Raw genomic sequence first — 56323 nt, forward strand, 5'->3', positions numbered from 1 at the left:
GGCGCGGTCGGCGATGCGCTGCATGATGCCGGTGGTGTAGGGGCCGATCCGCGGGTTGGTGTGGATCGTGATGACCGGGCGCTCGACCGCGCCGGGCACCACGGCGGCGGCGCCGAGTATCGCGAGCCGCTTGGTGAAGTCGGACGGGATGACGATCGCGCCGTAGACCTCGCCGTCCTGCAACTGCTTGCGCGCTTCGCCGATGCCGACGACGCGCAGGTCGATCTTCTCCGCGGGCATACCGGCCATCAGCGCGTCGGTGACCTGGGCGCCGATATCGGCGGGCTTGCCGCCGATCGTGTCGCCGACGTCCTGATTCACCAGAGCGATCGGGAAGTCGTGCAGATTCTTCTCGGTATTGCTGGCGTAGCCGAGGTACATGGTGGCGAGCAGCGCCGCGAACACCGTGAGCACTGCGATCGGGGCGGTGAAGGTCCGAACCGTCATGCGAGTCAATGTAGTCACCGCCTACAAAGTAGGCAACGCCTACATTTTGTTATCCTGCATACACCATGCCGATCACCAGAAGCCGGTCCTATCACCACGGCGACCTGCGCGCCGAGTTGCTCCAGCGCGCCGAGGCGACGCTGCGGGAGTCCGGGGTCGACGGCTTGTCGCTACGCGGGCTTGCCCGTGACGCCGGAGTCAGTCACGCCGCTCCGACCCGGCATTTCAAGGACAAACAGGCACTGCTGGACGCCATCGCGGTATCCGGATTCCAGCGTCTGGCCGCAGCCCTGGAGCAGACCGCGGCCGCGGACTCGGCCCACGGGCACATCCGAGCCTTGGCGCGGACCTATCTCCGTTTCGCGACCGAGAACTCGGCGCTCGTCGCGCTCATGTTCGCGCGCAGGCACAGCCCCGCCGCGGGCGATGCGATGTCACAGGCCGTGGACGCGGCGTTCGCGACGCCGGTCGCGCTGATCGCGGAAGCACAGCGACAGGGAGAAGTGATCGACGGCGATCCGCGGCGCATCGCGCTGTCCGCGGTCGCGGCGCTGCAAGGCCTGGCCACCTTCGTCGGCTCGGGCGTGATCGCCGCCGAGGCAGCCGACGAATTGCTGGACGAGACGACCACGCACATGATCGAAGGCCTGCGCCCGAGACCGTGATCTACGGCAGGCCGTCGGTCAGTAAGCGATGAACAGGATCTCGTCGCGAGAGTAGTCGTGGCCGGGATGCTTCTCGGCCAGATGGGCTTGCGTCTTCGCCACGAGATCGTCCTCGTCGGTTCCGACGATGAATTCTCCGCAGGGGCAGTTCAGCTTTCGCTTCATCGGCGTTCTTCCTCCTCGATCCGACAGTCTATGCACAGCGCGGGGATCGAGCGCGGGTCCGCCGCGATCACGGGCTCCACCGGATCGGCCACGTGACCATTCGTGGCCCCAGTAGCTGTGGGCGGTGATCTCCTCCGCGCTGTAGGTGGATTCGTCCACCAGCACACCCCTCGGCAAGATCGGCATCGTCGAGAACTTCGTTGTGCCGCATCCGCACCTCCCCGGACACGACCCGGCAGGTGCAGGCGCTGCGGGCGCCCTCGCGGCAGGAATAGGGCGCTTCCAGCCCGTTGGCCAGCAGCACGTCGAGCAGAACCTGGCCGCGTGGCCACCGAAGGGCGCGCTTCTGGCGGGCGACGCGGCGGCTCGGGCCCGATCCACTGTCGCGTCTTTTCTTCGATCCTCGACGGCCGTCACGTTCGCGCTCACGGCACGTCTCCATCCCGGGTGCTGACCTCGACGAGTCCGTCCGCGACCGCGGCATCGATGCTTTCGCGCAACGCGGCGCAGGTCCGCACCCGCGCGCCGTCCGCCCCGGCGAACTCGGCGCACGCCGCGACCGCGCCCGCGTTCCACTGGACGCTGGTGTGCTGCGGACTGAACTTCTCGACCAGCACGCACGTCCCGCAGGTACGGCAGGTGACCCGCTCCATCCGCTCAGGCTCCGGCGCCGGCGCGCTGCCCGGCGAGGTTCTCCGCGACCTCCGCCTCCCACGCCGTGACCGCCCTGGTGGTGTCCACTTCGAACTCGAAGCGATCGGTCATCTTCGGGTCGATGTCGGCCACGTCGGTGTAGAACTGCTCGTACCAGCGGCGCAGCTGGTAGACGGGCCCGTCCTCCTCGCACAGCAGCGGATTGTCGATGCGGGTCTTGCGCCGCCAGATCGCGGCGTCCTGTTCGAAGCCGCGACCGAGGCCACCGGCGAACTTCGCCGCGATCTCCTCGGCCTGCTCCGCGGGCACGCCGTGCGGCTTCTTCACGATCGCGCCGTACTGCAGCACGAACTTCGTGGGTGACACCGGGTAGTGGCAGTTGACGAGGATGCCCTCGACCGTCAGGCCCGCGCTCTCGCTGCGCAGGTGATCGATCATGTAGGAAGGGCCGTAGTAGGACGCGTCGGAGTGCAGGATGTTCTTGCCGCCCAACGCCTTCGCGGTCTCCCCCATCATGTCCTCGCGCGATACCGAGGTCATGTACTGGCTGGCGACGTGACCTTCGAAGACGTTCTTGAAGTAGGTCGGGAATCCGAAGTGCACGTAGAAGAAGTGCGCCATGTCCACCACGTTGTCGATGACCTCGCGGCAATTCGCGCCGTCGATCGTCATGGTGTTCCAGGTCCAGTCGGTCCACTCGTCGCTGAACGCCCCGTCGATGCGCGGGATGGTGATCTCTTCCGGGGGCGGATTGCCCTCCGGGTCGTTCCACACGAACAGCTGTTTGTTCTGCTCCAACGTCGGCCACGAGCGGGTGCGCGCCCGGGGTGGTACACGCCGGCCGTAAGGAATGCCGGTGCAGCGGCCGTTGCCGCCCCAACGCCAGTCGTGGAAGGGGCAGGCGATGGAATCGCCCTTGATCCGGCCGTCACCCAGGTTCCCGCCCATGTGCCTGCAGTAGGCGTCGAGCACGTGCAACTGCCCGTCGGCACCGGCGAACACCACCAGTTCCGTGCCGAAGATCTCGACGGTGTGCGGCTTGCCGTCCCGGAAGTCCCGCGCCAGGCCCAGGCAGTGCCAGCCGCGCGCGTAGCGGGCCGGCGGAGCGCCCGCGTCGATCACTCGGACCTCGGTGTCGGTAGTCATCGGTTCCTCCACAATTCGCGCACGTTTGTCACCTCGATATTTCGGTTCGGCATCCCGGCGCGGAAATGTGCAGTCCCACTGGCCGGGAGGCGCTCAGGCCTCATCGAGCCGTCCGAACGCGGAGCGGTAGAACAGCAGCGGCGCCGCCTCGCGATGCTCCGACAGCGCGGTGACGCGCGCGATGACGATGGTGTGGTCACCGCCGTCGACCTCCTGCTCGACCTCGCAGTCGAGCCAGGCCATGCTTCCGGCCAGCCGAGGCGAGCCGTTGGGCGACGGCTCCCAGTCCACCCCCGCGAACTTGTCCGCGTCGCTGCGCGCGAGACGACGGCAGAGGTCCTGCTGGTCGTGGGCCAGGATGTTGACACAGAGCCGGCCGACCGCGCGGATGCGCGGCCACGACGTGGACGTGCGCGCCGGGCAGAAGCAGACGGCGGGCGGCTCCAGTGACAGCGCCGAGAACGACTGGCAGGTGAAACCGACCGGCCCGGCCTCCCCCAGCGCGGTGATCACCGTGACCCCGGTGCAGAAGCGACCGAGCACCGCTTTGAAATCGCGCACGTCCAGGGGCGATCCGTCCATCTGGAGCACCGGTTCCATCGAGCCTCCTATTTCCATCAGGCATATACCTGACAGCTATGACAGCAGCCATCGCCCGATGGGCGTCAAGATCGGAGTCCGGTCACCGAGATGCGGATCCGTAGAAGCTACGTAGTTCTCCCGATTCCTCCCGTCCGCCGACGCGTCAGTGTGATGGGAGACACAAGCGATCGAGCGCGTAATGCCTGGTCGACGTAGACCGACTGTGACCGACGGAGGTTCGCATGACCGTCACCCTGCTGCCCGATACCGAGCCGCGCGCCGACCGTGGCCCGCACCGCACCCGCGCCAAGGGGGCGGAAGCCGACGTGCCGGTATCGATGATCGAGCGGATGACCCTCATCCTGGACGCGTTCGACGCCGCCACCCCGACGCTGACACTGCTGGGCCTGGTAGAGCGCACCGGCCTGCCGCGCTCGACGGTGCACCGGATCCTCGATCAGATGATCCGGCTGCGCTGGCTGGCCCACGCCTCGGGCGGATATCGGCTCGGCATGCGCACCTTGGAACTGGGCGGGCTCACCGCCGACCACAACGAGATCCGCGACGCGGTCAGCCCGCTGCTGCACGAGTTGTGCCAGCGCACCGGCATGGTCGGACACCTCGCGGTGCTCGACGGACGCGAGATCGTGTATCTGGACAAGGCGGGTGGCCGCCTGGCCGCGATGCTGCCGACCCGCCTCGGCGGCCGCATGCCCGCGCACTGCACCGCGCTCGGCAAGGCGATGCTCGCCACGCTCGAGCCGAGCATCGCCGAAGCCGCGTTCCATTCCCGGCTGCCGCGGCGGACCCCGCACACCATCACCGAACCCGACGCGCTGCACCGGGCCTTGGCCCAGATCCGGCTGCGCCAAGGGGTTGCGGTGGACCGTGAGGAGTCCATGGACGGAATCGCCTGCGTGGCAGCGCCTTTGCGGGGCCGAGGCACCGCACCCGCGGCACTGTCGCTGTCCGGGCGGGCTGAGGCGATGAGCTTCGACAAGCTGGCGCGGGTGCTGCTCGAGATCTCCCACGAGGCCGGGCGGTCGCTGTTCGGACGCCGGGCGCGCTGGCGCTAGTGCCGAATCCGACTATGCCTGGACGGTACAGTCCGGCCATGACCGATGGCGTCACACCCGCGGTGCCCGACCTGCCGACCACCGCGTGGGCCGTACTCGGCATGCTCTCGCACGCCGACGAACTCTCCGGCTACGACCTGAAGAAATGGGCCGACTGGAGTCTGCAGTTCTTCTACTGGAGTCCGTCGTTCAGCCAGATCTACGCCGAACTCAAACGCCTGGAGAAGCACGGCTACGCCAGCTCCCGCGCGGTCGTGCACGAGGACGGCGTGCGCGGCAAGCGGATGTACGCCATCACGCCGGAAGGTCGTGCGGCGGCGGCGAACTGGGTCAATCACGCGCCGGTGGAGGCGCCGGTGCTCAAGCACAGCGTGATGCTGCGGGCGTGGCTTGGCAACCTCGCCGAACCGGACCGGATGCGCGGCATACTCACCGAGCACATCGAGTACGCCGAGAAGATGCGCAGGCGCGCCGAGGCCGACGCGCAGGGCGCGGAGGCGAACCCGGACTGGGCCTATCCCGAGTTGGTGCTGCGCTGGTGCGTGCGGCACTACGAGGCGGAGCGCGATTTCGCCAGGGAGCTGCTGGCGGATATCGAACGCCTCACTGAGTGAGACGCCACCTGGTTCTTCCGGTCCCGCCATATTTCGATTAGGCATATGGAGGTGGCCGACGATGACCGGTGAACTGGATACGGTGCCCGCCGCGGTGGCGGCGATCGCGAACGGCGGCATGGCGCTCGTCGTGGACGACGAGGACCGGGAGAACGAAGGCGATCTGGTGCTGGCCGCGGAGAAGGCGACCGCGGCGAACATCGGGTTCCTGGTGCGGCACACCAGCGGCGTGCTGTGCGTGCCCATGACGGGCGATGACCTGGATCGGCTGGAGCTGCCGCCGATGACCGCGGTCAACCAGGACCCGAAAGCCACCGCCTACACCGTCTCGGTGGACGCGGCGGCGGGCATCGGCACCGGCATATCGGCCGCCGACCGCGCGCACACCATGCGCTTGCTCGCCGATCCCGGCGCCACGCCCCGGGATTTCACCCGCCCCGGGCACGTGTTCCCGCTGCGGGCGCACCCGCGTGGCGTGCTGGGGCGGCAAGGGCATACCGAGGCCGCGGTCGATCTGGTGCGGATGGCGGGCCTGCGCCCCGCCGGAGTCATCGCGGAGGTGGTGCGCGACGACGGGTCGATGGCCCGGCTTCCCGACCTGCTGACCATGGCCAGGGTGCACGGGATCCCGATCATCTCCATCGCCGAGCTGATCGCGCACCGACGCAGGCTGGAGCCGGGCGTCGTGCGCGTCGTCGAGACCCGGCTGCCCACCCGCTTCGGCGAGTTCCGGCTCATCGGCTATCGGGATCCGAACGACCGGGCCGAACATCTCGCGCTGGTGCTCGGTGCGCCGGGCGAACGGGACGTGCTCACCCGGGTGCACTCGGAATGTCTCACCGGCGACGCGTTCGGCTCGCTGCGCTGCGACTGCGGCGAGCAACTCGACGCCGCCCTGCGGGCCGTGGCCGCCGAGGGCCGCGGGGTCGTGGTCTACCTGCGCGGACAAGAGGGCCGCGGCATCGGACTGCTGAACAAACTGCGCGCCTACGAGCTCCAGGACGGGGGCGCCGACACCGTCGACGCGAATCTGCGACTCGGGCTGCCCGTCGACGCCCGGCACTACGGCGCCGCGGCGCGGATCCTGGACGATCTGGGCGTGCGGTCGGTCCGGTTGCTCAGCAACAATCCGGCCAAGCAGGCGGGCTTGACCGAACACGGCATCGCGGTCGAACGGCGGATTCCGCTGCAGACCAGTCCCACCGAGCACAACGTGCGCTATCTGCGCGCCAAGCGCGACCGGATGCGCCATCAGCTCAGCGAGGTCGACGCCGCCGCCCTCGCTCGATGAGCGGCGCCGGTTCGGTCCGCCCGCGGTCGGCGCGACGCCGCGGGCACGGTCATCGGAGTTGAATTTGTCCAGAACGCTCTTCCGCGCCCCGCGCGGTACCTAGGGTTGACACCCATGGCGCGGCGTCCCATCGGCAACCTCCCTGCCGAGGTCACCAGTTTCGTCGGGCGCCGGGAGGAACTCGCCGCGGCGAAGCGGCTGCTGCCCACCACGCGGGTGCTGACCATGCTCGGCCCCGGCGGCGTCGGCAAGACCCGGCTGTCCCGCCAGGTCGGCGTGGCGGTGGCGCGCGCGTTCCCGGACGGGGTGTGGCTGGTCGAACTGGCCGACGTCCGCGACCCCGATCTGGTCACGGTGACCGTCGCGGAGGCCATGGCGTTGCGCGACGACACCGCGACGCCCTTGCGGCGGCTCACCGAGTTCCTCGCGGACAAACGGTTGCTGTTGATCTTGGACAACTGCGAGCACCTGATCGACGCCTGCGCGCGGCTGGTGGGCCGCATCGTGGCCACCACCGCGCAGGTCCGGGTGCTGGCGACCAGCAGGGAGGTGCTGGGCGTGCCGGGGGAACAGGTCATGCCGGTCGCGCCCTTGCCGCTGCCGGACGCAGCGACCACCGACAGCGACGCGATGCGCCTGCTCGCCGAACGAGCGAGCGCCGCCAACCCCGGCTTCGCGGCCACCCCCGCGAATCGGGACGCGTTGGCCGCGATCTGCCGCAGGCTGGACGGTATTCCGCTCGCGCTGGAACTGGCCGCGTTGCGGTTCCGCGTGTTCACTCCCGAACAGATCCTCGCCCGGCTCGACGACACCATGGCCCTGCTGAGCGCGGGACCGCGCATCGCGCCGGAACGGCAGCAGACCATCGAGGGCGCGATCCGCTGGAGCTACGACCTGTGCACGCCGGCCGAACAGCGCCTGTGGGAACAACTGTCGGTGTTCTCCGGCGGCTTCGACATCGACGCCGCCGAAGCCGTGTGCCTGCCCGCTCCCAACGGGCGGATCGTGATGGACGAGCTGACCGGGCTGGTCGACAAGTCGGTGCTGAGCCTGCGCTACGACGGCGATGTCGGGCGGTACTCGATGCTGGAGCCGATCCGGCGGTTCGCCCACAACCGGCTGGCCGAGCGGGGCGACGAGCCCGAGGCGCGTGCGCGCCACCGCGAACACTACCGGCGGCTGGCGCTGCGCGGCCGCACCGCGTATTGGAGTTCCGACGACGTCGCCTGGTTCCGCGAACTCAACCGCGAGCACGCGAATCTGCGCGCGGCGCTGCAGTCCGGCCTCACCGACGCACCCGAGTCGGCGCTCGAGATGGCGGCGGTGCTGCGGCCGTTCTGGGAGCACAACCGGTTCCTCACCGAGGGCTATCGCTGGCTGACCGATGCGCTGGCGAAGGCGGGCCGACCGACCGAGCTGCGCGCACGCGGACTGTCCGCGGCCGCCTCGCTGGCGGCGTTGCTGTCCGATCGCGGGCCCGCGCACCAGTTGGTGGACGAATGCGTCGCCCTGGCACGCAAGGTCAATGCTCCCGACATCCTCGCGGAGGCCATGCTCGACTCGGCGCTGCTGGCCTTCAACGACGGCGACACCGCCCGAGCGCTCGAATTGGCGGAGACCGCAACGCATCTGGCGGCCGAATGCGGCCATCACGCCATGGAGATGGACAGTCTCGCCTTCGCGTTCGTGTGCGCCCTCGTGCTCGCCGACGAACGCTGCACCGCGTTCGCCGAGCGGCTGCTCGAGGTCACCACCGAACGCGGGCCCTCTCTGCTCGGCGGGCTGGCGCAGTGGTGCATGGGACTGGATCACTGGCGGCGCGGCGATCAGGACGGCGCGACCGCGTATCTCGCCAGCGCCGTCGAGATGTTCGCCCTGTTCGACCGCTGCGTCTGGCTCGCCTCCGCGTTCGAAGGGCTGGCGTGGACGGCGGTCGCGCGCGCCGATTTCGAGCGAGCCGCCCGCCTGCTCGGCGCCGCGGAGATCCTGGCGCGCAGCACGGTGCGCCTGGCCCACGCCATCACCGGCGTGCTCGGCGACCGGATGCGCGGCCGAGTGCGGGAGGCTTTGGGCGAGCGGAAGTTCCAGGAGGCCTTCGACAGCGGCGCGACGCTGTCGCTGAGCGAGGCGATCGATTACGCGCTGGGACGCGCGCCCGCCGCGCCGCGGCCACCGCAGCCCGCCGCGGATGCGTCTCGGGCCGCGGATGTCCTCACTCGCCGGGAGAAGGACGTCGCCCGGTTGGTGGCGGCGGGTCACAGCAACAAACGCATCGCCGCCGATCTGGTGATCTCGGTGCGTACCGCCGAGACCCACGTCGAGCACATCCTCACCAAGCTCGGTTTCACCTCCCGGACCCAGATCGCGGGGTGGGTGCGTGATCACGAGGTGTGATGGACGTGATCGGCGGCGTTCAGAGACGGTCGTCGCGCCCGCACAGGATCTGCGTCTCGGCGCGCAGGCCGCGCAGTCGTGCCCACAGCGGAACCACCGCTGGGCGGCCGCCGGCGCCGAAGCCGGGCTGATCCACGATCAGGCAGCGCAAACGCTCGGCCGGCACCGGCAGGTTGGCGCCGAAGTCGGCCCGTCCGGAGACGCCGGGCCCGAAGCCGTGCAACAGCACCGGCGGCGCGCCCGAGCCCGCCTCGTGATATCGCAGCCGCAGCCCCCGGTCGTGCTCCAACGCGTGGTGTTCTCCGCGGTGAGCGTCATCAGATCATCCGATCGGTGACCGGAAGGCCGAACGCGTCGCGGCCGTACAGGACGAGCGCGCGCTCGACGTCGTTGATGACGTGCACGCTTCCGGCGTGCGCGTCGCGCCAGTGCCGTTCGATCGGATTGGGTTTGCGGATGGCGTGGCCGCCGGAGTTGTCGAACAGCAGGTCGATGGCCTCGATGGCGCGTTCGGTGCCGCGCACCTGGTCGCGGCGGCTGCGTACCCGCAGTTCCAGGGGGATCTCCTCGCCCGCCTCGGCGTAGCGCAGTTGCTCGCCGATGTTGCGCTCCATCTGGAGGATGGCGGCGTCGATCTCGGAGGCGGCGCGCGCGACCCGAACATGCGCGAACGGGTCCTCGGCGGCCTTCTGCCCGCCGTAGGAGATCCGCACTCGTTCGCGCATGCGCTCGATGTGCGCTTCGTAGGCGCCTTGGGCGGCGCCGATGATGGGTGCGGTGATGGTGTTGGAGAACACCGCGCCGAACGAGATCCGGTAGAGCGCGGCGGTATTGACCTCTTGGCCGGGTCCGCGCAGCTCGGCCTGTTCGCTCGCGCTGTAGGTCCGGTGGGCGGGGACGAACGCCTTCTCGATGACGATGTCGTTGCTGCCGGTGCCGGACAGCCCCGACACGTGCCAGACGTCCTCGATGCGGTAGTCGGCGCGCGGCACCAGGACGGTGAGGTAGTCCGCTCCCCCTTCGTCGTTCGGCACGACCGCGCCGAGGAAGGCCCAGCGGGCGTGATCACAACCGGAAGAAAAACTCCACCGGCCGCTGATCTCGAAACCGCCGTCGACGGGCGTCAGCTTGCCGGTCGGCGCGTACGACGACGAGACCAGCGTGTCCGGATCGGCGCCCCATACGTCCTCCTGCGCCCGCGGCGGGAACAGCGCCAGCTGCCATGGGTGCGCGCCGAGCACCGACGACACCCACGCCGTGGACGGGCATGCGGTCGCGATGGCGCGGATGACCTCGTAGAACGCGACCGGTGAGGATTCGTCGCCACCGAAGCGGGACGGCTGCAGCATGCGGAACACCCCGGCCTCGGTCAGCTCCCTGATGCTCTGATCGGGCACTCTGCGCTGCAGTTCGGCGTCGGCGGCTCGCGCCCGGATCGCGGGCAGCAGATCCCGTACCCGATCGAGCACCTTGTTGTTCATATGCGGTAATCCTCCTGGTAGTGCCGTCTTTCGACGCTAGGCCGGTGCGGCGCCGTCCGGTCCGATCCATCCCGATGACCGGAACCCGCCGCCGGGTCAGCTGGTGCGGGCCGCGGCGGCGCCGGCGCGGCGGCCGAAGAAGGTGCCGTCGCCGAGCGAAGTGCCGCTGATATAGCCCTCGCCGTGCACGTTGCTCGCGGCACGGCCTGCGGCGAACAGTCCGGGGATCGGGGCGCCGTCGATATCGAGCACGGCGCCGTCGAGCGAGGTGTGCAGACCGCCGAGGGTGAACACGGAGGCGCCGGTGCCGCGGCGGTCACCGGACTCCGACGGCGGCCGCACCCCCGCCCGCACGTCGATCGCGGCGAGCGGCGGCGTGAGCGGCCGCACCCAGCGCGGCGCCTTCTCGAACTCGGGATCGTCACCGGCGGAGGCGAAGTGGTTGTAGCGGCGGACGGTGTCGGCCAGCGCGGCCGCGGGCACGCCCATGAGGTCGGCGAGTTCTTCGGCGGTCTCCGCCACGTGGGTCGGGCGCACACCCCACCGCTGTCGTTCCGGCACCTCGTCGAACGCTGGTTCGTCGAGCACGACCCAGGTCCGCATGTCCTGGCGGAACAGCGCCGCCTGGCCGATCCGGCCGGGATAGGTGTCCTCGTTGAGGAATCGCTGCCCGTGGCCGTTCACCACGATGCCGCGCGCGGCCAGACCTGGAACGAGCGAGATGCCGACCTGGCCGGTGGACATGTGCCGCACCGCCGCGCCGAGCGCCTGCGCCATCCGGATCCCGCTTCCGTCGTCGGTGCCCGCGCTGACCTTGGTGTGCCCCAGCAGTCGCGGCGCGTGCGCGGCGAGCATGGCGTCGTTGTCGACGAAACCACCGGTGGTCAGCACGACGCCGCGGCGCGCCCGGATGGTCAGCTGCGTGCCGTATCGCCGAGCCACCGCGCCGACGACCGTGCCGTCGGCGGCGACGATCAGGCGAGCCGCCCTGGTGTCGAAAAGCGCTCTCGCCCCGGCGGACCGAGCGGCCCCGGCGAGGCGATCCATGAGCAGCTTGCCGCCGAAGTCGGGGGCGGCGGGGCGATGCCCGCGCGGCGCGGGCGTGGCGAGACCGGAGAACGGCATGCTGTTCTCCCCCAGCCACATCAGCCCGTCGTCCGTCGGCGGCACCCAGGCCGGAGCGTCCCACAGCGTGGGTTGGAACGGCACGCCGCGGTCGGACAGCCAGTGGAAGTGCGCGACGCTGTCCTCGCTGTAGCGAGCGATCTTGTCCGGGTCGGCGCCCGGACCCAGCGCGGCGGACAGGAACGCGGCCATCGCCGCGGGGTCGTCGTCGAAGCCGCAGGCCCGCTGGATCGGTGTGCCGCCGCCGAGATAGATCTCGCCACCCGACAGAGCGGACGCGCCGCCCGGGCCGCTCATCCGATCCAGCACGAGCACCCGCGCGCCGGTCACCGCGGCCTCGAAGGCCGCCGCCGCTCCGGCGCATCCGTAACCGACCACCAGCACATCGGTCTCGAGGTCGTAGGCGCCCACTTCGGCGGCCTCCCGAGGCGCGACCGAATCCCGATCACTCATGGAGTCGACCTTCCCGCCCGGCTCCCGAGAAGCCGGCGCCGGTCTTGGTGAGCGACCCGCCGGTCCCGTTCATCGGGACTGCGGTCGGTCGCCGGGTCGCCGCGTGGCGATGGTGTGTGAACGGCGTCACGTCCGCTTGGGCGCCAGCGAGGAGGAAGATTTCATGCGGGTCCTGGTCACCGGGGTTTCCGATCCGACCGGTCGCGCGGTGGCGCGCATGCTGCTGGCCACCGGACACGACGTGGCCGGGTTGGACCGGGCACGGCACCGGTACGTCGACCCCCGGGTCGAGGTGATCACCGGCGACCCGGCGGAGCCCGCGTTGTGCGCACAGGCCGTCGCCGGGTGCGCGGCGGTGGTGTATCTGGGCGGCGCGCTCGCCCCGATCGCGTCGGCGGCCCGAACGGCCGGGGCGCGGATCGTGGTTCCGGTGGTCGCCGGTTCGGATGCCGTCGCCGAGGACGTCGTGCGCTCCAGCGGGGCGGCGGCCTTGATCGTGCGCACCGCGCCGGTCGCGGGCAGGCGCGTCGATGGCGAGAGTTGGCGCGTCCTGCGCCGGCTGCTGGGCTCTCGCCGGGCGGGCGGATTCCAGGTGTTGCACACCGACGACTTCGAACGCTTCCTGGTGCTGGCCGCGGGGTCCGCCCGCACCGGCGCGGTCGAACTCGCCGCGCCCGGCGTGATCTCCGGCGCGGACGCGGACCGCATCCGTGCGGCGGCGGGGACGCGGAAGTGGCGACGGACGTCCGGCACGCCACCGCGAATGGATACCACTGCGACGCAGAGCGAATGGGGGTTCCACTACGGGTGGACCGCGTCCGAGGTCGCGGCGGACATCGTGCGCGGACTGGCCGGTCGCAAGCTGGACGGCGACGGGTTCGTCGCCCGGCCGGGGGCGATCCCGCTGCCCGGCTACGTGATACCCGCCCGCGCGGCGACTTCGGACGGCCACGCCCTGGTGTCGGTCGCACCGGACGGTCTCGAGGGCGAGTTCGACGATCGCGTCGACCCGGCCTACCCGGTGCACACCGCGACCAATACGTCCGAGGCGCTACCCGGACCGCTCACCCCGCTGACCGTGGATCTGCAGGCGGGCGCTATCCGGCTGGCCAATGCCGCGATGGGCCGGATGATCGCGCTGGACGGCATCGCGCTGGAGCACTGGACCAGCCGGGTCACCACGGTGCTCGGGCACCACATCTACATCAACGCCTCCATCGGGGTGCTGGCCGCGGAGAACATGCCCGGCTGGGACGAGCAGAGCATCCGCCGTGACGTCTACGGCAACATCCCGGCCGAGATCTCCCTCACCCCGCACGGCAAGCCGCCGACGCCGACCGGATTCGCCAGCACCCGCGCCACGTGGCGCGCGGCGGGCCGCGTGCTGCGCACCGCGCTGCGCTATCGCGAGACCACCGACGGCATCAACGCCGCCGCCCATCAGGAAGCCCTCGGCGCCGCGGCGATTCGCGAGCTCACCGATGAACAACTGCACGCCCGCGTCCTGCTGTGGCGGGACCGGCTGAACCAGTCCTGGGCGGCGGCGTCCATCGGCGTGATGATGACCGGTGCGGCCACGGCCATCCACTCCCGCGGCAAGGAAGCGGCGACCGTGCCCATCGATCCGGAGCGGTTGGAGTCGGCCAGGACCATGCTCGCGGTGGAACGGCTCGCCGCACTGTGCCGGACCGACCCCGCGTTGCACGACGCGGCGCACGCGGGCGACGTCACCGCCGCGCGGGCGCTCTCCCCCGCCTTCTCCGCCGCCCTGGACGAGGAGCTGCGGCGGATCGGGCATCGCGGACCGGGTGAGTGCGAACTGCTCAATCCGACCTTCGGCGACCGCCCGGAGCTGCTGATGACCGCCGCCGCGCGTGCCGCGCAGATGCCCGCGCCCAAACGGGAACCGGTCGGCCCCGCGCCGAGTCGCACCGCGCGGATGGCGGCGGGGGCGACGATGGCGCGCGAACGCGTCCGCGACGCCGTGGTCCGCTACACCCACTGCCTGCGCCTCGCCGTGCGGGAGCGGGCGGAGCGGCTGATCCGGCAAGGGCTGCTGCAGCAGGCCGATGATGCCTGCTTCCTGACGCTCGACGAAATCCTCTGGGCGCCTGCCGATCTGGCCGAGCGGGTGGCACGACGGCGAGCCGAGCTGACCCGATTGCACGGCGTCCGCATGCCGGATGTGATCGCGGGTGACTGGGAGCCGCTGCCGAACGCGGACGCGTTGCTGCCCGGTGACAGCCTGACCGGCATCGGGGTGTGCCCCGGCGTGGTGGAGGGCACCGTGAAACGCGTGCTGTCGCTGGACGACGACATCGAGCCGGGCGACATCCTGGTGGCTTCGGTCACCGACACCGGGCACACCGCGATGTTCGCCTACGCCGCCGCGGTGGTCACCGACATCGGCGGCTCCGCGTCACACGCCGCCATCGTCGCCAGGGAATTCGGCATTCCCTGCGTCGTGGACACCAAGACCGCCAGCGCCCGGCTGGCCGATGGGCAGCGCGTGCGCGTCGACGGGGCGGCCGGCACGGTCACCCTGCTCGCCGACGTCTGAGTCGTGGCCGGGGTCGAGCACCCCGGCCCACATGCCGGTTCGGCGTCGGCCGGGCCGCGACCCTATGGAAGGAATGAGCCAGTGACGATTTCGCGTGCTGTTCGCGGGGCGGTGACCGGTGTCGCCGCCGCATTGATCGCCGTGTTCCCGTCCACCACCACCGCGGTGGCGAGCCCCGGGCTCGTGCACACCGTGCACGACCGCTCCATGCAGCTGTCGGCGGCGCCGAATGCCAGGGACATCGGCGACTACCCCACCCAGGGCAACGGCAAACTCCGCACCGGCGTCGTGTTCCGCACCGACGCCCTGGACAAGCTCACCGCCGCCGACCAGCAGAAACTGGTGACCTCCGGCATCACCGCGGTGATCGATTTCCGCAGCCCGAACGAGTCAGGGGCCAACCCGGACAAGCTGCCCGCGTCGATTCCCACGCTCGCGCGTCCGGTGTACGACCCGGGCAACGACTTCTACCTGCTGGTGGGCAAGGCGGTGCAGGGCGGTCCGGCCGTGCAGCAGCAGATGTTCGGCGACGGCAAGGCCGCGGGCATCATGCGCGACTACTACCGCTGGATGGTCACCGACGCCGGCGCTCGCGCGCAGTTCGGGACCGCCATCCGGGATGTCGCGAACGCGAACGGGCCGGTGCTGTTCCACTGCACCGCGGGCAAGGACCGCACCGGATGGATGACCGCCGTCCTGATGACGGCGCTCGGCGTCCCGAAGGGTCAGGTGTACAAGGACTATCTGGAATCGAACGACAACCTGGCCGCGAGCAACAAGGCGACGTTGGACGGGTTGGTGGCCAAGGGGCTGGTCACCGATCCCGCGCTGTTCGATCCGATTCTCGGCGTGCGCGCCGACTATCTCGACGCCGCTTTCGACCAGGCCGCCGCGTCCTTCGGATCGTTCGACCGGTTCGTCACCGACGGGCTCGGTGTCGACGGCGCCACGCTGGACGCGCTGAGAACCGAACTGCTGCCGCGGTAGCCGATGACTGCAGCGGGCCGGGTGGAGCATGTTCCACCCGGCCCGCTCGGTCGTTCCGGGACAGGGAAGACGGCGGCGCGGGCTGGTCACGAACTCGTGATCGCTGAGCGGCCCGCCGCTGGCATGCAGGGATGGCTGCTTCCGCTGGAGCGCGCGAGGTCGCGGACCACCACATCACCCGCCTGCTCCAGCCTGGCGCGATGACGGCCGCGCTGAACTGGTACCGCGCTATCGGCGACGACTGGCTGCACGCGCCGCGGGTGAGTGTTCCGACGACCGTGGTGTGGGGCGGCGGGGATATCGCGGTGGCACGGGCGGGCATCGACTTGTGCGGCGAGTTCGTCGACGCCGACTACAGCATGGCAGGAACCCGCCACGCCCGCTCGTTGTCTCGTCGCCGGGCTTTCGAGCCGGAGACGGCGTGGAAGCGACATCAACCCGCTGACTGATGTGGTGTCCGACTTCGGGCACAGCACGTCTACTTCTCAGTGGTGATGTGCCGAGCGCGGCGGGTCGTGACACTGGAAACACGCCGGTCGGGGCATCGCTACGGCGTCAGCGTCGAGTCGAGTGAGGGAGTAGGTCGATGGGACAGCAGCAGTGGCGCGGAACGGTCGTGAAGAAGTCGCGCGGGTTGCTGGACGGAGCGAATCTGTACCGGCGCTTGCACATTCGCTTGCCGGACGGCAGCACGAGAAAGATTCGCGTGGACCGAGCGTTGTGGGAGGCGCTGGAGGTCGGCGACTCGGTGACCAAGCGGGCCGGAGCCGATCCGGTCAAGGACTGACCTGCCGGCGTGGCCCGCCGGTGCACCGGGCAGGAGAGGATGCCACGACCGCGGCGTCCTATCCCGGGGCGATCAGCACCTCACGCAGTCGCGCCAGTTCTGCGGCGGTGAGCCCGCTGCTCAGCAACCATTCGGCTGCGCCGCCGTGGTCAGCGCACAGTTTCGCGAGGAAACGCCCCATCACCTCGGCCTCGACGCCGAGGATGCCGGTACTGACCGGGGGCAGCCCGGTGTAGGACGGGAGCGCGTCGAGCCGGTCGCGGACCCGGTGCATGCGTTCACCGGTCAGGGCGTAGTCGGCCGCGATCGCCTCCGGCGGCACGCCCACCGCGTCCAGCAGCACCGCCGCGAGCACGCCGGTGCGGTCCTTGCCCGCGGCGCAGTGGAACAGCACCGAGTGGCTGTCGGCGTCGATGACCAGGCGTACCGCCGCGACGATGGAGTCAGCGCTGCCTGCCAGCAGTTTCGCGTACAGGTCCACCAGATCCACCCGGCTGGAATCGGGAACCAGATCCCGTGCCGCCAGCGAGGATTGCGGCGATTTCCGCACCGGCAGACAGACCCGCCGCACGTCTGCGGTGGCCAGCAGTCCGTAGCCCTCGCGCTCCACCTCATCGGGCAGCCGCAGATCGATCAGGGTGCGCAGGCCGATCGGCCCGAGCAGTTCGGCCAGGTCGGACTCGGTGAGATTCTGCGGGGTGCTGGAACGGTAGACCACCCCGAAACGGGTGACGCCCCCGCCCCGCACGGGAAGCCCGCCCAGGTCGCGGACATTATCGATCTGGGCGAACTCGACCCAACGTTCCTGTGGCGCGGTGGATTCGCCCGTGATGTCAGTGGGCACGGCCGGCCGCCGCCTCGTCGGCGCGGTTGAGGCCGCACAGTCCGATCAGGTCCTCGTGCAGCTCGAACCACACGGTGTGGTAGCTGTCGAGCACGGGTCGCGCGACCCAGGCGTGATCGCCGGCGGCGATCCGCTCGATCGCCCGCGCGAAGCGGGCGGAGTACCGGGCCAGCCGCGGCGCGACGTCGCCGATTCGCCGCAGCAGCGGTTGCACGGCATGGTGCAGATCGGTCAGCCTGGTCAGCACCGCACCGTCGTACTCGGCGTCGGCGTGGTCGTTGACGGTGGCCGGGTCCTTCATCTGCCATGCGGTGACGATCTCTTTCAAAATCCCGTTGAAATCGCAGAATTCGGCATAGACGGAGGCGATCGCGGCCCGATCGACTGTCCGTCGCTCCAGCGCGAGCAGGCCGTCCAAGTGCTGTCGGCCTTCCGGTGTGAGTCGCACGCCGATCGGTGTCGCGGCGCACCAGCCCCCGGCCACCAGTTCTTCGCATCGAGCGGCGACGGTCTCGGTGGGCGCGCCGACGCCCGCGGCCAGCGCGTCGTGCGCGGCCCTGCCTTTGATTCCGATCAGCCGCAGCAGATCGAGGTCGGGAATCTCCGTTACCGTCGCCGGAGCCGCCGCGTGCGCCTGCGCCGAGGCGTCCGTCGCCCGCGCGTCGAGCCAGGTCGCCAACCCGTCGATGTCGGTGCCCGCCCACCCGGCCAATCGGCCGACGTCGGCGAGGGTGGCGGAGTCCACGGGTTTGCCTTCGACCCGTCCAGGCCAGACCGTGCCCGCGCCGCCGTCCACGGTCACCACCCGACCGGCCAGTGCCGCGACGACACCGGAGCCGCAACCGACCACGCACGGTCTGCCGATCTCGCGACCGACCAGCGCCGCATGCGAAGTGGCTCCGCCCAGTTCGGTGACGATCGCCTTGGCGGCGATCATGCCGTGCAGGTCGTCGGGGCTGGTGGTCGGGCGTACGAGGATCACGTCCTCGCCCGCCTCCGCGCGGCGCTCGGCCTCGTGCGGATCGGTGACGACGACACCCGAGGCCAGGCCGGGACACGCCGCTTCGCCACGAGCAAGCGGTGTCCCGGTGTACTCCCCGGTCGCCGGTCGCAGCACGGTGCGCACCTGGTCGGCGGTGACCCGCTTCAGTGCCTCGTCCGCGCCGATGAGCCCTTCCTCGGCCATCGCCACCGCGGCGCGCACGGCCGCGCGCGCGGAGCGCTTGGCCGGCCGCGACTGCAACAGCCACAGGGCGCCGGATTCGACGGTGAACTCGATGTCCTGGATATCGCGGCCATCGCGTTCCAGCAGGTCGGCCGCCGCGACGAGTTCCGCGTGCACCTGTGGCAGCAGCGTCGCGAGTTCGTCCAGCGGCCGCGGAGTGGTCCGGCCGGACACCACGTCCTCGCCCTGCCCGCCGACCAGCCATTCGCCGAACAGCGCGCGGTCGCCGGTGTTCGGGTTGCGGCTGAACAGCACGCCGGTGCCGGACTTGGCATCGAGATTGCCGAAGACCATGGCTTGGACGGTGACGGCGGTGCCCAGGGTTCCCGCAACGCCGCGATTGCGCCGATACGTCTGCGCCCGAGGCGAATCCCAGGACCGGAACACCGTGCTGATGGCCGCCCGCAACTGCTCCCACGGATCCTCGGGCACCGCACCGTCGGGATCACCCAGCACGGTTTCGCGGTATTGGGCGCGGAACCGCTCCCGGGTGTCGGCCGCGTAGCCCGGATTCCCGGTCTCCACGGCCAGTGCTCGCGCCACCGCCTCGTTCATGCCGAGGTTCAGCACCGTGTCCATCATCCCGGGCATGCTCACCGCGGCGCCCGAGCGGACCGATACCAGCAGCGGACGGGCGCCGGAGCCGAAGACACGTCCGGTGCCGCGCTCGATGGCGGCGATGCCCTCCTGGACGCCGTGCCAGATGTCCTCGCCGATTGCCCCGCGTGCCGAGAAGTCGGCCCAGCCCTCGATGGTGATGACGAACGCGGGCGGCACCGACAGGCCGAGCGCGCGCATGCGGTTGACGCTCCACGCCTTCCCGCCGATGCGTTCCCGGGACAGCGAACAGGCGCCGTCGAGTTCGACGACCGGCCCCGCGCCCGCTGCCTCGTCGTTTCGCTCCACTAGCTCTGCTCCGGCCGTCATGTCACTCCTCAGCACTCACTGAACAATCCGCGCCCCAGCGCGATTCGGAACCTCGTACACCGGCCCGTGCCGGACCGGACGCGAACCGCGGCGCACACACCTGTCGCTCGCTTCGAGCCTGCCGTGCCATCGGTCACCTGCCGTACCCGTGGTCCCGCTGAGCAGGACGGTTCCGATGAGCCGCCGGATACGGCGTGTCGTCCGACTCTGCTGGTCGTCGCCACCGTCGCTCGATCGGCTTGCCACGCCGATACCGGTTCCCGCTCGCGGCGGGGCACGGGCTCCCGCGAACGCGTGATCGGGGAAGAATTCCCGGTCAACGGGATATTCGGCCGCGATCGCACCGCGTGGAACAGTCGATGCGGCACGATCGCGGCATGGATCGACGCGGTGCAGCGACCGGTGAGCTCGCGACGATTCCGGCGGTGCTGGCCGAGCGGGCACGGCGGGACGGCCCGCGCATCGCGGTGGCGTCACCGGAGGGGCAGCTCACCTACACCGAGCTCGCCGCGGAAGCGCGGCGTGTCACACAGGCGGTGATGGCGCGAGCGGTGCGGCCCGGCGAGCGGGTGGCGATCTGGGCGCCCAACACCACGCGTTGGGTGATCGCCGCGCTCGGCGTGCTCGGTGCGGGCGCGACGCTGGTTCCCCTCAGCACTCGACTGCGCGGTCCCGAGGCGGCGGGCATCCTCGCTCGTAGCCGGTGCCGCGTGCTGCTCACCGTGGGCGACTTCCTCGGCAACGACTACCCGGGAATGCTGCGGGCATCGGGACACGGGCTGCCGGAGTTGCGGACCGTCGTATTGCTCGACGAAGTTCGCGAGGACAGGCCCGAGTATTTCTCGTGGGCTCGCTTTCTCGCCCTCGGCGAGGTGATACCCGCCGCGGAAGCCGACGCGCGGAGCGCGTCCGTGGCCCCGGAGTCGATCTCCGACATCCTGTTCACGTCCGGCACCACGGGCGTACCGAAAGGCGTGCCGACCACCCACAGGCAGACGATCGAGGCTTTCACCCACTGGGCCGATGCGGTCACCCTATCCGGCGACGACAGGTATCTGCTGGTCAACCCGTTCTCCCACGCCTTCGGTTACCGGGCCGGGATCATCGCGAGCCTGCTGCGCGGCGCCACCATGGTGCCGGTGGACCGCTTCGATCCCGAGCGAGTGTTCAGCGTCATCGAGCGCGAGCGGATCACTGTACTGACCGGTCCTCCGACGCTCTTCCACGACCTACTCGCCCACGACCGGCGTGTGCCCCGTGACCTGACCTCGCTACGCCTGGCGGGCACCGGTGGTTCCAGCGTGCCGACCGAGTTGGTGGAGCGAATCCGCCGTGAATTGGGAGCCGAAAAGGTCTTCACCGGATACGGGTTGACCGAATCGACAGGTGTCGCCACGGTCTGCCCACCAGATGCCCCTGCGATCCTGATCGGGGACACCGTTGGAAAGGCATTGCCGGACGTACGGATTCGGATCGTGGACGACACCGGGCAGCCGGTGCCGGTCGGTCGGCCCGGCGAGATAGCGGTGCGCGGCCCGAATGTGATGCACGGTTACCTCGGCGACCCCGCAGCGACAGCGACCGCCATCGATGCGGGCGGCTGGTTGCGCACCGGCGACATCGGCACCCTGGACGCCGATGGCTATCTGCGCATCACCGACCGCCGCACGGACATGTTCGTCGTCGGCGGATTCAACGTCTACCCCGCCGAAATCGAGCGCATCCTTCGTACCCACCCCGACGTAGCGGAGGCCACAGTGGTCGGCGTCCCGGACGCTCGTCTCGGTGAAGTCGGCCACGCCTTCGTCGTCCTCGACGGCATCGCCGAGATCGAACCTGCGGAGATAATCGCCTGGGCGCGACCTCGTCTGGCCGGCTACAAGCTTCCGCGTCGCATCGAGGTCGTAGCGGCACTACCCCGAAATGCCAACGGCAAGGTCTTGAAACGCGCTCTGCGTTCGCGTGAGGCGCAGCCCTGAGCACTTCGAAGATGTATCCCGTTGGGTATGGCTGAGCGGCGGCCTGAAAGACGAATTGCCGCAGGGCGGCAAGTCGTCCGGGGATGGCGGGGACGCCGTTCTCGGCGAACTGCCGGCCGAGGTGTCGGGAGTCGATGCGAAACGATTGTGTGTCCGCAGGTGTCGACGGACAATATCGACATCCACTGATCCAGGCCCCGTCGGCGCGGCGCCTGCTGCTTGGAGGGCAGTCGGAATGTTCGTGGAACCGCTGTCGGGGCATCGCTATTTCCGGACCGCCGACCCCGACGTGGCCCGGGCGGAGATGAGCGGCATTCTGCGTGAGCACCGGCTCGACCCGGGTGCCTCCACCATGGAGGCCAGCTGCAATGTCGTCCGGTACGGCGATGTCGGCCTGGTCTACAAGCATTACGGGGTTCAGGTTCGGATCCGGACCGAACCCATCGAGACCTTCCGCCTGGTTCAAATACCGCTGGCCGGATGGGCCCGGGTGGTCAACGGGACCGCGGATATCGCTTCCGACCCGGCGGTGGCCTCGGTTCCGGATCCCGACGCGCCCCTGGACATGAATTGGCACGAGAGCAGCAGGCAACTGCTCGTCCGATTCGACCGGGCCGCGTTGGACGACCATTTGCGGCGGATGCTGGGTCGGCCGCCGGATCATCCGCTGCGGATGGCCGTCGCCATGCGATTGCGGTCACCGGCCGCCCGGATCTGGCTCGAATCGCTGCGCATGCTGCAGGCCGACGCCGAAGGCCCCGGCCTGTTCCTGGATCCACGGCTGCGGCCGCAGGTCGAGCAGCTGATGATGTCCCAACTCCTGCTGGCGCAGCCGAACAGTTACTCGGAGTTCCTGCTCGACAGCGCCCCAGGGAACTCGACGCCGCGTCCCATCCGCCTGGCCGAACAACTCATTATCGACCATGCGCACGAAATGCTCACCGTCACCGATGTCGCGGAGGCAGTGGGACTTTCGGTGCGTAGCCTGCAGGAGGGCTTCCGGCGCTACCTCGACACCACACCAACGGCACGATTGCGTGAAGCCCGGCTGGTGGGCGTGCACAACGCGCTGGCCGCCGCGGACCCCACCAAGACTACGGTCGCCGCGGTGGCCGCAGATTGGGGATTCTGGCATCTGGGCCGTTTTTCGGCCCTGTACCGGCGGCGATGGGGTGTACCGCCGTCGGTGACGCTGCGCGCCTGACCCGCCGCGCAGCGCCGAACCTACCGCGCGGCCCGGTCAGAACTCGCGCGAGATGGATAGTCGCGGGCGGTCCGATCCGCCCATCATGAGTGCGGCGGATTCTCCGCCGCACCGATACCCGATCCCATCGGCTTCGAAGGGTCAATCATGTTCTCGATCAAACTGTTCCGCCGTATCAGTGTTGCGGCGGCGGCCACCCTCGCGGTCGCCGGGTACGGCGCAGCCCTCGCGCCGGCGCCGGCGGCGGCGGCCTACGACTGCCCGGGCGGACTGTTCTGCGGCTACGACCAGCGCGGCGGCACCGGCATGTTCGTGCAGGTCGACAACAACTGTCTGTTGCACGACATCGGCAACGAAGGAATCGGAGATCGTCTGAGTTCGTATTGGAACCGCACGGGAAAGACGGTCGGCGTCTACAACTGGACCGGTCGGGAGTGGCAACTGCTCGTCTCGGTGCCCGACAACAGCAAGGGCAATGTGCCCGCCGACGGTGACAACAAGGCCGACGCCCTGTGGGTCTGCCACTGAGAGTGGCGATTCGCCGTACTCGGTGAACCCTCCCGGCGCGCAGCCAGGAGGGTTCATTTCATCGAAGTTCGCGGACTTCCCGAGTGCGGTAGGACCACCTCGTGGACTGCGTGATCAGCGGGAAGGACCCGGACCGTCAGGCGACCTCGTTCTTCATCTGGGCGGTGAGGATCTTCTGGTAACCCGCGCCGAAAAGTCGCGGCAACCAATCGATGACGTGGGCGTCCGTGCCGATCAGGATCTTCGCCTTGTTCTTGCGGATGCCGTTCACGATGACGCGGGCGGCGTGCTCGGGGGTGGTCTTGGCCAGGCGGTCGAAGTTGGCGGCCAGTGCGTCGCGATCGCGGTCGCCGCCCGCCCGTGCCTTCCAGGCGATGTCGGTCTTGATCATGCCCGGGTGCACGCTGCTGACGCCGACCGCGTGTCCGGCGATGGTCATCTCCTGCCGCAGTGCGTCGGTGAAGGCGCGGATGGCGAATTTCGTCGCGCTGTAGGCGCCCTGGCTGGGGCAGGCGGCCAGTCCGAACATGCTCGACACGTTCGCGATGTGGCCGTCACCGGAGGCGATGACGTGGGGCAGGAACGCCTTGGTGCCGTAGGCGACGCCCCAGAAGTTGATGCCTACGATCCATTCGAAGTCCGCCCAGCTGAGTTCCTCCACGTTCGCCGTCAGCGAGACTCCGGCGTTGTTGACCACCAGATTGATCCGGCCGAAGTCCTCGGCCACCTCGTCGGCGTGGCGGTACACCGCCTCCCGGTCGGTCACGTCCAGCTTGTACGCGCGGGTTTGCGCGCCTTCCTTGCCGCACAGCGCCGCGGTCTCCGCGACGTTGTCCACGTTGCGGCCCGACAGCGCCAGCCGGGCGCCGCGGCGGGCGAGTTCGATCGCCACCGCCCGGCCGATGCCCGCGCCCGCGCCGGTGATCACCGCGGTCCTGCCCTCGAAATTCTTCACAGTCGATTTCCTCGTCTCGCTCGGCGGTCGGTCCGCCGGTTGGCCCTGCCGGGTGTCCTCACAGGCACGTGTAGCCGCCGTCGGCGACGAATTCCGAGCCGGTGCTGAAGCTCGATTCGTCGCTGATCAGGAACAGCACCAGGTTCGCCAGTTCCTCCGGACGGCCGGCCCTGCGGATCGGCTGGTTGCCCGACATGCCTTGCGAGCGCGCGGAATCCGCGGTCATCTCGGTGACCACGACACCCGGGTGCACCGAGTTGACGCGGATGTTGTCGGCGGCGAACTCCTGCGCGGCGGTCTTGGTCATGCCGCGCACGGCCCATTTGGACGCGGTGTAGCCGAGGATGCCGGAGAAGGCGATGATGCCGCCGATCGAAGAGATGTTGACGATCGAGCCGCCTCCCGCCCGGCGCATCGAGCCGAGCACCGCCTTCATGCCGAGGAACACCCCGACCTGGTTGACGTCGATCACCTTGCGGAAATCGGCTTCCGACAGTCGTTCGATCGGATCGACGTGCACGATGCCCGCGTTGTTCACCAGGCCCGACACCGGCCCGAAGACCTTCTCGGCGAACGCGACCGCGTCGTTCCACGCCGACGCGTCGGTGACGTCGAGCGGGAGGAAGGTCGCCGCATCGCCCAGCTCGGCGGCCAGCGCCACGCCGTCGTCCACCAGGACATCGCTGATCACCACCGTGGCGCCGTCGGCGACCAGCCGCCGCGCGAAGGCCGCGCCCATCCCCCTGGCGCCCCCGGTCACGATCACGTTCTTGCCGTCGACGCGTCCCATCAACGCGCTCCTTCCGATGTCTGCGCCCGCTGGGCGGTCGGCTGGTTGTCCGCGAGGTGACCGGCCGCGATGTAGCCGAACACCATGGCGGGACCTATGGTCGCGCCCGCGCCCGCGTAGTCGTTGCCCATCACCGACGCCGAGTTGTTCCCGGCCGCGTACAGGCCGGGTATCGGCTGGTCGTCGCTGTCGAGGACGCGCGCGTGCTCGTCGGTGACCAGACCGCCCTTGGTGCCCAGATCGCCCGGCACCATCTCGACGGCGTAGAAGGGGCCCTGCTCGAGCGGCGCCAAGCACGGGTTCGGCCGCACGGTCGGGTCGCCGTAGTAGCGGTCGTACGCGGATTCACCGCGGCGGAAGTCTTCGTCGCGACCGGCGCGGGCGAAGCCGTTGAACCTTTCCACCGTCGCGGTGAGCGCCGCGGGCGCCACGCCGATCTTCGCCGCGAGTTCGGCCAAGGTGTCGGCCTGCCGGATGATTCCGGCATCCAGGTACTTCTGCGGAAGCGGACGTTTCGGGAAGTTGCCCAGGAACAGATACCGGTCCCGGAACCGCTGGTCCATGATGAAGTGCGCCGGGATGTGCCCGGCACCGGCCGCTTCCTGCTGGTACATCGTGTGCACCACGTTCACGTACGGGGCCGATTCGTTGACGAACCGCTCGCCCGCGTGGTTCACCATGATGCCGCCTGGCTGGGAGCGCTCGGCCAGGCAGAAGAACGGCGGGCCGTCGGGATTGCGCACGGACGGGCCCCACCAGGCGTCGTCCATCAGATCGACCGCGCCACCGGCCTTCTGGCCCGCGACGATGCCCTCACCGACATTCTCGGTGGCGCCCACCGTCCAGTCCGTGGACTGCGGGCCGCTCATGTACTGACGGCGCATGTCCAGGTTGTGCTCGAAGCCGCCCGCCGCCAGCACCACACCCCGGCGCGCCCTGATCAGCACCGGCGTCCCATCGTGCTCGGCGCGTACGCCGACCACCGCGTTGCCCTCCGTGACAAGTTCGGTCAGCGGCGTGTTCAGCCACACCGGCACCCCGGCGTCGCGCAACGACAGCCACAAGCGAGCCGCGAGTGCCTTGCCGAGGCTCAGCGGCAGCCGTCCCCGCAGCTTGTTCCCCACCGCCTGGATGCCGACCTTGATCGCGGTGCGTTTGCCCGCCCAGGTGCGGGCGATCATGTTCAGATCGTGGAAGTCGCTGACGGTGAAGGCGATGCCCTTGGGTCCCGACATGGTCGGCTGATTGATCTTGTGCAGGTCGCCGCCGAGCAGCCGCCCGTCCAGCGGGGCGGGCTCGATGCTTCGCCCTTGGGCGAGACCGCCGGGGAATTCCGGGTGGTAGTCGGAATAGCCACGGTCGTAGACGAATTCCCAGTATTTGCTGCGCGCGCCGAGATAGCGCATCATCTCCGGCCCGCGCTCCAGGAAGGCCCGCTGCTTGGCCTCCGGCACCCGGTCGCCGACCACCGCCGCGAGATAGGTGCGGGCCAGTTCCGGGCTGTCGGGCACGCCTTCGCGTTGCAGCACCGGGTTGTTGGGGATCCAGATGCCGCCGCCGGAGCGCGCGGTGGAGCCGCCGAACGCGCGGCTCTTCTCGATCAGCGTCACCGACAGGCCACGGTAGGCCGCGGTCAGCGCGGCGGTCATGCCCGCTGCGCCGGAACCGACCACCACCACGTCGAATTCGAATTCCCGAGTCATCGTGTCGCTTCCCGTCAGTAGCCGCAGCCGGTGAGCATGCCGCCGTCGACGACGAATTCGCCTCCGGTGCAGTAACTGGCCGCGTCCGAGGCCAGGAACACCGCCACGTGCGAGACCTCGACCGGCTGCCCCCAGCGCGGGATGGGCAGGCTCGCGAAGAAGCCGTCGCCGTCGGCGCCGGACGCGCCCGACACCGCCGCGGTCATCGGCGTGGCGATGCCGCCGGGGTGCAGCGAGTTGACCCGGATGCCCTGGCGGCCCAATTCGCGGGCGGCCGACTTGGTGATGCCGCGGATCGCGAACTTGCTGGCGCTGTAGGCGGACAGACCGGCCGCGCCGACGAACCCTTCCACCGAGGAGACGTTCACGATCGAGCCGCCTCCGGTCGCGGCGAGCGCCGGTGCGGCGGTCTTGATGCCCAGCCAGGTGCCGGTCACGTTGACCGACATGATCGTGGTGAACTCCGCCGCAGTCATCTCGGCGATCGGGACGAACCGCAGGATGCCCGCGTTGTTCACCAGGGCGTCCAGCCGCCCGAAGTGGGTGACCGCCTCCGACACCGCCGTGGACCACTCGGCTTCGCTGGTCACATCGTGGTGCACGTAGCGCACGGCGTCACCCAGCTCCGCGGCCAGCGCCTTTCCCTCCTGGTCGAGCACGTCGCCGAACACCACCCGCGCGCCTTCGGCCACGAACTGCCGCACGTGCTCGGCGCCCATCCCCCGCGCCCCACCGGTGACCAGCGCCACCTTGCCGTCGAGTTGTCCCACCGATTCCCGTCCTCTCTGACCGTCGCTTCGCACCGACGCTAAGACGCCGATCGGGGCGCGGCACCGGACCGTCCCGGCCACCGGGACTAGCTCCTGACCTGAGAAATTCCACCGGTCATATTTCGATTAGGCATACCGCTTGCGACCGTCTCGCAGCGGGACGAGTCACCCCCACGAAACCGGAAACGCCCGATCGGGCGATCGACAAGGAGACCGGATGAAGTTCTCGATGATCTTCGAGGCCCAGATGGCCGACCCCTCGCGCGAGCACGAGCACCAGGTGCTGCGCGACTGTGTCGAGCAGGCGGTGCTCGCCGATCAGATGGGATTCGACACCGTCTGGGCGGTCGAGCACCACGGCTTGAAGTGGTACGCGCACATGAGCGCCCCCGAGGTCTTCTTGACCTGGGTGGCCGCCAAGACCGAGCGGATCCGGATCGGGCACGGCGTGGTGTGCATGCCGTTCAACTTCAACCATCCCGTGCGGGCGGCCGAACGCGCCGCGATGCTCGACGTGCTGTCCGGCGGCAGGCTCGACCTCGGCGCGGGCCGCGGCGCGACGCCGGTGGAGACCTCCATGTGCGGCGTCGACCCCGAGCGCACCTATCAGGAGGTCGAGGAGTCGCTGCGCATGATCGGCAAGGCGTGGCAGGACCCGGAAGCCGAATTCGAGTACAACGGTGAGCTCTTGCAGGTCTCGCCGCATTCGCTGCTGCCGAGGCCGGAGCAGTTGCCGCACCCGCCGCTGTTCATGGCGTGCACCAAGAAGGACACGCTGAAGATGGCCGCCGACTACGGAATCGGCGCGCTCGTCCTGGGTTTCGCGGGCGTGGAGGAGATCGCGGAACTGCGGCGCACCTATGACGAGGCGATCGCCGCGCGCACCGGTGAGCGTTTCGTCTCCACCGTCGTGAACGATCATTTCGCCGCGCTGTGCCCCACCATCGTCCTCGACGACCGGGAGAAGGCCCAGCAGATCGGAGCCCGCGGACAGCGGTTCTTCGCGCAGTCGATCAAGCACTACTACGGCGCGGGCCCGGCCCCGGACGAGGCCGTGGACCCGAACGCGGACGAAGTCGCGGCGATCAAGCAGGCGGCCGACGACCACGTGGCCTACCTGCACGAGGCCAAGATTCCGGTGAAGACCGGAGCCACCTCGGTCTTCAACGTCGACCACGCCTACGGCGGCCCCGAGGACGCCATCGCCTACGTCGAGCGGCTGCAGGCCGCGGGCGCCGACGAGATCCTCTGCCTCATCCAGATGGGCACCGTGCCGCAAGAGGCTTGCCTGGAGACCATCCGGCATTGGGGCGAAAAGGTCATCCCCCACTTCCGCAACAGCTGACCCCGGCGCGACATCGAGGAGTTCGACATGGTTGACCTGAAGGGAAAGGTCGCCCTGATCACCGGCGCCGCCAGGGGACAGGGCGCCGCCGAGGCGCGGCTGTTCGTGGCACGCGGCGCCCGCGTGGTGATCACCGACGTGCTGGAAGACGAAGGCGCGCGACTGGCCGAATCGCTCGGCGCCGCCGCGCGTTTCGTCCGCCACGACGTCGGCCGCGGTGAGGACTGGGAAGCCGCCGTCGGCACGGCGGTCTCGGCGTTCGGCAAGCTGGACGTCCTGGTGAACAACGCCGCCATCTACACCGCGAAACCGCTGACCGACACCGCGCCGGAGGAATTGGAGCGCATCCTGCGCGTGAATCTGGTCGGTCCGTTCCGCGGCATCCAGGCGGCGATCGGACCGATGACGCAGGCGGGGGGCGGCTCGATCGTCAACATCTCTTCGCAGGCCGGCCTCGAAGGGTTGATGGGACACTCCGCCTACGGTTCCTCGAAGTGGGGGCTGCGCGGGCTGACCAAGACGGCCGCGCTCGAGCTGGGCCCGGCCGGAATCCGGGTCAACTCGGTGCATCCCGGCCCGATCGCGACGCCGATGGTCCCGTACCTGACCACCGGCCCCGGCAGTTTCCCGTCCCTGCCGCTGCAACGCACCGGCGCGCCGGAGGAGGTCGCCGAACTGGTCGCGTTCCTGGCCTCCGACGCCTCGGCCTACATCACCGGCGCCGAGGTGACGATCGACGGCGGCTTGGCGGCGGGCAAGTTCTTGCCGCCGGACCTCGAGCAGTAGCGGAAGGAGCAGGCCGCCATGCCGCTTTCCCCGCAAGCGCGCGTGATCGTCGAGGCCGCGAGCGCCGCGTTCCCGAAACTGGGCACCGAAGTGCTGGACGCCGCCGAAGCACGGCGCCTGCTCGCCGCCCGCCCGGCGCCGGTCGCCGATCGTGCTGTTCTGCCACGGCGGCGGATTCGTCATCTGCGGTCTCGACAGCCATGACCGGTTCTGCCGGGCCATGGCCGCCGGCGCGGAGGCGATCGTGGTGTCGGTGCCTTTCGTCACCGCCGAGTTCGATCCATTGCGCGACGAGGGCGAGGACTACGGGCAGCGGTTGCGGCAAACCGGGGTCGCGACCGACATCCAGCGCTACGACGGCATGTTCCACGGCTTCATGAGCATGGCCGACCATCTGCCCGAGGCGGTCCGGGCCGATGCCGCCGCCTACGCGGCCGTCCGCGCCGCCCATGCCGAACGGCGTCGCTGAGCGAGCCCGCACCACGCACTGTGAGGAACCACTGATGACGATCCAACGGATCGGCCCCGCCTACCCCACCGACGACCTGCCCGCCACCGTGGCGCTGCTGACGGCCGTCCTCGCCGTCGAACCCACCGTCGTCGACGGCGACCGCTGGGCCCAGTTCGACAGCAACGGTGTCCGCGTGATGCTGGCGGGCACCGACCGCGAGGACGACGACCCGTTCCTCGCGATCAAGGTGGACGACCTGGATGCCGCCCTGAACCGGCTGCGCGCCAGGGGTTTCGCAGCAGGGCAGCCGGTCGTCGGCCCGCACGAACGCCGCGCCGTGCTGCGGCCGACGCCCGGCTGCGCCTGGCACATCGCCCTCTACGAACCGACCAGCCCTGGTCCGATTCCGGTAGACCGAGCGGGAGCACCGGAATAGCGCGGAATTACGGCTCGGCGGAGCGAGCTCATTCGGAGTGCATGCCCGCGGCCGGCTCCGACGCGGTCGCATCCTGCGGGTCCGGCAGCACAGAATCGGGGACGACCGCACGGAACGATTCGGACGGCGGTCGCCGCAATGCGCGTTCGAAGGCACGCGCCGAGGCGGGCCACGGGTTGGTGACGCGCCCGCTGTCGTGCTTGTACCAGCAGCCGGGTTTCATGGCGGGCCATACCGTCCCGGCGATCGCTTGGTCGAGCCACTGCTGATGCGCGCGCATCGCCGCTTGCGTGACCTCGATCGCGGCCGCGCCGATCCGCTCGCGCCAGCGCAGGCAACGGATGATGTACTCGATCTGGCGCTCCTTCATCCCCGGGTTGCTGCCCGCCGGGTTGAAACTGTTCGGCCCGGCGATCAAGAAGGCATTCGGAAAACCCGGAACCGCCACCCCCAGTAGGGCGGTCGCGCCGGAGCGCCATTGGTCGTGCAGGAGCACTCCGCCGCGGCCGCGCACAGTGACGGGGACGAGAAACTCCGGGGCGCGGAAACCGGTGGCGTAGACGATCACATCCGCCCGATGGTGCGCGCCGTCGGCGGTGCGCAGTCCGTCGCGGGTGATCCGGGTGATCGGGTCGGTGATCAACTCCACGTTCGCGCGCGTCAAGGCCGAATAGTAGTGACTGTCGAAGATGATGCGCTTGCCGCCGATCGGGTAGTCGGGGGTGAGTTTCGCCCGCAGGCCAGGGTCGGCGACTCGGCTGTGGAGGTACCGCCGGGCAGCCCATTCGGCGGGCCGCGCCGACCAACCCCGGTGCATGATCGGCGCCAAGACGACATCGGCCCCGTAGTACAGCGCCCGGCGGTAGAGACGGTGAGCACCGGGCAGCCGCAGGACCGTTCGAGCGAGCGGCCCGAACCGGGCGGGCGGTTTCGGCAGTACCCAATGCGGCGTGCGCTGGAAGACGCGGACGTGGCGGGCGGTCGCGGCCAGCGTCGGCAGCATCTGCGCCGCGCTCGAACCGGTGCCGATCACGGCCACGTCCATCCCGTGCAGGTTCTGGTGGTGGTCCCATCGCGCGGAATGGAACGACGGACCGGCGAAATCCGTTTGGCCCTCCAGTTCGGGAATGTTCGGGCGGTGCAGCTGACCCACCGCGAAGATCACCACCTCGGCGCGGACGCGACCACCGTCGGACGTGGTCAGTTCCCACTTGTTCTCGGCTTCCAGATAGGTGGCTTCGCCGATGGCGGTACCCAGCCGCAGATGCTGGGTCAGTCCGTGCTCGGCGGCGACCCGGCGCAGGTACGCCAGGATCTCCGTCTGGCGCGGATATCGGATGCGCCTGTTCCGATAGGGCGCGAACGAGAACGAGTACAGGTGGGACGGCACATCACAGGAGCACCCCGGGTAGGTGTTGTCCCGCCAGACCCCGCCGACGTCGCCGCCACGATCGAAGATCACGAAATCGGTGATCCCCGCTCGTCGTAACCCGACTCCCATCCCGATGCCGCCGAAACCAGCGCCGACGACAGCCACCTCGCAGGTGAGCGCGATCGCCACCCCGCCTCCTTATCATCACACAGTCAATGTGCAGCTACCTCCTCTCTTCGTTGGCTGAAGCCTTCTGGATGGAAAGATCGGCGGATGCGTGCGAGTGGAACGGGAACGACCCAGAAGTGCGGGGGCACAGGGGATCAACGGTACGACGCGATCAGCGGGACGATACTCGACGATCCGTTGGCGGCCGATCGGGCACTACGGGGACCACAGCGAGGACCGCTCGCATACCAGTCCACCAGCACACTTTCCGCTATTCGCGGGTGGACGCCACATCGCTTCCGGCCGCATCGCAGGCCACCCCGCCGGCTTCGAGCCGAGAGCAGCGGGAAGCCGCAGGCGCGAGGACGGCCCGATGTGGCGCTGATCAACGGCACATCCGGGATCGCCATGTGGACGACGGCTTCTTCTGATCGAGCTGGAACCTATTGCGGCGCTGTGAAATCAGCGCCGGGGGCAACCCGCTGCCACCGACTCACGTTGCGCTGCGCCGCGACCCTGCCACCACCGGAACCAGGTACGTTCGCGCGAATGCGTCGAGTTGCTCGTCGGTCCGGAGTTCGGCGAGTCCGTGCGGGGCGAGGATCAGCGAGTGCACGATCCGGCACACGATCTCCGCGCGGATGGTCAGATCCGCCGCGGGCGGCAGGATTCCTCGCTCGACGGCGCGCTCCAGCGCGGTGGCGGTGGTGTGGACGGACATCGCGAACGGGCCCGCGCCGTCGACGGTCAGCTTCAGGACCACGCGCGCCGGTTCCAGCGCCAGCATGCGGTCGACGAGCTGATTCGTGCGCCAGCGGGTGATGACGGTGACGAAGATGTCGGCGACGAGATCGCCGACATCTTCGTGGCGCTCGACGATCTCGGTGATCTCGGCGAGCACCGCGGCAACCTCCCGGCTGATCACGGCCTGCACCAAGTCGTCGCGGCCACCGACATGGCGATAGACCGTCACCCGGTCCACGCCGGCCTTCCGGGCCACCTCCTCGATCGTCGTCTTCTTGACGCCGACCTGCTCGAAGAGGACCAGGGCCGCGTCCAAGATCCGGGTGACGAGGGTACCGGCGGCATTCTCGCTGCTCGCAGCGGCCTTCGAGGCGGTGGGCATGAGCCAACGCTAGCAAAATCGACCGCTCCTGCAACATTCGCACCGAGTTGTTGCTGCAACATTGCAATGCGATTTGTTGTTCTGTACGGTCGTGGCATGGCTGAGCAGGCGGGCGCGACGCAGCGCCGATACCACGACGAAGCGCATGCCATCCATGCGCGCGACGTCCACTTCGATTTCGACTCCGTGCCCATGCACTACGTGCCGGGCGAGGCCTTGGCCACCCACATCGTCAATGTGATGCACCTGGTGTTGCCCGAAGGGGAACGAGCCATGGCGCAGGCGCTGGCCGAAGCGCTGCCGTACATCGACGACGAGCGGTTGCGGGAGGAGGTGACGGGGTTCATCGGGCAGGAGACCATGCACGCGAACAGTCATGAAGCCGCGCGCAGGCACCTGCAATCGATCGGGCTGGACGTCGACTCCTACGTCGGCAAAGTCGCCTGGCTGGTCGATCGCATCCTCGGCGACCACGGCTTGACCGGCCGGGCCAAGGAGGAGTGGCTCAAGGAGCGGCTCGGCCTGTTCGCAGGCATGGAGCACTACACAGCGGTGCTGGGGGAATGGCTGCTCAACGCCGACATCCTCGAAGCGAAGGGCATGCACCCGGCGATGCTGGACCTGGTCCGGTGGCACGGCGCCGAAGAGGTGGAGCACCGCAGCGTCGTCTACGACGCCTTCATGCACCTCGACGGCAGCTACGCGCGCAAAGCCCGCACGGCGATCCTCGCCAGCGCGACGTTGCTGCCGCTGTTCATCGTCTCGACCGCCTACCTGTACCGGAAGGACCCGTCGCCGGAGAAGGGCCGGTTCTGGGGACTTCAGTTCTGGAGCGCGACCCGGCGTGGCGTCATTCCGAAATGGACGGTCTTCTTCACGGAGATGCCGCGGTACCTGCGGCCGGGCTTCCATCCGTCCCAGCTCGGGCCGATGGACAAGGCCCTGCGCTATCTCGCGCACTCGCCGGCCGCGCGGGCGGCGCACCGATGAGCGGCTCACCTGCCCTGGCCGCGCGCCCGGCGCCCGCAGGATTGCGCCTGATCGGCGATGTCATGGACGTCTATCGGAAGGTGTTCGTCACCGGACGCACCGCAGGCCTGCTGTCGCGCCCGAACACGGTGCGCCGTACCGGCTTCGACCTGGACACCACGATCACCGGGATCGAACGCGAAGCCGCCGACGTGGTGAGCTTGACGCTGCGCGCGGCCGGGGGCGGCCCGCTGCCCGCGTGGCGGCCGGGCGCGCATGTGGACGTCTTCTTACCCTCGGGCCGCCAGCGTCAGTACTCGCTGTGCGGTGACCCGAGCGACCGGTTCCGGTATCGCATCGCGGTGCGGCTCATTCCCGAAGGGGGCGGCGGATCGCGCGAGATCCATCAATCGCTGCGGGTCGGCGACCGGCTGCGGATTCGCGGGCCGCGCAACGCCTTCACCTTCGTCGACGCGCCGTCGTATCTGTTCCTCGCCGGTGGTATCGGCATCACCCCGATTCTCCCGATGGTCGCGGCCGCCGGCGCGCGTGGCCGCCTGGTGTACGCCGGACGGTCCCGCGAGACCATGCCGTTTCTCACCGAACTGCCGGACGCGGACATCAGGCCCGACGACGAATTCGGCCCGCCGGACGTCGCCGCGCTGCTGGCCCGCGCCCAACCCGGCGCGGCCGTGTACGTGTGCGGGCCGCCGCCGATGCTGGAGGCGGCGCAGCGGTGCCTGTTCGACCTCAACCCGACCGCCTCGCTGCACACCGAACGGTTCTCCGCCCTCCCGGTCGTCGACGGCGCGGAATTCGACCTCACACTGTCCCGCACCGGGACAACGGTCCGGGTCGCGGCCGACGAAACAGCGCTCAGCGCCATTCAGCGCGCCTTGCCGGATACCCCCTACTCCTGCCGCCAGGGATTCTGCGGCACCTGCAAAGTCGCGGTCGTCTCCGGCGCCGTCGATCACCGTGACCGCGCGCTGACCGCGGACGAACGCCAGAACCAGATGCTGGTCTGCGTCTCCCGCGCCGCGGGCGATCACCTCGTGGTCGATCTCTGAATCCGTCACACGAAAGGGACAACGTTGTCTATCCGTCGCCGACCGAGGGAGACGGCCCGATGAGCATCTCCACCGAGAACTCGGCACCGCCCGTCGTGTCGACCTTCGACGTGCACGATCCGGCCACCGGCGAGGTGGTCGGCACCTACCCGGTTTACGACCGCCACGCCGTGGACACCGCCGTCGCCGCCGCCCACGAGGCCGCGATCTGGTGGCGCGATCTGGGCTTCGCCGGACGCGCTCGGCATCTGGACGCCTGGCGCGCCGAGATCGCGCTCGGCCGGGACGAACTGGCCCGGATCATCCACCGGGAGATGGGCAAGCCGTTCTCCGACGCCAAACTCGAGATCGCCATGGCCCTCGAACACTTGCGGTGGGCCGCTCGCAACGCCGAGAAGGTGCTCGGCCGTCGCTCCGTGCCGTCGAGCCTGCTGACGCTCAACCACGCGGCCACGGTCGAATATCTTCCGCTCGGGGTGGTCGGCGTCATCGGACCGTGGAACTACCCGGTGTTCACTCCGCTCGGCTCCATCTCCTTCGCGCTGGCCGCCGGTAACGCGGTGGTGTTCAAACCCAGCGAGTACACCCCCGGCGTCGGACTGTGGCTCGCGGAAGCGTTCGCTCGCACCGCGCCCGCCGAGCCGGTGCTGCAGGTGGTCACCGGCCTCGGCGAGACCGGGAACGCGCTGTGCCGCAGTGGCGTCGGCAAGATCGGGTTCACCGGGTCCACCGCGACCGGAAAGCTCGTGCTGGCCGCGTGCGCGGAGCATCTCACGCCGGTGCTGATGGAGTGCGGCGGCAAGGACGCGCTCATCGTGGACGCCGACGCCGATCTCGACGCCGCCGCCGACGCGGCGGTGTGGGGCGGGTTGTCCAACGCGGGGCAGACCTGTCTGGCCGTGGAACGGGTCTACGTCCACGCCGAGGTCTACGACGAGTTCCTCGCCAAGCTGCTGGCGGCGGCGGGACAGATCGAAGCCGGTCGCGCGGACGCGAAGATCGGCCCGATCACCATGCCGAAGCAAGTGGCGATCATTCGCCGCCACATCGAGGACGCCGTCGCGCGCGGCGCCAGGGCCGTGCTCGGCGGTGCGGACGCGATCGACCGGCAGTTCGTCCAGCCGACCATCCTCGTGGACGTTCCGGAGGACGCCGCCGCGGTGACCGAGGAGACCTTCGGCCCCACGCTGACGGTGACCAAGGTCAGGGACATGGACGAGGCCGTCGAACTGGTCAACCGCTGCGCTTACGGGTTGGGCGGCACCGTGTTCGCCCGCCGCGACGGGCGACGCATCGCCGACCGCATCCGCGCGGGCGGCGTCTCCATCAACGCGTTCGTCGCGCACGCCACCATCCCCGAGCTGCCGCTCGGCGGTGTCGGCGCCTCCGGCTTCGGCCGCGTCCACGGCCCGGACGGGCTCAAAGAATTCACCTACGCCAAAGCCGTTACGCGCCAGCGCTTCCCGTCTCCGCTACCGCTGACCACGTTCCGGCGCGATCACCGCGTGGACACGATCGTCGACCTGCTCATCGGGGTCGTGCACGGAAGGAAACGCCAGTGACATCCGATTCGATCGAGCACACCCCCGTAGCCATCGTCGGCGCCGGGCTGGGCGGCATCGGCCTGGCGATCAAACTGCGCGAGGCGGGCTTCGACGATCTGGTGATCCTCGAACGCGCCGACGACCTCGGCGGCACCTGGCGGGCCAACACCTACCCCGGTTGCGCCTGCGATGTGCCATCGCATCTCTACAGCTACTCCTTCGCGCCCAATCCGGACTGGTCGCGCACCTACGGCAGGCAACCCGAGATCCTCGACTACATCCGCTCGGTGGCCATCGAGCACGATGTCGTCCGGCACATCCGGTTCGGCGCCGAACTGCTCGACGCCCGATGGGACGAGCAGCGTTCGTTGTGGCGGATCGAGACCTCGCGCGGCGCACTCACCGCGGACTTCCTGCTCTCGGCCACGGGCCTGTTCGCCGAGGCGAAATACCCCCAGCTACCCGGCATCGACTCCTTCGCGGGCACGTCGTTCCATTCGCTGCACTGGGACCACGACCACGATCTCACCGGCGAGCGGGTCGCGGTGATCGGCACGGGCGCGTCGGCGGTGCAGTTCGTGCCGGAGATCCAGCCCAAGGTGGACCGGCTGCTGCTGTTCCAGCGCTCGGCGCCGTGGATCGTCCCGCGCATGGATCGCCGCACTCTCGAACTCGAGCGACGGCTGCTGCGCCGTATCCCCCTGGCGCAACGCGCCATCCGCGGCGGTTTCTACGCGGCGATCGAGACCTTCGGGCTCATCTCGCTGGTCGATCAGCGCTTCCGCCACCCGTACGAAGCGCTGGGCCGGCTGCAATTGCTGCGTCAGGTCCGCGACCGCGAACTGCGCAAGAAGCTCACCCCCGATTACGTCATCGGCTGCAAGCGAGCCATCTTCTCCGACACCTACCTGCCCGCGCTCGACCAGCCGAACGTCGACGTGCTCACCCAGCCCATCGCCGAGGTCCGGCCGCATTCGATCGTGCTGCGCGACGGCAGCGAGCACCCGGTGGACACCATCATCTTCGGCACCGGGTTCACCTCGATCCCGACCGCCTACGAGCGCTACGCCGGGCGCGACGGACGCACCCTGGCGCAGCTCTACCGGGAGCGACCGCAGAGCTATCTCGGTGTCGCGGTGGCCGGGTTCCCCAACTTCTTCTGCACGCTCGGTCCCTTCGGCGCCGCCGGTAACCAGTCGGCGATCTACATGATCGAATCCCAGATCGCCTACATCGTCGACGCTCTGCGCAACGCACGCTCCCATGGCATCCGCCGGATCGAGGTGCGACCCGCGGCGCAGGCCGATTTCGTCGCGGAGATGGCTCGCCGGAGTTCCTCGACGGTATGGCTCACCGGCGGATGCCAGAGCTATTACCAGACGCCGGACGGGCTCAACGCCGGTCTCTACCCGAACTGGAGCTTCGAATACCGGCAGCGCACCAGCCGGTTCGACACCGGAGCCTACGAGGTGGCCGGATGATCGGCGATTTGCTCCGCATCGGCCGGGGGCGGCGCCAGTATTCGGTCGCGGGCAAGGTCGTGCTGATCACCGGCGCGGGCCGCGGCATCGGCCGGGAACTGGCGGCCCAGCTGCACCGCAAGCAGGCCTCGATCGTCTTGGTCGATCTCGATCAGGATGCCGCCGACGCGGCGGCCGCGGCGCTGGGCGACCGGACCCTCGCGATCGCCGCCGACGTCGCCGACCGCGCGGCGATGCGGGCGGTCGCCGACCGGGCCGCCGACCATTTCGGCCGCTTGGACGTGGTGGTGGCCAACGCGGGCGTGGTGCCGCGCCCGGCGACGGTGCGCACGCTGGACGGGCGCGACTTCGACCGGGTGATGGACATCAACCTCACCGGTGTGTTCAACACCCTGCGCCCCGCGCTGGATCACGTCGTCGCCGCCGAAGGACATGTCGTCGTGGTGTCGTCGTGCGCGGCGTTCGCGCCCGGCATGGCGGGCGCGCCGTACATGATCAGCAAAGCGGCGGTCGAACAGCTGGGACGGGCGCTGCGCGTGGAACTGGCGCCCTTCGGCGCCTCGGCGGGCATCGCCTATTTCGGCATCGTCGACACCCGCATGACCCACGACACCCTCGACAACGACGAACTCGGCCGTGAGCTGGACGATCTGCTGCCGTGGCCGTTGAACGTGCGCATCTCGGCGGCGGAAGCGGCCGAGACCATCGCCGAGGGGATCGAGCGGCGCGCGGCGCGCACCATCGCACCGGCCGGATGGGAGCCCTACGCGCTGCTGCGCGGGGCGGTCAATGTCGTGCTCGACAGCGCGCTGGCGCGCGACCGCCGCGTGCACGACCTGTTGCGCCGGGTCGAAGCGCGCACGAAGCCGTCGTGACATCCGATCCCGTGTCATCCCGCATGCGTACGCCGGTCACGACGGCTCGCGGTCGCGCCACCGCACTCGGCGCGGTCCGGCGGCGGCATGCGTCCTGCGACCCGAAGGAATTCCTCCCGTGAGCACTCCACGCTTCGACACCCTCCCCGCCGCCTTCCAGCACAACGCGACTGTCGCCCCGGACGCGGTCGCCCTGCGCACCCCCGGTGACGCCGCCACCCTGACCTGGCGCGAGTATGCCAAGCGGGTCCGGCTGATCGCCGCCGGCCTGGCGGGACTGGGCGTGCGGCGTGGCGACACGGTGGCTCTGATGATGTCCAACCGCATCGAGTTCTATCCACTCGAGATCGGGGCCCAGCACCTCGGCGCCACCAGCTTCTCGGTGTACAACACCGCGTCACCGGAGCAGATCGCGTACGTACTGCGCAACGCCGGGGTTCGCGTGCTGATCTGCGAGCCGCGATATGTCGAGCGGGTCCGCGCGAGCGGCGTCGAACTCGACCACATCGTCTGCGTCGACGACGCTCCGGAGGGCACCTTGTCGGTCGCCGACGTGCTCGCCGCGGGCGCGGCGGAGTTCGACTTCGACGCCGCCTGGCGGGCGGTCCGGCCCGACGACGTCGCCACGCTGATCTACACCTCGGGCACCACCGGCGATCCCAAAGGGGTGGAGACGACGCACGCGAACCTCATGTTCGAGTGCTATGCGGTCGAACAGGTGCTGGGCATCCGCTTCGGCGACACCATCACCTCCTACATGCCCACCGCGCACATCGCCGACCGACTGACCGCGCTGTACTTCCAGGAGGTCTTCGGCACGCAGGTGACCTGTGTCGCCGACCCGACCCGGATCGGCTCGGCCTTGGCCGACCTGCACCCCACGATCTGGGGCGCCGTGCCACGGGTGTGGGAGAAACTGAGAGCGGCAATCGAATTCGCGGTCGCCAACGAACCCGACGAGCAGCGCAAGGCAGCTCTGCGGTGGGCGTTGACGGTCGCCGCCCAGCGCAGCGCCCATCAATTGAACGGCGAGCCGGTCCCCGCCTCCGTCGCCGCCGAGTGGGCGCGCGCCGACCAGCTCGTCCTGTCGGGGCTGCGCGCGAAACTCGGTCTGGATCGCGTGCGCTGGGCGATGTCCGGCGCGGCGCCCATCCCGGCCGAAACGCTCGGCTTCTTCGCCGGGCTCGGCATCCCGATCGCCGAGATCTGGGGCATGTCCGAACTCACCTGCATCTGCAGCGTCAGCCACCCGGACGAGGCCAGGCTCGGCACCGTGGGCAAACTGCTGCCCGGCATGGGGGCCAGGATCGCCGACGACGGCGAGCTGCACGTTCGCGGTCCGCTGGTGATGAAAGGCTATCGCGGCGACCGCGGCAAGACCGCCGAGGCCGTCGACCCCGATGGCTGGCTGCGCACCGGAGACGTGATCACCATCGACGACGAGGGGTACCTCAGGGTCGTGGATCGCAAGAAGGAGCTGATCATCAACTCCGCCGGAAAGAACATGTCCCCCACCAACATCGAGAATGCGATCAAGGCGGCGACACCGCTGATCGGAGCCATCGCCGTGATCGGCGACGGCCGCCCTTACAACACCGCGCTGGTCGTCCTCGACGCCGAAACCGCCGGACCGTACGCCGCGCGCCACAACCTGCCGGATTCCTCGGCGGCGGCGTTGTCGGCCGACGCCGGTGTCATCGAGCAGATCGCGGCGGGCATCGCCGCGGGCAACGCGAAATTGTCCCGCGTGGAGCAGGTCAAGCGATTCCGCCTCTTGCCGGCTTTCTGGGAGGCGGGCGGCGACGAAGTCACCCTCACGATGAAACTCAAGCGCCGGGTGATCGCCGAGAAATACGCCGCCGAGATCGCCGGACTCTACGACCCCGCCCCCGGCCCGGATATCCACGAACCCGGCGCACAGGCCGTCACGGTGACCACCACCTGAGCGGACCGGTGGCCGATCAGCGCTCCTTGATCCAGTACATGCCGCGACCGGACTCCGCGGGCGCGCGCTTCTCGCGTGGCTCGATCCGGTCCAGGCGATAGCCGAGCCGCCGGGCCACCGCGGCGCTGCGGACATTCGCCTCGTCACAGTGGATCTCGACCCGATCGACGCCCGGCAGCGCCAAGGCGATACGGGTCAAGATCGCTGCGCTGCGAGTGATCACGCCGCGGCCGGTGTGGGCGGCGTGACACCAGTAGCCGATCTCCACCGCACCCGGACCGAGCCGATCGTGCAGGCCGATGGCGCCGAGCACGCTGCCCGCGGCATCGAAGATGCCGTAGTTGAACGCTCCGGCGGCGCTGGGCCAGCTCTCGTCGGTCTCCCGGCCGAAAGCGCGCTGACTGTCCAGCGTCGCGGGTTCGGGAAGCCAATCCATCCAGGGGTGGATGAGGTCGAACGACGCGTTGATCGCCTCGAGCCGCGGCCGCACATCCTCTTGAAGCCACCGCCGCAACAGCAGCTCGTCCACCTCGATTCGCTGGGGTGGCCCGACGCCCGGCGCGAGTGCGGAGCACGACTGCATGTCCATACCGCTATGGTGGTCGCCCTGCGTCCGGCCGGGCAACGGATATTCCGGCGCCTGTGTTGGTTCACCTCCGCATCGGCGCAGTTCGGCGCTGGTGATCAGGCGCCTCGGAGGCGGACCTCGGCGTCCAGCTCGGCGGCGGCTGCGGCCAGCGCAGCGGCGTCCGGATCGGCTCCGAGCCGGTCGGCGAGGTCGGCTCGGGACAGGATCAGCATCCCCCGCGGCTCGGATCGGGAGCCGGGTTCGACTTTGACGTGCCCCTCTTCCAGCACCAAGCGCGCGTCCGGTTCGTCGGTGGCCAGCAATCGACGCAAGTCGTCTTGCGTCACTCGACCGGAACCCTGCGCGCCGCTCGACGTCGTATCCGCCGCGTGTGCCGCTCCGCTCGTGTTTTCAGCATCCATGCTGACCGATTGCCCTGGCGAACCTACGGGAAACCGGTCGACCAGCACGCTTCCCCATCTCGTGTGCAACTCTCGGGCGGGCCTGAACCGGACGGCCGGTGCCCCGGCGAGCCGGCGTTCAGATGCCCGGGACGCGTTACCCGACTTTCCCGGCTATCCGACACCCGCCCGCCGTAGCGCCCGCTGCGCGGCGTTCGCCCCGCACATACCGTGCGCCCCAGGACCAGGGGGCGTCGCGGCGGAGCAGAGATAGTGGCCCGGTACGCCGACGTCGTAGGGCTGCAGGGTCACGCGGGGGCCGAACAGCAGCTGTGGGATGTCTTTCGCGCCGGTCATGATGTTGCCGCCGACGTAGTTGGGGTTGTATTCGGCGAATTCCGCCGCGCTGCGCACGCTTGTCCCGACTATCCGGTCACGGAATCCCGGAGCGAAGCGTTCGATCTGGGCGGTGATCGCCGCCGTCGCGTCGCCGCGATATCCGTGCGGGACGTGAGCGTATGCCCAGATCGGATGAATGTCGCCGACCGACCGTTGCGGATCGGCGAGATACTGCTGACCGACCAGCACGAAGGGGCGTTCGGGCATACGGCCGCGGTGGATGTCCCGTTCGGTCGCGGCGACCTCGGCGAACGTGCCGCCCAGATGCACCGTCCCCGCCCGGCGGGCCGCCCGCGCCGTCCACGGCACGCCGTCGTGCACGGCGAAGTCGACCTTGTACGCGCCGGGGCCGTAACGGAAACGGTCGTACGCCCTCCTGATTCGCGGAGGCAGGCGCTCACCCACGACTTCCGCGACCGCGGTGGGCGCCAAGTCCCACATCGTCACAGCCGCCGTCGGCAGATCGGACAGCGACCGCACGCGAACACCCGTTTCGATCTTGCCGCCCAGGTCACCGAGGGCCGCCGCCATGGCTTCGGTGATGCGCCGCGATCCACCGGCGGCGACCGCCCAACCGTAGGTGTGGCCGGCGGTGAGGATGCCCAGACCGATACTCGCGCTGAGCGGTCGATGCAGTGGATGAAAGGCATGAGCCGCGACGCCGCCGAAAAGCCCCCTGGCCTGCTCCGTCCGGAACAGTCCTGCCAGCAGAGCGGCCGGGACGAGGGCAGGAACCCCGAAGCGGGCGAGGGAAACCGGATGGCGTGGCACGCGCAGCAGTGGCCGCATGATGTCACCGCTCATCCGCTCGTAACCCGCGGCCGTCCGCTCGAACAGCAGCCGCCACACCCGGCCGTCGCCGCCGAGCCCGGCCGCCGTCTCCGCGACCGAGCGCAGCAGCACGCCCGCCGTGCCGTCGTCGAGCGGATGAGCGCAGTCGACCTCCGGCCATGCCCAGGACAATCCGTAGCGCTCCAGGTCGAGACCGCGCAGGAACGGAGAGCCGACCGCCATCGGGTGGATGGCCGAGCAGTGGTCGTGCAGCAGACCGGGCACGATGGCCTCGCCGCTGCGGGCGCCGCCTCCGATCTCGTCGGCGGCCTCCAGCACGGTGACGTCCAACCCGGCTCGGGCCAGGACGATGGCCGCCGCCAAGCCGTTGGGACCGCCGCCGACCACGACCGCTGTGCTCATATCGCTCTCCGTCCCTGATATCCCTAGCTCAGCCGACCGTCTGCGGCACGAGCACCCGGCTCGATTCGCGCGGCGGCATCGGCACGGTGTAGCCCGCGCGCCGCCAGGTCACCTCGTGCGGAATCGGCCCGTCGGGCAACCACGGCTGCGCCTCGACCGCGTCACGCACCCGCCAGGTGCCGCGCTCGACGACGCCGAGCGCCGCGTCGATGACCTGATACTCCTGGACCCCGCGATGGATCGGCTGCGATTCCACCCACACGACGATCCATTCTCCCGGAGCGAATCCCACGCGGGACTGCACGGCCTCGATCAGATCGAGATTGTGCAGGTGACCATCGCCGAAGTTGAAGCCGATCAGCGAATTGCAGCCGAATTCGCCCTCTCGCACGGTCCAGCGATCGATGTCCGGGATGTGGGTGTAGAGCAGGGAGAACAGGCCGCGCCCTTGGCTGTGCATCGAGCGCCACGCGATCGTCTGCTGCATGGTGATCTCCGCGACCGCGGGCGGATACCCCATGGCCTTCAACTGGTCGATCTGGTTCGTCGTCGGCCGGTGTTCGATGGTGTTGAGCTTCTCCTCCGCACCGGGCGCGAAGGCCCACAGGGCCGAGGCCCAGTTGCCGGCGTACTGGCGCATCGACGGCAGGAACGACACCAGATCCGGGCGCAGGTTTCCGAGGATCGGGAAGAACGCCAGCGCCGCGACAATTGCCACGGCCAGCCACGGTGAGGAGATATCACCCAGGCCATAGCCGCTCCCGTTCGGGAAGCCCAGGAACAGGAACACCGCCAGGTAGGCGAACAGGACGTTCCACTCCAACGGCACCGCCAGCGGGAAGGTCGAGGTGATGAACGCGTGGAAGACCACCATCAGCACCACTCCGGCCAGCGTCAGCCAGTGGTTGGTGGAGAACAACAGCACCAGTGGGGTGATGATCTCGACGGTCGTGCCTCCGACATGGGCCAGGAACGAGGCGACCTTCGACGGCCGGATGTCGCGGGGGAAGTCACGGTAGTGCAGTCGCTTGATCCACTTCGCGGGCACGCCAGGACTGTTGGACATCATCGGCGGAACCACGTTGCTGAAGTGCCGCCCGAACTTCGACACACCAGCTCCGATCCACACCGCGCAGATCAGCAACTTGGCGGCGACGATCATGTCCACGAACGGCAACGTCGCGAAGAACACCAATGCGGGCAGGTACTGCTCGCCGCGCGCGGTCAAGAAGATCGTCTTGTCCCGCAGACCGCACAGCACGTACAGCACGATCGGAGCGACGAGCAGCGCCGGATTCACCAAGCCGGAGGTATTGTCCGGCAGCGCCGCGCTGAGCGACGCACTGGGCACGCCGGGCAGCGCGATCGCCGCCAGCAACGTTCCCAAGAACGCCAGATACAGCAGCACGTCACCGACCGTGCGGGTGTCGCCGCCGGTGAACGGCACCCGCCGCCACGGCCGCAGGCGAATCGTGCCGGGCCGGGCATAGAACAGGATTCCGCCGGTCATCGGCCGGAACTTGCCCGCGAGCGGCCCCCACGACCCGGCGATGCCGAGCGCCTCGATCAAGACCGTCCACAGCACCAGCTTCTGGTAGACGATCGGCTCGTTCCACCACGCCGCGACATCCCAGAACGGGCCGACGCCGGAACTCCAGGTCGCCACGGCGACGCCGCCCAGCACCGAGACCAGCAGCACCTTGAGCAGATAAATCGTGTGGATCATCCTCGGCGAGCCGAAACCGTATTCGACCCAATGCAGGGCAAGCGTTCTCATCCGCTCCCGCAACGGTTGGTCGAGGAATGTCGTCACATCGACGGGCGGGAAATCCGCTGTTTTGAATCCCATTGTTCGGGACCTTTCTCATCCGATGAATAGAGCATGCGAGGACCCGGCCGAAATCGGTTCGGATCATGGAGTTCCGCTCACCGCCGAGCGGATTTCTGCTATGCCGTGGTGACCGCTTCCGCGACCGACGCGCGGAGCTTGCGTTTGTCGATTTTGCCGACCGGATTGCGCGGCAGCGCTTCGGCGAGTTCGATCGACACCGGAACCTTGGGGCGGGCGAGTGATTTCCGGCAGTGCTCGGCGAGATCCGCCGCGTCGACCCGCGCGCCGGGCATCGTCACCACATGGGCGACCGGGACCTCCCCGAGGACCGGATCGGGAGCGCCCACCACCGCGGCCTCCAAAACGGCAGGGTGGGCGTGCAAGACGTTCTCGATTTCTTTGGGATAGATGTTCTCGCCCCCTCGGATGATCATGTCCTTGATCCGGTCGACCAGGACCAGATATCCGTCCGCGTCGAAATAGCCGACGTCACCGGTGTGCAACCAGCCGTCGACAACCGTGTTCGCGGTCGCCTCGGGCCGGCCGAGATAGCCGCGCATCACGTTCGCGCCCCGGACGACCACTTCCCCGCTCCTCCCCGCAGGCACGATTCGGCCGTCGGCGTCCATGATCGCGACGGTCTGCCCCGGCAGCGGGAGCCCGACCGTGCCCGGCTTCCGCGGTCCCTCCGGCGGATTCAGCGTCGACGCGCACGTTCCTTCGGACAGTCCGTAGCCTTCCACGATCGGAACGCCGAAACGCTTTTCGAACCGCGCGATCAGTTCCGCGGGCATGGGCGCGGCCCCGCAGATCGCGCGGCGTAACGACGAAGTGTCCGGCGTCGATCCGTCCGGCTGCGCGACGAGCATCGCGTAGATCGCGGGGACGCCCGAGAAGTACGTCGGGCGAACACGTTCCACGATGCCGAAGAAGGCCGAGGCGGAGAATCGGCCCGCGATGGTGGCCCGGCCGCCGGCGAGCAGCGGCGACAGGACGCTGACCACGATCCCGTTGACGTGGAACAGGGGCAGTATCAACAGGCTGTGGTCGGTGTCGCGCAATGCCAGTGCCTCGACAAGCATCTCGCACATCGCGGCGATGTTGGCGTGATCGAGCACCACACCCTTCGGCTGCCCGGTGGTGCCGCTGGTGTAGATGATCAGCGCCGCGGCGGCGGGATCCACCGACGCCGGCTCTGGTCCGGCGAGCTCGGGGCCGAGCCCGGCGACCTCGGCCACATCCAGCGTCGCCGCTGTGCGCCCGCCTTCGGTCACGACCACCTTCGCCCGGCAGTCCCCGACCTGATAGCGCACCTCCTCGATGGTCGAATCCGGTTTCACGGGAGTGACCGCGGCGCCGAGCCGCCACGCCGCGAAAAGGACGACGACGAATTCGAGCCGATTCGACAATACGAGGGCGACGACGTCGCCTTCGCGAACGCCATGCGCGGACAGGACGGCGGCGGCCGTTCGTACCCGTTTCGCGAAAGTCTGATTGTCGATGTGCTCGCGGTCGTCCGCGATACAGGGTCCGGACGGATTCCAGGTCGCCCTGACTTCGGGAATTTCTACGATGTGCTGCACTTATATCCTCACCTACTCCGTGGTGACGGGGATTACAGTCCAAGTTAGGTTCGGCGCGGCAACCGGGCTACGGGCCCGCATCCCAGAGTTTTCGCCGGGCTTTGTACCGGCGGCACAAGAGAACGCGGAATGCGCCGGAACCGCCGTACCGATTCCGGTACGGTCCCGGCATGAGCGCCGACGTGGACAGCACCATCCGCGATGTCGCCGGACGCGTCAAAGCCGATCTCGACCGGCTGACCTCCGGCATGACCGCGATGTTCGCCGAGGTGATTCCGGAATTCCGCCACGACGACGAAGTGCGGCGATTGATGATCGCCAGCACCGCGTCCAACCTCACCGCGATCCTGGACATGCTCATGCTGAGCATCTCGCGCGACGACATCACGGTGCCGCCCGCGGCCGCCGAGTACGCTCGCCGGTTCGCCCAGCACGGAATGTCCCTGGAGGCCCTGCTGCGCGCGTACCGCCTCGGCGAGCACATGTTCATGCAGCAGACCATCGCCGTGCTCCGGCAGGCCGGGACACCCGCCGATCTCGCCCTGGCGACCACCAGCAGGGTCGCCGTGCTGGTCAACAGCTACATCGACCAGGTCATCGAAGGCCTCATCGATATCTACGAAAGCGAACGCCGTCGCTGGGACGCGCGTTCGGACACCACGCGAGCGGCGCAGATCCGCGCGGTGCTCGACACCGACGACCTCGACGTGGCCTCGGCGGAGGAGATGCTGTCGGCCTCACTGCGTGGGTGGCATATGGCCGCCGTCGTCTGGGTGCGTGAACCGGGCGCGTCCTCGATCGAACTGCTGCGGGCAGGCACCTCGATGGTCGCCGCCGCGACCGGCAAGCATCCGCTGACGGTGCTGGTCGACGAGCAGAACTGCTGGGCGTGGATATCGTCGGCCGGCGAACCGGCATTGGATGCCGACCGGCTCGAGCGAGATCTGCGCCGCCGCCCCGGAATCAGCGTCGCCGTCGGCGATCCTGGCCCCGGGCTGGCCGGCTTCCGGCAGACCTTCCGCGATGCCCAGCGCGCTCGCAGCCTCGCGCTGCTCGCCGAACCCGCCCGCCCGCTCACCGTGCACGCCCGCGTCGCGCTGGCGAGTTTGCTCGTCGACCATCTGCCCGACACCGAAGCATGGGTGCGTCGGGTGCTCGGCGATCTCATGCGCGAGGACGAGACCACCGCTCGTCTGCGCGAGACGGTGCAGACCTATCTGGAGGCCCGCGGCAGCCTCACCGACGCCGCGGCGCGCATGCACGTCCACAAGAACACCGTGCACTACCGGATCCGCAGGGCGGAAGAGGTGTTGGGCCACCCGTTGACGGTGAACCGGCTGGAGACCGAAGTCGCGCTGATGGTCGCCGAGCAACTCGGTCTCGGCCGCGTGCAGTGACCGGACGGCGCGTCACGACCGCTCGCTGTGCGCCTCACGGCGATTCGTCATGGCGTGTACGGCTTCGCGGCCCGATACTGAGGGCAGGTTGGACCGATTCCAAGGTGGGAGATGAAGGTGATCGGGGTGGGCTCGGACGGGCTTGTCGCGGCCGGTGATACCTGGGGTGTCTCCGGGCCGCAGTTCCTCGCGGTCTATGTACCGCTCGTGCTGGTGGCCGTGATCGCGGGCATCTGGCTGCGCTCACGGGTGACGGGCGCGGATCCGGACATCGACGCGGCCGCCGCGCCGGGCGCGGAGCTGACCTCGCCCGAGCTGGGGATGCTGTACGGCGACCAGAACGCCGTGCTCGCGGCGATGGCGCGGTTGCGCGGCGTCGACGCGATCGACTCGGCCGCCGCGCCGGTTCGCCCCCTCACCGCGCAGGAGCGTGGGGCGCTGGATCCGTTCACCGTGTCGGTGTACGACCGGCTGGCGGCGGGGCAGGGCAAAACCGTCGGCACCATCGTCGGCGGATCGCTCGACACGTTGCGCACCAGAATGGTCGACCTCGGGTACTTCCCGGGGCCCGAGATGCGCCACGGTCTGCGTGACGCGGGCATGCCGCTCCTGGTCACCGGCGCGCTCGGCGTGGTGCGGATCATCGCGGGCGCCTCGCACGGCAACCCGGTCGGTGTGCTGGTGGTGCTGGTGATCGCGCAGGCGTTCGGCTACTGGTTGGTGGTGCGCAAACCCCGGCTCACCGCGCTCGGCGTTCGTGCCCGCGACGCCGTATCCGAGCGCAATCGGCATTTGCGGCCGAGCAATTCGCCTTCCTATGCGACCTACGGCGCCGAGAGCGCGGCGGTCGCGGCAGCCGTTTTCGGTATCGGTGCGCTCGTCGCGCTCGACCCTGGACTGGCCCAGGCGGTCGCGCCGCCGAGTACATCGGGCGGCGGCGACGGGGGCGGCGACAGCGGTGACGGAGGCGGATGCGGCAGCGGGTGCGGCGGGGGCTGCGGCGGTTGCGGTGGCTGAGCGATCCGGCCCGCTGCCGCCGGACGCGCTCGGCATCGGGTGGCGGCCCGAGATCTGCGGGGTGATCGCCGCCTTGGACGGACTGGAATTCTGCGAGGTCATCGCCGAATCGCTGATCCGCGATCCGCACCGTGGCGGGCGGGTCGCCGTCCCCGAGGAACTGGCCGCCCTGCGGGCGCGCGGCGTCGCCGTGGTGCCGCACGGCATCTCGCTGTCGCTGGGGGGCGCGGATCCGGTCGAGGGCCGGCGGATCGAGCACTTGGCAGCCTGCGCGGCGGCGGTGGCGGCGCCGCTGGTGAGCGAGCACATCGCTTTCGTGCGCGCGGGCGGTCTGGAGGCGGGCCACCTGCTGCCGGTACCGCGCACCCGGGAAGCGCTCGACGCGCTCACCCGCAATATCGCGCGGACCACGGCGGCGCTCGACGTCCCGCTCGCGGTGGAGAACATCGCCACGCTGTTCGACTGGCCTGAAGACGAATACTCCGAAGCGGAATTCCTGTCCGAACTCGTCGAGCGCACCGGTGTCCGGCTGCTGCTCGATGTCGCCAACGTCTACGCGAACGCCCGCAACCGCGGTCGCGACCCGCTCGCCGAGCTGCTGCGCCTGCCCACCGAACACGTGGCGTACTGCCACGTCGCGGGCGGTCACGAATCCGGCGGTCGTTACCACGACACGCACACCGATCCGGTTCCCGGCGAAGTTCTCGCGCTCGTCGCGGAATTCCGCGCGCATCGTCCGGCGCCGATGATGCTGGAGCGCGACGGCAACTATCCGCCCGCGGCCGAACTGCTCGACGAACTGGACGCCATCGCGGCGGCCGCCGCCCGCCCGCCGATCACCGCGGGCGCCAGGGCGGTGCCGACATGAGCGCTGTGCCAGGGCGGCCTGCCGACGGCGCGACGCTGGCCCAGCGGCAAGCAGCGCTGGTGCGCGCACTGGTCGCGGGAGCCGCCGTACCTCCCGGATTCGATGCCGAGGCCGTCGGCGCGGCGGCCGAGGCCCTGCTGCGCAAGCGGGCCGGCGAGGTGGCACGGCGTTTCCCGCTGCTGGTGCACGCCTGTCACGGTGACTTCACCGCCCGCTTCACGGCGTGGGCCCGGCATCACCCGAAGACCACCACGTCCGCCGACGCCGCCGCCTTCGCGTCCGCCACCGGTATCGAATGGCCGGCCACACCTCGCCGGGCGGGGAGGCGCTGGTTTCCCCGGCATCGCGCATCGGGCGGCGCCCCCTGAGTCCGGGCCGGTCCTACGGGTGGCGGGCCTCGACCGGGACCGCGGAGTCGCCGGCGTCGCGACGCTCTTCGAGCCACACACTGACCGCCACCGTCACATACGCAGCGACGGTCGCCATCCCCGGCAGCATCAGCATGAGCATGAGAAACGAAAGCATCGAAGACACAAGCCCTCCCGGACAACACGATGGAAACTGTCGCACCGGTGCGCCCCACTGCGTCACCGTCACGGCCGGGCATACCCACGACCGGAGGTCCAATCTCCACGGGGTCGCCGAGATCCTGTGAGAGATATCACACGGCCGATTTACCACGCGGTCTGCGGTTCGACCGAGATAATCCCCCACCGCAGCCGTGGTAGACCGGTCACCATGCGGTTGCTCATCATCTCCGACACGCACGTGCCCAAGCGTGCGCGGGATCTGCCGGAGGCACTGTGGCGCGAGGTCGACACCGCCGACGTGATCGTGCACGCGGGCGACTGGGTCGAGGTCGCCTTGCTGGACCGCCTGCAAGCGCGCAGCGCGCGTCTCATCGGCGTGTTCGGCAACAACGACGGTCCGGAACTGCGAGCGCGACTGCCCGAGGTCGCCCGCGCCGAACTCGACGGCCTCCGGCTGGCGGTGGTACACGAAACCGGACCCGCGAAGGGCCGCGAGGAACGCTGCGCCCGGGATTTCCCGGACACCGATGTCCTGATTTTCGGCCACAGCCACATTCCGTGGGACAGCGTTGCGGACAGCGGCTTGCGCCTGCTCAATCCCGGCTCGCCGACCGACCGCCGCAGGCAACCGGAGCACACCTATCTCACCGCGCGAATACAGGCCGGGCAGCTGAGCCAGGTCGTACTGCACACCGTTCCGAAACACTGATCTTTCGGTGCACGCGCGCCTTCAGCGTTCGCTCGCGGTGAGCCTCAGTCGCTCCGGTCGCCCACCAGCGCCAGGTGCCGGTCGCCGATGGGGGAATCGGTGATCGCGGTGGAGATCTTCGGCAGGGCGTAGGGGTGGTTGCGGCCCAGCCAGGCGAGCATTTCCTCGCGAACCGCGCACCGCAGGTTCCACGCGTCGTCGGCGTCGGCCGCCGACATCGTCGCGCGCACCACGATATTCGTCGGCGTGCTGTCGGTGACCTGCAGGCCCCAGGCGCGACCGTCCCAATCCGAGCGGGTGCGCAGATATTCCTCCAGGTGCTCACGCAGCAGCGGCACCGGCGTGCTGTGGTCCAGGTACAGGAAGACCGTCCCGGTGATCTGCGAACCGCCGCGCGACCAGTTCTCGTACGGCTTGTTGTTGAAGTAGGAGACCGGCATGGTCAGCCGTCGGTCGTCCCAGATCCGCACGGTGAGGAAGGCGAGAGTGATCTCCTCCACGATGCCCCACTCCCCCTCGACCACGACGGTGTCGCCGATCTTCACCGAGTCACCGAACGCGATCTGCAATCCGGCGATCAGGTTGCTCAGTGTCGACTGCGCGGCGACACCGGCGATGATGCCGATCACCCCCGCCGAGGCCAGCAGCGAGGTGCCCAGGGTCCGCAGACTCGGCACCAGCAGCAGGATCACGACGGCGGCGGTGGTCACCACCAGGACCGAGGTGACGATCCGGCGCACCAAGCCGAGCTGGGTGCGCAATTGCCGCACCCGCGTGACGTCCTGGGTGCGCCGCGCATACGAGCGCAGCGTGTTCTCCGCGACCGCGTCGGCGGCGCGGATGACACACCATGCCGCGGCCATGATCGCCGCGGTCGCCAGACCGGTCCGGATCATCGCGTCCTGACGCAGGTCGAGGTGCGCCAACGGGTAGGTGGCGTGCAACGCCAACGCGCCGAGCAACACCTGCACGGGCATTTGCACCCGCCGCAGCAAGGTGGGGAGCTGGTTGCCCGGACGTCTGCGGGCGGTGTAGCGCAGTAAGCGATCGATCAGCAGACCGGCCGTCACGGTGATGGCCACCGTGCCGAGAAGCACGATGAGCGGCCGTAGTATTTCCTCCAACGGGTCGAACTCCTTCTCCTCGTCCACCCACCGTGCCGCGAGACAACGGTTCTCGCCGCGCCTGCGACGCAGCGCCACGAATCCGGAGCATTCGACGCTGCCCGGGTCCCAGGCAGGTGAGTGCAATGCTTCACTCCCGCTCCGCCGAGCGGGCCTGCACACGGGCGAGTGCTGGTCTTACAGCAGCGCCAAGGCGATACTCAGCACTGCCAACACCAAAACCCATGCCGCGATGGTCCATTCGACAGGAAGTTCCGTGCCTGGACGGCCGCCGCGGCGGGCGGCGCGATACTGCGAGCGCGAGGCCGAAACGGACATACATCCTCCTTCGGTCGGTTGCGTCATCGAGGCGCATACCCGCTTTCACCGCCGATCGTCGCCACGCCGGTTGTGGCGAATCCCACCACGCACGGCAGAGCCCTTGTCCGTCACGGATTCTCGGCCGATCACGCGGTACCGGCCGTCAGCCGGAATGGCTGCGGTAATGCAGGTCGTCCAGCGAAAGCGGCGGAACGTAGCGCGTCACCAGCGTGCGGTCCCACCACGCCCGGGTGTGTGCCAATTCGCGGGGTGTGGTGAAGCGGTACAGATACAGTTGGGCTCGGACGTAGCGCGGTGCGGCGTCCGGGAACGGATTGTGCCGCAGCAGTCGTAACGTGGCCGCGTCGTTTTCCAGCAGTCGCGCCAAGAAGGGGCCCAGCCACGACTGCGCGTACCGCGGTGAGGCGGCGGCGAACCACATGAGCCAGTCCAGACGCAGGTGGTACGGGGCCCACTGGCGCGGGAGCCGGCGCGGATCACCGGGTTTGCCCTTGAATTCGTATTCCCGCCACCGCGTCCGCTCGGTGACGGCAGGCTCGTCGGTGCCTTCGACGACCACTTCGTAGCGGGTGCGTCCGATGCTGCCGAACGCTCCGTAGGTGTTGACCAAGTGATAGGGGTCGAACGACCGGTTCATGGCCTGGTGACTGGAGATCAGGTTGCGGGCGGGCCGGTAACTCAGGAAGACCACCACCGCGGTGAACGCGATGACCAGGCCCGTGAACCACGGCGGCGGTCCCGGCAGCGGCGGCGGTGCGGGCACCGGCAGCACCGCGGCGGCCGCCGGCCCGCTGACGGCGCCGCACGCGAGGACGATCGTCAGCCAGTTCAGCCAGGCGAAGTTGCCCGACAGCACCAGCCACAGCTGGGTGATCACGATGACGGCCGCGGCCGCGCTCGCCACCGGCTGCGGCGCGAACAGCCCGAAGGGCACGACCAGCTGGGCGACATGGTTGCCCAGCACCTCGACCCGGTGCAGCGGCTTGGGCAGATGGTGGAACAACCAGCTCAGCGGCCCCGGCATCGGCTGCGTCTCGTGGTGGTAGTACAGGCAGGTCAGATCGCGCCAGCACCGATCACCGCGTAATTTGATCAATCCGGCGCCGAACTCCACCCGGAACAGCAACCAGCGAGCCAGCCACAGCACCAGCACCGGGGGCGCGGTGCGGTCGTTGCCGAGGAAGATCACCAGGAACCCGCATTCCAGCAGCAGCGATTCCCAGCCGAACGCGTACCAGTCCTGTCCCACGTTGACGATCGACAGGTAGAGCACCCACAACAGCGTCCACATCAGCATCGCCGCCCACAGGGGCACCAGATCGGCGGCACCGGCCACCATGGCCGCGGCCAGCGCCGCGCCGAACCAGGACACCACGGCGAAGAACCGGTCGGAATAGTGGAGATGGAAGATGCTGGGCGTATGCCGGAAGGACCGCCGGGCCAGCCATCGCGGTACCGGCAGCATGCCGTGCTCCCCGATCAGCGCCCGGAATTGCCGGGCGGCGACCACGAAGCCGATCAGGTAGACGGCTGCGACACCGCGGGTCAGCAGCTGCCTGCTCAACCAATATTCGGATGCGGTGAACCAGTCCATGCCCGCAACTCCTCCGACCGCGGACCTTCGCCCCCACCGCATACCCCGCCCGGCGGCAGGGAAACCCGCGCTACATCGGGTACAGGCTGTGCTTGCGCGGGTTGGGTTCGGCAGCCGCCTCCTTGTCGCGCAGCAGCCGCAGCGCGTGCCGTATCTCCAGCCGGGTCCGGGAGGGTTCGATGACCGCGTCGATGTATCCGCGTTCGGCCGCGATCCACGGCGTGGCCACGGTGGTGTTGTACTGGTCGATCATGAATTCCCGCACGGCCGCGCGCTGCTCCTCCGGCACCTGCTCCAGCTGCCGCCTGCCCGCGATGTCGACCGCGCTCTCCGCGCCGATCACCGCGATGCGGGCGGTGGGCCAGGCCAGGCTGATATCGGCCCCGAGCTGTTTGCACGCCATGAAGCCGTACGCACCGCCGTAGGACTTGCGGACCACCACGTTGATGATGGGCACGGTCGCCTCGATGATCGCGCGGAACACGCGACCGCCGCGGACGATGACACCGTTGCGCTCCTCTTCCACACCGGGCAGCACGCCGGGAGTGTCGACGACGAACACCAGAGGAATGCCGAAGGCGTTGCACAGCCGGATGAAATGCGTTGCCTTGTCGGAGCATTTCGCGTCCACCGCGCCGCCGAGAACCAGCGGCTGGTTGGCGACGACGCCGACGCTGCGGCCGTCGACGCGGGTGAAGCCGGTGATGAGATTGGCCGCGGTGGCCGAGCGGATCTCGTGGAAATCGCCGTCGTCGAAGATGCGCAGCAGGATCTCGTGCATGTCGTATCCCGCCCGGTCCGAATCCGGGATGATCGACTCCAGCTCGAGATCGGTGGCGGTGATCTCGGGTTCCAGACCCGGGTTCACGACCGGAGCCTGCTCCAAGCAACTGGACGGCAGGTAGCTCAGGTATTTGCGGGCCCAGTCGAAGGCCTCCTGCTCGGTGGCGGTCACGTGGTGGATCGTGCCGTTGCGGGCTTGCACGTGGGCGCCGCCGAGTTCCTCCGCGGTGACATCCTCGCCGGTCACCGTCTTGATGACCTCGGGTCCGGTGACGAACATGTAGGAGTTCTCGGTCGCGACGAGAACGTCGGTGTTCACCGGGCCGTACACCGAACCGGCGGCGCACTTGCCGAGCATGATGGACACCTGCGGGAGGAATCCGGACAGCCGTTCCTGGCGCCGGCTCATGTGGGCGAACCAGGCCAGCGAGGTGACCGCGTCCTGGATGCGGGCGCCGCCGGAATCGTTGATCGCCACCACCGGGCACGCCTTCTCGTAGGCGAACTTCAGGATGTGGGCGACCTTGCGCCCGAACATCTCACCGACCGAGCCGCCGTACACGGTCTGGTCGTGCGCGATGACCACGACCGGCCGCCCCTCGATACGGCCGTGGCCGGTGACCACACCGTCGCCGTACTTCGCGTCCTGCGCTCCCGGGGTGCGCGCGAGCGCGCCGATCTCGACGAACGTCCCCGGATCGAGCAGCGATCGCACCCGCTCGCGGGCACTGGGAATGCCTTTGCTCTGTCGTTTCGCGATGCCGGACGCACCGGCGGGTTCCTCAGCGATCGCGAGGGTCTCCCGCAACTGATCCAACTTCTCGCGCGTGCCGACCATCCGCAAACTGCCTCTCGACCTCACTGGCACCTGCGCAGACGATAGGGGGCTCGACGGGCAGCGCCGTGTTCCCTAGGCGATTACTGGGTAGCTCACAACGTGCGGGCAGTTGCGTTGGCACCGCGCCCTATGGCTCGGTCCGGCACGAGACTTCCGGTGTGGCCTGGCAGGATTCGGTGCATGAGCTTCACCGGGGACGATGTCCGCACCTTCGCGCTGTCGCTACCGCAGACGTCCGAACAATTC

Annotated in this window: 54 protein-coding genes and 1 pseudogene (2 of these 55 running past the window's edge); 29 read left to right on the plus strand and 26 right to left on the minus strand. The window is 69.3% G+C overall.

Annotated elements, in window-relative coordinates:
* Positions 1–447 carry the 5' portion of a YhgE/Pip domain-containing protein gene (locus ACWDMM_RS19635; protein ID WP_195079367.1) on the minus strand. The gene continues 852 nt to the left of window position 1, outside the view, so only the first 447 of its 1299 coding nucleotides appear in the window; it begins with the start codon at positions 445–447; its stop codon lies off the left edge, out of view.
* Between the two features lie 65 nt (positions 448–512).
* Between ACWDMM_RS19635 and ACWDMM_RS19640 the strand changes: the two genes are divergently transcribed.
* A complete protein-coding gene (locus tag ACWDMM_RS19640; RefSeq protein ID WP_195079366.1) occupies positions 513–1112 on the plus strand; it encodes a TetR/AcrR family transcriptional regulator in 600 nt (199 codons plus the stop codon).
* A gap of 18 nt (positions 1113–1130) precedes the next feature.
* Here the strand turns inward: ACWDMM_RS19640 and ACWDMM_RS19645 are convergent, their stop codons facing one another.
* The 5 genes and pseudogenes from ACWDMM_RS19645 to ACWDMM_RS19665 all read right to left on the minus strand — a co-directional run bounded on the left by ACWDMM_RS19645 (position 1131) and on the right by ACWDMM_RS19665 (position 3677).
* The gene (locus ACWDMM_RS19645) at positions 1131–1277 is read right to left on the minus strand and encodes a DUF1059 domain-containing protein (RefSeq protein WP_195079365.1); all 147 of its coding nucleotides are present in this window, start codon (positions 1275–1277) and stop codon (positions 1131–1133) included.
* Positions 1278–1443: 166 nt separating this feature from the next.
* Positions 1444–1614 (minus strand): annotated as a pseudogene (locus ACWDMM_RS19650) (2Fe-2S iron-sulfur cluster-binding protein); the annotation flags it as partial.
* An 88-nt stretch (positions 1615–1702) separates the two neighbouring features.
* Positions 1703–1930, minus strand: a complete 228-nt coding sequence (locus tag ACWDMM_RS19655; RefSeq protein ID WP_195079363.1) for a hypothetical protein — start codon at positions 1928–1930, stop codon at positions 1703–1705.
* A 4-nt stretch (positions 1931–1934) separates the two neighbouring features.
* Complete coding sequence (locus ACWDMM_RS19660; protein WP_357102834.1) at positions 1935–3077, minus strand: Rieske 2Fe-2S domain-containing protein; 1143 nt, start codon at positions 3075–3077, stop codon at positions 1935–1937.
* A 93-nt stretch (positions 3078–3170) separates the two neighbouring features.
* Complete coding sequence (locus tag ACWDMM_RS19665; RefSeq protein ID WP_357102837.1) at positions 3171–3677, minus strand: flavin reductase family protein; 507 nt, start codon at positions 3675–3677, stop codon at positions 3171–3173.
* Positions 3678–3901: 224 nt separating this feature from the next.
* Here ACWDMM_RS19665 and ACWDMM_RS19670 point away from each other — a divergent pair, with 224 nt between their 5' ends.
* The 4 genes from ACWDMM_RS19670 (at position 3902) to ACWDMM_RS19685 (ending at position 9034) form a co-directional block, all read left to right on the plus strand.
* Positions 3902–4735: an IclR family transcriptional regulator gene (locus ACWDMM_RS19670; RefSeq protein ID WP_195079360.1), complete on the plus strand. Its 834-nt coding sequence runs from the start codon at positions 3902–3904 to the stop codon at positions 4733–4735.
* A gap of 38 nt (positions 4736–4773) precedes the next feature.
* Positions 4774–5349, plus strand: a complete 576-nt coding sequence (locus ACWDMM_RS19675) for a PadR family transcriptional regulator (protein WP_195079359.1) — start codon at positions 4774–4776, stop codon at positions 5347–5349.
* A gap of 61 nt (positions 5350–5410) precedes the next feature.
* The gene (locus ACWDMM_RS19680; RefSeq protein WP_195079358.1) at positions 5411–6640 is read left to right on the plus strand and encodes a bifunctional 3,4-dihydroxy-2-butanone-4-phosphate synthase/GTP cyclohydrolase II; all 1230 of its coding nucleotides are present in this window, start codon (positions 5411–5413) and stop codon (positions 6638–6640) included.
* Between the two features lie 114 nt (positions 6641–6754).
* Positions 6755–9034: a LuxR C-terminal-related transcriptional regulator gene (locus tag ACWDMM_RS19685; protein ID WP_357102842.1), complete on the plus strand. Its 2280-nt coding sequence runs from the start codon at positions 6755–6757 to the stop codon at positions 9032–9034.
* 19 nt (positions 9035–9053) lie between these two features.
* Here ACWDMM_RS19685 and ACWDMM_RS19690 read toward each other — a convergent pair whose 3' ends face one another.
* From ACWDMM_RS19690 to ACWDMM_RS19700, 3 genes are all read right to left on the minus strand, one after another.
* Positions 9054–9323, minus strand: a complete 270-nt coding sequence (locus ACWDMM_RS19690) for an alpha/beta fold hydrolase (protein WP_357102845.1) — start codon at positions 9321–9323, stop codon at positions 9054–9056.
* A 28-nt stretch (positions 9324–9351) separates the two neighbouring features.
* The gene (hsaA, locus tag ACWDMM_RS19695) at positions 9352–10515 is read right to left on the minus strand and encodes a 3-hydroxy-9,10-secoandrosta-1,3,5(10)-triene-9,17-dione monooxygenase oxygenase subunit (RefSeq protein WP_195079355.1); all 1164 of its coding nucleotides are present in this window, start codon (positions 10513–10515) and stop codon (positions 9352–9354) included.
* A 96-nt stretch (positions 10516–10611) separates the two neighbouring features.
* Entirely contained in the window at positions 10612–12093 is a 1482-nt protein-coding gene (locus ACWDMM_RS19700) for an FAD-dependent oxidoreductase (protein ID WP_357102849.1), read from the minus strand.
* A gap of 163 nt (positions 12094–12256) precedes the next feature.
* Between ACWDMM_RS19700 and ACWDMM_RS19705 the strand changes: the two genes are divergently transcribed.
* From ACWDMM_RS19705 to ACWDMM_RS19720, 4 genes are all read left to right on the plus strand, one after another.
* Positions 12257–14653, plus strand: a complete 2397-nt coding sequence (locus ACWDMM_RS19705; protein ID WP_195079353.1) for a PEP-utilizing enzyme — start codon at positions 12257–12259, stop codon at positions 14651–14653.
* Between the two features lie 81 nt (positions 14654–14734).
* Positions 14735–15640, plus strand: a complete 906-nt coding sequence (locus ACWDMM_RS19710) for a tyrosine-protein phosphatase (RefSeq protein WP_195079352.1) — start codon at positions 14735–14737, stop codon at positions 15638–15640.
* A gap of 131 nt (positions 15641–15771) precedes the next feature.
* Positions 15772–16089, plus strand: a complete 318-nt coding sequence (locus ACWDMM_RS19715; RefSeq protein WP_195079351.1) for a hypothetical protein — start codon at positions 15772–15774, stop codon at positions 16087–16089.
* 137 nt (positions 16090–16226) lie between these two features.
* Positions 16227–16427, plus strand: a complete 201-nt coding sequence (locus tag ACWDMM_RS19720; protein WP_195079350.1) for a DUF7489 domain-containing protein — start codon at positions 16227–16229, stop codon at positions 16425–16427.
* 58 nt (positions 16428–16485) lie between these two features.
* Here the strand turns inward: ACWDMM_RS19720 and ACWDMM_RS19725 are convergent, their stop codons facing one another.
* Together ACWDMM_RS19725 and ACWDMM_RS19730 are read right to left on the minus strand one after the other, a co-directional pair.
* Complete coding sequence (locus ACWDMM_RS19725; RefSeq protein ID WP_195079349.1) at positions 16486–17271, minus strand: tyrosine-protein phosphatase; 786 nt, start codon at positions 17269–17271, stop codon at positions 16486–16488.
* A complete protein-coding gene (locus ACWDMM_RS19730; protein ID WP_195079348.1) occupies positions 17261–19423 on the minus strand; it encodes a pyruvate, phosphate dikinase in 2163 nt (720 codons plus the stop codon). Before ACWDMM_RS19730 ends, ACWDMM_RS19725 begins: the two co-directional genes overlap by 11 nt.
* A gap of 377 nt (positions 19424–19800) precedes the next feature.
* On the opposite strand from ACWDMM_RS19730, the gene ACWDMM_RS19735 reads away from it, so the two are divergent.
* From ACWDMM_RS19735 to ACWDMM_RS19745, 3 genes are all read left to right on the plus strand, one after another.
* Positions 19801–21402, plus strand: coding sequence for a FadD3 family acyl-CoA ligase (locus ACWDMM_RS19735; RefSeq protein WP_357102855.1), 1602 nt, complete (start codon positions 19801–19803; stop codon positions 21400–21402).
* A 235-nt stretch (positions 21403–21637) separates the two neighbouring features.
* Positions 21638–22606 carry an AraC family transcriptional regulator gene (locus tag ACWDMM_RS19740; protein WP_357102858.1) on the plus strand — a complete coding sequence of 323 codons (969 nt, stop codon included), beginning with the start codon at positions 21638–21640 and terminating at the stop codon, positions 22604–22606.
* A 147-nt stretch (positions 22607–22753) separates the two neighbouring features.
* On the plus strand, positions 22754–23134 hold the full coding sequence (locus ACWDMM_RS19745) for a peptidase inhibitor family I36 protein (RefSeq protein WP_195079345.1): 381 nt from the start codon (positions 22754–22756) through the stop codon (positions 23132–23134).
* A 136-nt stretch (positions 23135–23270) separates the two neighbouring features.
* On the opposite strand, the gene ACWDMM_RS19750 is transcribed toward ACWDMM_RS19745, so the two are convergent.
* From ACWDMM_RS19750 to ACWDMM_RS19765, 4 genes are read right to left on the minus strand one after another with little or no spacing between them, the layout of a single operon-like run.
* The gene (locus ACWDMM_RS19750) at positions 23271–24089 is read right to left on the minus strand and encodes an SDR family NAD(P)-dependent oxidoreductase (protein WP_357102861.1); all 819 of its coding nucleotides are present in this window, start codon (positions 24087–24089) and stop codon (positions 23271–23273) included.
* Between the two features lie 58 nt (positions 24090–24147).
* Entirely contained in the window at positions 24148–24879 is a 732-nt protein-coding gene (locus ACWDMM_RS19755) for a glucose 1-dehydrogenase (RefSeq protein ID WP_357102864.1), read from the minus strand.
* Positions 24879–26582: a 3-oxosteroid 1-dehydrogenase gene (gene kstD / locus ACWDMM_RS19760; RefSeq protein ID WP_195079342.1), complete on the minus strand. Its 1704-nt coding sequence runs from the start codon at positions 26580–26582 to the stop codon at positions 24879–24881. The genes ACWDMM_RS19755 and kstD overlap by 1 nt, the downstream gene beginning before the upstream one ends.
* 14 nt (positions 26583–26596) lie before the next feature.
* Positions 26597–27352, minus strand: coding sequence for a glucose 1-dehydrogenase (locus ACWDMM_RS19765; RefSeq protein ID WP_195079341.1), 756 nt, complete (start codon positions 27350–27352; stop codon positions 26597–26599).
* Positions 27353–27569: 217 nt separating this feature from the next.
* Between ACWDMM_RS19765 and ACWDMM_RS19770 the strand changes: the two genes are divergently transcribed.
* Genes ACWDMM_RS19770 through ACWDMM_RS19790 form a run of 5 tightly spaced genes read left to right on the plus strand, consistent with a single transcriptional unit; the run spans position 27570 to position 30370 of the window.
* Positions 27570–28697, plus strand: a complete 1128-nt coding sequence (locus ACWDMM_RS19770) for an LLM class flavin-dependent oxidoreductase (RefSeq protein WP_195079340.1) — start codon at positions 27570–27572, stop codon at positions 28695–28697.
* A gap of 27 nt (positions 28698–28724) precedes the next feature.
* On the plus strand, positions 28725–29483 hold the full coding sequence (locus tag ACWDMM_RS19775) for a glucose 1-dehydrogenase (protein WP_195079339.1): 759 nt from the start codon (positions 28725–28727) through the stop codon (positions 29481–29483).
* Positions 29484–29501: 18 nt separating this feature from the next.
* A complete protein-coding gene (locus tag ACWDMM_RS19780) occupies positions 29502–29687 on the plus strand; it encodes a hypothetical protein (RefSeq protein ID WP_195079338.1) in 186 nt (61 codons plus the stop codon).
* The gene (locus tag ACWDMM_RS19785; RefSeq protein ID WP_397070194.1) at positions 29635–29952 is read left to right on the plus strand and encodes an alpha/beta hydrolase fold domain-containing protein; all 318 of its coding nucleotides are present in this window, start codon (positions 29635–29637) and stop codon (positions 29950–29952) included. Before ACWDMM_RS19780 ends, ACWDMM_RS19785 begins: the two co-directional genes overlap by 53 nt.
* Before the next feature lie 34 nt (positions 29953–29986).
* Positions 29987–30370, plus strand: coding sequence for a VOC family protein (locus ACWDMM_RS19790; protein ID WP_195079336.1), 384 nt, complete (start codon positions 29987–29989; stop codon positions 30368–30370).
* A 28-nt stretch (positions 30371–30398) separates the two neighbouring features.
* Here the strand turns inward: ACWDMM_RS19790 and ACWDMM_RS19795 are convergent, their stop codons facing one another.
* Together ACWDMM_RS19795 and ACWDMM_RS19800 are read right to left on the minus strand one after the other, a co-directional pair.
* Positions 30399–31931, minus strand: a complete 1533-nt coding sequence (locus ACWDMM_RS19795; RefSeq protein WP_323124046.1) for a flavin-containing monooxygenase — start codon at positions 31929–31931, stop codon at positions 30399–30401.
* Between the two features lie 472 nt (positions 31932–32403).
* Positions 32404–33036 (minus strand): TetR/AcrR family transcriptional regulator, encoded by a 633-nt coding sequence (locus ACWDMM_RS19800; protein WP_195079335.1) that lies wholly within the window; start codon positions 33034–33036, stop codon positions 32404–32406.
* 96 nt (positions 33037–33132) lie between these two features.
* Here ACWDMM_RS19800 and ACWDMM_RS19805 point away from each other — a divergent pair, with 96 nt between their 5' ends.
* From ACWDMM_RS19805 to fadD11, 6 genes are all read left to right on the plus strand, one after another.
* Positions 33133–34026, plus strand: a complete 894-nt coding sequence (locus ACWDMM_RS19805) for a metal-dependent hydrolase (protein ID WP_195079334.1) — start codon at positions 33133–33135, stop codon at positions 34024–34026.
* Entirely contained in the window at positions 34023–35075 is a 1053-nt protein-coding gene (locus tag ACWDMM_RS19810) for a PDR/VanB family oxidoreductase (RefSeq protein ID WP_195079333.1), read from the plus strand. The genes ACWDMM_RS19805 and ACWDMM_RS19810 overlap by 4 nt, the downstream gene beginning before the upstream one ends.
* Before the next feature lie 59 nt (positions 35076–35134).
* On the plus strand, positions 35135–36637 hold the full coding sequence (locus ACWDMM_RS19815; protein WP_195079332.1) for an aldehyde dehydrogenase family protein: 1503 nt from the start codon (positions 35135–35137) through the stop codon (positions 36635–36637).
* Positions 36634–38100: a flavin-containing monooxygenase gene (locus ACWDMM_RS19820; protein ID WP_323124047.1), complete on the plus strand. Its 1467-nt coding sequence runs from the start codon at positions 36634–36636 to the stop codon at positions 38098–38100. The genes ACWDMM_RS19815 and ACWDMM_RS19820 overlap by 4 nt, the downstream gene beginning before the upstream one ends.
* Complete coding sequence (locus ACWDMM_RS19825; protein WP_195079331.1) at positions 38097–38975, plus strand: short-chain dehydrogenase/reductase; 879 nt, start codon at positions 38097–38099, stop codon at positions 38973–38975. Before ACWDMM_RS19820 ends, ACWDMM_RS19825 begins: the two co-directional genes overlap by 4 nt.
* Before the next feature lie 118 nt (positions 38976–39093).
* Positions 39094–40920, plus strand: coding sequence for a fatty acid--CoA ligase FadD11 (fadD11, locus tag ACWDMM_RS19830; protein WP_449938770.1), 1827 nt, complete (start codon positions 39094–39096; stop codon positions 40918–40920).
* A 16-nt stretch (positions 40921–40936) separates the two neighbouring features.
* Here fadD11 and ACWDMM_RS19835 read toward each other — a convergent pair whose 3' ends face one another.
* From ACWDMM_RS19835 to ACWDMM_RS19855, 5 genes are all read right to left on the minus strand, one after another.
* A complete protein-coding gene (locus ACWDMM_RS19835; RefSeq protein ID WP_323124049.1) occupies positions 40937–41509 on the minus strand; it encodes a GNAT family N-acetyltransferase in 573 nt (190 codons plus the stop codon).
* 95 nt (positions 41510–41604) lie between these two features.
* Entirely contained in the window at positions 41605–41835 is a 231-nt protein-coding gene (locus ACWDMM_RS19840) for a hypothetical protein (RefSeq protein ID WP_195079329.1), read from the minus strand.
* Positions 41836–42063: 228 nt separating this feature from the next.
* Positions 42064–43482 (minus strand): phytoene desaturase family protein, encoded by a 1419-nt coding sequence (locus ACWDMM_RS19845; RefSeq protein WP_195079328.1) that lies wholly within the window; start codon positions 43480–43482, stop codon positions 42064–42066.
* A 28-nt stretch (positions 43483–43510) separates the two neighbouring features.
* Positions 43511–45331 carry a DUF3556 domain-containing protein gene (locus ACWDMM_RS19850; RefSeq protein WP_195079327.1) on the minus strand — a complete coding sequence of 607 codons (1821 nt, stop codon included), beginning with the start codon at positions 45329–45331 and terminating at the stop codon, positions 43511–43513.
* 98 nt (positions 45332–45429) lie between these two features.
* Positions 45430–46896 carry a class I adenylate-forming enzyme family protein gene (locus tag ACWDMM_RS19855; RefSeq protein ID WP_449938776.1) on the minus strand — a complete coding sequence of 489 codons (1467 nt, stop codon included), beginning with the start codon at positions 46894–46896 and terminating at the stop codon, positions 45430–45432.
* Positions 46897–47066: 170 nt separating this feature from the next.
* Here ACWDMM_RS19855 and ACWDMM_RS19860 point away from each other — a divergent pair, with 170 nt between their 5' ends.
* From ACWDMM_RS19860 to ACWDMM_RS19880, 5 genes are all read left to right on the plus strand, one after another.
* Positions 47067–48293 carry a PucR family transcriptional regulator gene (locus tag ACWDMM_RS19860; protein ID WP_357205537.1) on the plus strand — a complete coding sequence of 409 codons (1227 nt, stop codon included), beginning with the start codon at positions 47067–47069 and terminating at the stop codon, positions 48291–48293.
* Positions 48294–48404: 111 nt separating this feature from the next.
* The gene (locus ACWDMM_RS19865) at positions 48405–49310 is read left to right on the plus strand and encodes a TIGR04222 domain-containing membrane protein (protein ID WP_357102888.1); all 906 of its coding nucleotides are present in this window, start codon (positions 48405–48407) and stop codon (positions 49308–49310) included.
* Positions 49303–50178, plus strand: coding sequence for a DUF692 domain-containing protein (locus ACWDMM_RS19870; protein WP_323124051.1), 876 nt, complete (start codon positions 49303–49305; stop codon positions 50176–50178). The genes ACWDMM_RS19865 and ACWDMM_RS19870 overlap by 8 nt, the downstream gene beginning before the upstream one ends.
* Positions 50175–50546 carry a hypothetical protein gene (locus ACWDMM_RS19875; protein ID WP_357102891.1) on the plus strand — a complete coding sequence of 124 codons (372 nt, stop codon included), beginning with the start codon at positions 50175–50177 and terminating at the stop codon, positions 50544–50546. Before ACWDMM_RS19870 ends, ACWDMM_RS19875 begins: the two co-directional genes overlap by 4 nt.
* Positions 50547–50916: 370 nt before the next feature.
* Positions 50917–51417 carry a metallophosphoesterase family protein gene (locus ACWDMM_RS19880; protein ID WP_195079323.1) on the plus strand — a complete coding sequence of 167 codons (501 nt, stop codon included), beginning with the start codon at positions 50917–50919 and terminating at the stop codon, positions 51415–51417.
* Positions 51418–51461: 44 nt separating this feature from the next.
* Here ACWDMM_RS19880 and ACWDMM_RS19885 read toward each other — a convergent pair whose 3' ends face one another.
* From ACWDMM_RS19885 to ACWDMM_RS19900, 4 genes are all read right to left on the minus strand, one after another.
* The gene (locus ACWDMM_RS19885) at positions 51462–52667 is read right to left on the minus strand and encodes a mechanosensitive ion channel family protein (protein WP_323124053.1); all 1206 of its coding nucleotides are present in this window, start codon (positions 52665–52667) and stop codon (positions 51462–51464) included.
* 51 nt (positions 52668–52718) lie between these two features.
* Positions 52719–52859: a hypothetical protein gene (locus tag ACWDMM_RS19890; RefSeq protein ID WP_195079322.1), complete on the minus strand. Its 141-nt coding sequence runs from the start codon at positions 52857–52859 to the stop codon at positions 52719–52721.
* Between the two features lie 145 nt (positions 52860–53004).
* Positions 53005–54456 (minus strand): lipase maturation factor family protein, encoded by a 1452-nt coding sequence (locus ACWDMM_RS19895; protein WP_195079321.1) that lies wholly within the window; start codon positions 54454–54456, stop codon positions 53005–53007.
* A 70-nt stretch (positions 54457–54526) separates the two neighbouring features.
* The gene (locus tag ACWDMM_RS19900) at positions 54527–56077 is read right to left on the minus strand and encodes an acyl-CoA carboxylase subunit beta (RefSeq protein WP_449938784.1); all 1551 of its coding nucleotides are present in this window, start codon (positions 56075–56077) and stop codon (positions 54527–54529) included.
* 180 nt (positions 56078–56257) lie between these two features.
* Between ACWDMM_RS19900 and ACWDMM_RS19905 the strand changes: the two genes are divergently transcribed.
* Positions 56258–56323 carry the 5' portion of an MmcQ/YjbR family DNA-binding protein gene (locus ACWDMM_RS19905; protein ID WP_195079320.1) on the plus strand. The gene runs 273 nt beyond the window's last position, so the window shows 66 of its 339 coding nt (coding positions 1–66); its start codon is at positions 56258–56260; its stop codon lies beyond the right edge, outside the window.

The sequence above is a fragment of the Nocardia sp. NPDC003726 genome (assembly GCF_053586955.1).

Bases quoted from the DNA above. Each gene is read 5' to 3' on its own strand.
- ACWDMM_RS19640 (WP_195079366.1), top strand. From the start codon at position 513: ATGCCGATCACCAGAAGCCGGTCCTATCACCACGGCGACCTGCGCGCC.
- ACWDMM_RS19645 (WP_195079365.1), bottom strand. From the start codon at position 1,277: ATGAAGCGAAAGCTGAACTGCCCCTGCGGAGAATTCATCGTCGGAACC.
- ACWDMM_RS19655 (WP_195079363.1), bottom strand. From the start codon at position 1,930: ATGGAGCGGGTCACCTGCCGTACCTGCGGGACGTGCGTGCTGGTCGAG.
- ACWDMM_RS19660 (WP_357102834.1), bottom strand. From the start codon at position 3,077: ATGACTACCGACACCGAGGTCCGAGTGATCGACGCGGGCGCTCCGCCG.
- ACWDMM_RS19665 (WP_357102837.1), bottom strand. From the start codon at position 3,677: ATGGAACCGGTGCTCCAGATGGACGGATCGCCCCTGGACGTGCGCGAT.
- ACWDMM_RS19670 (WP_195079360.1), top strand. From the start codon at position 3,902: ATGACCGTCACCCTGCTGCCCGATACCGAGCCGCGCGCCGACCGTGGC.
- ACWDMM_RS19675 (WP_195079359.1), top strand. From the start codon at position 4,774: ATGACCGATGGCGTCACACCCGCGGTGCCCGACCTGCCGACCACCGCG.
- ACWDMM_RS19680 (WP_195079358.1), top strand. From the start codon at position 5,411: ATGACCGGTGAACTGGATACGGTGCCCGCCGCGGTGGCGGCGATCGCG.
- ACWDMM_RS19685 (WP_357102842.1), top strand. From the start codon at position 6,755: ATGGCGCGGCGTCCCATCGGCAACCTCCCTGCCGAGGTCACCAGTTTC.
- hsaA (WP_195079355.1), bottom strand. From the start codon at position 10,515: ATGAACAACAAGGTGCTCGATCGGGTACGGGATCTGCTGCCCGCGATC.
- ACWDMM_RS19700 (WP_357102849.1), bottom strand. From the start codon at position 12,093: ATGAGTGATCGGGATTCGGTCGCGCCTCGGGAGGCCGCCGAAGTGGGC.
- ACWDMM_RS19705 (WP_195079353.1), top strand. From the start codon at position 12,257: ATGCGGGTCCTGGTCACCGGGGTTTCCGATCCGACCGGTCGCGCGGTG.
- ACWDMM_RS19715 (WP_195079351.1), top strand. From the start codon at position 15,772: ATGGCTGCTTCCGCTGGAGCGCGCGAGGTCGCGGACCACCACATCACC.
- ACWDMM_RS19720 (WP_195079350.1), top strand. From the start codon at position 16,227: ATGGGACAGCAGCAGTGGCGCGGAACGGTCGTGAAGAAGTCGCGCGGG.
- ACWDMM_RS19730 (WP_195079348.1), bottom strand. From the start codon at position 19,423: ATGACGGCCGGAGCAGAGCTAGTGGAGCGAAACGACGAGGCAGCGGGC.
- ACWDMM_RS19735 (WP_357102855.1), top strand. From the start codon at position 19,801: ATGGATCGACGCGGTGCAGCGACCGGTGAGCTCGCGACGATTCCGGCG.
- ACWDMM_RS19740 (WP_357102858.1), top strand. From the start codon at position 21,638: ATGTTCGTGGAACCGCTGTCGGGGCATCGCTATTTCCGGACCGCCGAC.
- ACWDMM_RS19745 (WP_195079345.1), top strand. From the start codon at position 22,754: ATGTTCTCGATCAAACTGTTCCGCCGTATCAGTGTTGCGGCGGCGGCC.
- ACWDMM_RS19755 (WP_357102864.1), bottom strand. From the start codon at position 24,879: ATGGGACGCGTCGACGGCAAGAACGTGATCGTGACCGGGGGCGCCAGG.
- kstD (WP_195079342.1), bottom strand. From the start codon at position 26,582: ATGACTCGGGAATTCGAATTCGACGTGGTGGTGGTCGGTTCCGGCGCA.
- ACWDMM_RS19770 (WP_195079340.1), top strand. From the start codon at position 27,570: ATGAAGTTCTCGATGATCTTCGAGGCCCAGATGGCCGACCCCTCGCGC.
- ACWDMM_RS19775 (WP_195079339.1), top strand. From the start codon at position 28,725: ATGGTTGACCTGAAGGGAAAGGTCGCCCTGATCACCGGCGCCGCCAGG.
- ACWDMM_RS19780 (WP_195079338.1), top strand. From the start codon at position 29,502: ATGCCGCTTTCCCCGCAAGCGCGCGTGATCGTCGAGGCCGCGAGCGCC.
- ACWDMM_RS19790 (WP_195079336.1), top strand. From the start codon at position 29,987: ATGACGATCCAACGGATCGGCCCCGCCTACCCCACCGACGACCTGCCC.
- ACWDMM_RS19800 (WP_195079335.1), bottom strand. From the start codon at position 33,036: ATGCCCACCGCCTCGAAGGCCGCTGCGAGCAGCGAGAATGCCGCCGGT.
- ACWDMM_RS19805 (WP_195079334.1), top strand. From the start codon at position 33,133: ATGGCTGAGCAGGCGGGCGCGACGCAGCGCCGATACCACGACGAAGCG.
- ACWDMM_RS19810 (WP_195079333.1), top strand. From the start codon at position 34,023: ATGAGCGGCTCACCTGCCCTGGCCGCGCGCCCGGCGCCCGCAGGATTG.
- ACWDMM_RS19815 (WP_195079332.1), top strand. From the start codon at position 35,135: ATGAGCATCTCCACCGAGAACTCGGCACCGCCCGTCGTGTCGACCTTC.
- ACWDMM_RS19825 (WP_195079331.1), top strand. From the start codon at position 38,097: ATGATCGGCGATTTGCTCCGCATCGGCCGGGGGCGGCGCCAGTATTCG.
- ACWDMM_RS19835 (WP_323124049.1), bottom strand. From the start codon at position 41,509: ATGGACATGCAGTCGTGCTCCGCACTCGCGCCGGGCGTCGGGCCACCC.
- ACWDMM_RS19845 (WP_195079328.1), bottom strand. From the start codon at position 43,482: ATGAGCACAGCGGTCGTGGTCGGCGGCGGTCCCAACGGCTTGGCGGCG.
- ACWDMM_RS19850 (WP_195079327.1), bottom strand. From the start codon at position 45,331: ATGGGATTCAAAACAGCGGATTTCCCGCCCGTCGATGTGACGACATTC.
- ACWDMM_RS19860 (WP_357205537.1), top strand. From the start codon at position 47,067: ATGAGCGCCGACGTGGACAGCACCATCCGCGATGTCGCCGGACGCGTC.
- ACWDMM_RS19865 (WP_357102888.1), top strand. From the start codon at position 48,405: ATGAAGGTGATCGGGGTGGGCTCGGACGGGCTTGTCGCGGCCGGTGAT.
- ACWDMM_RS19875 (WP_357102891.1), top strand. From the start codon at position 50,175: ATGAGCGCTGTGCCAGGGCGGCCTGCCGACGGCGCGACGCTGGCCCAG.
- ACWDMM_RS19880 (WP_195079323.1), top strand. From the start codon at position 50,917: ATGCGGTTGCTCATCATCTCCGACACGCACGTGCCCAAGCGTGCGCGG.
- ACWDMM_RS19890 (WP_195079322.1), bottom strand. From the start codon at position 52,859: ATGTCCGTTTCGGCCTCGCGCTCGCAGTATCGCGCCGCCCGCCGCGGC.
- ACWDMM_RS19895 (WP_195079321.1), bottom strand. From the start codon at position 54,456: ATGGACTGGTTCACCGCATCCGAATATTGGTTGAGCAGGCAGCTGCTG.
- ACWDMM_RS19900 (WP_449938784.1), bottom strand. From the start codon at position 56,077: ATGGTCGGCACGCGCGAGAAGTTGGATCAGTTGCGGGAGACCCTCGCG.